35 protein-coding genes, 1 pseudogene and 1 riboswitch (1 of these 37 running past the window's edge) are annotated in these 57,671 nt (G+C 74.4%); of the genes and pseudogenes, 17 read left to right on the top strand and 19 right to left on the bottom strand.

Translation table 11 applies throughout. From position 1 onward, the window contains the following. Positions 1-511, bottom strand: the 5' portion of a protein-coding gene (locus IE251_RS16590) for a flavin reductase family protein (RefSeq protein WP_189753739.1). It extends 20 nt beyond the left edge of the window; the window shows 511 of its 531 coding nt (coding positions 1-511); it begins with the start codon at positions 509-511; its stop codon lies beyond the left edge, outside the window. Between the two features lie 183 nt (positions 512-694). On the opposite strand from IE251_RS16590, the gene IE251_RS16585 reads away from it, so the two are divergent. Then, on the top strand, positions 695-3,145 hold the full coding sequence (locus IE251_RS16585; RefSeq protein WP_189753738.1) for a polysaccharide lyase 8 family protein: 2,451 nt from the start codon (positions 695-697) through the stop codon (positions 3,143-3,145). Here IE251_RS16585 and IE251_RS16580 read toward each other — a convergent pair. Beyond that, positions 3,090-3,938, bottom strand: a complete 849-nt coding sequence (locus IE251_RS16580) for an ATP-grasp domain-containing protein (RefSeq protein WP_189753737.1) — start codon at positions 3,936-3,938, stop codon at positions 3,090-3,092. The two genes, IE251_RS16585 and IE251_RS16580, sit on opposite strands and share 56 nt — an antisense overlap. A 176-nt stretch (positions 3,939-4,114) precedes the next feature. On the opposite strand from IE251_RS16580, the gene IE251_RS16575 reads away from it, so the two are divergent. The 3 genes from IE251_RS16575 to IE251_RS16565 all read left to right on the top strand — a co-directional run bounded on the left by IE251_RS16575 (position 4,115) and on the right by IE251_RS16565 (position 8,521). After that, positions 4,115-4,849: a TetR family transcriptional regulator gene (locus IE251_RS16575; protein ID WP_189753736.1), complete on the top strand. Its 735-nt coding sequence runs from the start codon at positions 4,115-4,117 to the stop codon at positions 4,847-4,849. Between the two features lie 172 nt (positions 4,850-5,021). Further along, positions 5,022-5,435 (top strand): Zn-ribbon domain-containing OB-fold protein, encoded by a 414-nt coding sequence (locus IE251_RS16570; RefSeq protein ID WP_030779863.1) that lies wholly within the window; start codon positions 5,022-5,024, stop codon positions 5,433-5,435. A gap of 317 nt (positions 5,436-5,752) precedes the next feature. Beyond that, positions 5,753-8,521, top strand: a complete 2,769-nt coding sequence (locus IE251_RS16565; RefSeq protein ID WP_373302017.1) for a dienelactone hydrolase family protein — start codon at positions 5,753-5,755, stop codon at positions 8,519-8,521. A gap of 150 nt (positions 8,522-8,671) precedes the next feature. Here the strand turns inward: IE251_RS16565 and IE251_RS16560 are convergent, their stop codons facing one another. Further along, the gene (locus IE251_RS16560; protein WP_030607640.1) at positions 8,672-9,058 is read right to left on the bottom strand and encodes a PPOX class F420-dependent oxidoreductase; all 387 of its coding nucleotides are present in this window, start codon (positions 9,056-9,058) and stop codon (positions 8,672-8,674) included. Between the two features lie 123 nt (positions 9,059-9,181). On the opposite strand from IE251_RS16560, the gene IE251_RS16555 reads away from it, so the two are divergent. Both IE251_RS16555 and IE251_RS16550 read left to right on the top strand, forming a co-directional pair. Continuing rightward, the gene (locus IE251_RS16555) at positions 9,182-10,012 is read left to right on the top strand and encodes an SAM-dependent methyltransferase (RefSeq protein WP_189753734.1); all 831 of its coding nucleotides are present in this window, start codon (positions 9,182-9,184) and stop codon (positions 10,010-10,012) included. Positions 10,013-10,130: 118 nt separating this feature from the next. Further along, positions 10,131-11,447 (top strand): S1 family peptidase, encoded by a 1,317-nt coding sequence (locus tag IE251_RS16550; protein WP_189753733.1) that lies wholly within the window; start codon positions 10,131-10,133, stop codon positions 11,445-11,447. A gap of 55 nt (positions 11,448-11,502) precedes the next feature. Here IE251_RS16550 and IE251_RS16545 read toward each other — a convergent pair whose 3' ends face one another. Then, entirely contained in the window at positions 11,503-11,688 is a 186-nt protein-coding gene (locus IE251_RS16545) for a hypothetical protein (protein WP_030607632.1), read from the bottom strand. A gap of 119 nt (positions 11,689-11,807) precedes the next feature. Here IE251_RS16545 and IE251_RS16540 point away from each other — a divergent pair, with 119 nt between their 5' ends. Further along, the gene (locus IE251_RS16540; RefSeq protein ID WP_189753732.1) at positions 11,808-13,010 is read left to right on the top strand and encodes a Gfo/Idh/MocA family protein; all 1,203 of its coding nucleotides are present in this window, start codon (positions 11,808-11,810) and stop codon (positions 13,008-13,010) included. A 16-nt stretch (positions 13,011-13,026) separates the two neighbouring features. On the opposite strand, the gene IE251_RS16535 is transcribed toward IE251_RS16540, so the two are convergent. Next, entirely contained in the window at positions 13,027-13,722 is a 696-nt protein-coding gene (locus IE251_RS16535) for a L,D-transpeptidase family protein (protein ID WP_189753731.1), read from the bottom strand. A gap of 310 nt (positions 13,723-14,032) precedes the next feature. On the opposite strand from IE251_RS16535, the gene IE251_RS16530 reads away from it, so the two are divergent. Next, positions 14,033-15,418, top strand: a complete 1,386-nt coding sequence (locus IE251_RS16530; RefSeq protein WP_189753730.1) for a pyridoxal phosphate-dependent decarboxylase family protein — start codon at positions 14,033-14,035, stop codon at positions 15,416-15,418. 72 nt (positions 15,419-15,490) lie between these two features. On the opposite strand, the gene IE251_RS16525 is transcribed toward IE251_RS16530, so the two are convergent. The 4 genes from IE251_RS16525 to IE251_RS16510 all read right to left on the bottom strand — a co-directional run bounded on the left by IE251_RS16525 (position 15,491) and on the right by IE251_RS16510 (position 18,653). Beyond that, a complete protein-coding gene (locus IE251_RS16525; RefSeq protein ID WP_189753729.1) occupies positions 15,491-16,405 on the bottom strand; it encodes an SDR family oxidoreductase in 915 nt (304 codons plus the stop codon). A gap of 91 nt (positions 16,406-16,496) precedes the next feature. Beyond that, complete coding sequence (locus IE251_RS16520) at positions 16,497-17,126, bottom strand: MBL fold metallo-hydrolase (RefSeq protein WP_189753728.1); 630 nt, start codon at positions 17,124-17,126, stop codon at positions 16,497-16,499. Beyond that, positions 17,126-18,214, bottom strand: coding sequence for an S-(hydroxymethyl)mycothiol dehydrogenase (locus tag IE251_RS16515; RefSeq protein WP_189753727.1), 1,089 nt, complete (start codon positions 18,212-18,214; stop codon positions 17,126-17,128). Before IE251_RS16515 ends, IE251_RS16520 begins: the two co-directional genes overlap by 1 nt. Before the next feature lie 124 nt (positions 18,215-18,338). Further along, positions 18,339-18,653, bottom strand: a complete 315-nt coding sequence (locus tag IE251_RS16510; protein WP_189753726.1) for a hypothetical protein — start codon at positions 18,651-18,653, stop codon at positions 18,339-18,341. 172 nt (positions 18,654-18,825) lie between these two features. On the opposite strand from IE251_RS16510, the gene IE251_RS16505 reads away from it, so the two are divergent. The 8 genes from IE251_RS16505 (at position 18,826) to IE251_RS16470 (ending at position 27,568) form a co-directional block, all read left to right on the top strand. Beyond that, positions 18,826-19,191: a nuclear transport factor 2 family protein gene (locus IE251_RS16505; RefSeq protein ID WP_189753725.1), complete on the top strand. Its 366-nt coding sequence runs from the start codon at positions 18,826-18,828 to the stop codon at positions 19,189-19,191. Positions 19,192-19,251: 60 nt separating this feature from the next. Then, positions 19,252-19,332: riboswitch (ZMP/ZTP riboswitch) on the top strand. Between the two features lie 26 nt (positions 19,333-19,358). Then, positions 19,359-20,216, top strand: coding sequence for a bifunctional 5,10-methylenetetrahydrofolate dehydrogenase/5,10-methenyltetrahydrofolate cyclohydrolase (locus IE251_RS16500; protein ID WP_189753724.1), 858 nt, complete (start codon positions 19,359-19,361; stop codon positions 20,214-20,216). Between the two features lie 417 nt (positions 20,217-20,633). After that, positions 20,634-22,646: a squalene--hopene cyclase gene (gene shc, locus IE251_RS16495; RefSeq protein WP_189753723.1), complete on the top strand. Its 2,013-nt coding sequence runs from the start codon at positions 20,634-20,636 to the stop codon at positions 22,644-22,646. A gap of 29 nt (positions 22,647-22,675) precedes the next feature. Continuing rightward, complete coding sequence (locus IE251_RS16490; protein WP_189753722.1) at positions 22,676-23,743, top strand: polyprenyl synthetase family protein; 1,068 nt, start codon at positions 22,676-22,678, stop codon at positions 23,741-23,743. A gap of 84 nt (positions 23,744-23,827) precedes the next feature. Then, a complete protein-coding gene (gene stsC, locus IE251_RS16485) occupies positions 23,828-24,718 on the top strand; it encodes a somaliensene A/B synthase (protein ID WP_189753721.1) in 891 nt (296 codons plus the stop codon). 56 nt (positions 24,719-24,774) lie between these two features. Further along, positions 24,775-25,377: an ABC transporter ATP-binding protein gene (locus IE251_RS16480; protein ID WP_189754009.1), complete on the top strand. Its 603-nt coding sequence runs from the start codon at positions 24,775-24,777 to the stop codon at positions 25,375-25,377. Continuing rightward, positions 25,374-26,168: an ABC transporter permease gene (locus IE251_RS16475; RefSeq protein ID WP_189753720.1), complete on the top strand. Its 795-nt coding sequence runs from the start codon at positions 25,374-25,376 to the stop codon at positions 26,166-26,168. Before IE251_RS16480 ends, IE251_RS16475 begins: the two co-directional genes overlap by 4 nt. 170 nt (positions 26,169-26,338) lie before the next feature. Further along, positions 26,339-27,568 carry a glycosyltransferase gene (locus IE251_RS16470; protein ID WP_189754008.1) on the top strand — a complete coding sequence of 410 codons (1,230 nt, stop codon included), beginning with the start codon at positions 26,339-26,341 and terminating at the stop codon, positions 27,566-27,568. Between the two features lie 158 nt (positions 27,569-27,726). Here IE251_RS16470 and IE251_RS16465 read toward each other — a convergent pair whose 3' ends face one another. Then, positions 27,727-28,752, bottom strand: a complete 1,026-nt coding sequence (locus IE251_RS16465; RefSeq protein WP_189753719.1) for an alcohol dehydrogenase catalytic domain-containing protein — start codon at positions 28,750-28,752, stop codon at positions 27,727-27,729. Positions 28,753-28,898: 146 nt separating this feature from the next. Beyond that, positions 28,899-29,330: pseudogene (locus IE251_RS16460) on the bottom strand (TetR/AcrR family transcriptional regulator); the annotation flags it as partial. A 176-nt stretch (positions 29,331-29,506) separates the two neighbouring features. Here IE251_RS16460 and IE251_RS16455 point away from each other — a divergent pair. Continuing rightward, a complete protein-coding gene (locus IE251_RS16455) occupies positions 29,507-30,760 on the top strand; it encodes a YncE family protein (RefSeq protein WP_189753718.1) in 1,254 nt (417 codons plus the stop codon). A 121-nt stretch (positions 30,761-30,881) separates the two neighbouring features. Here IE251_RS16455 and IE251_RS16450 read toward each other — a convergent pair whose 3' ends face one another. From IE251_RS16450 to IE251_RS16415, 8 genes are all read right to left on the bottom strand, one after another. Then, positions 30,882-31,994 (bottom strand): NAD(P)-dependent alcohol dehydrogenase, encoded by a 1,113-nt coding sequence (locus IE251_RS16450; protein WP_189753717.1) that lies wholly within the window; start codon positions 31,992-31,994, stop codon positions 30,882-30,884. Positions 31,995-32,077: 83 nt separating this feature from the next. Beyond that, positions 32,078-32,899 carry an SDR family NAD(P)-dependent oxidoreductase gene (locus tag IE251_RS16445; RefSeq protein WP_189753716.1) on the bottom strand — a complete coding sequence of 274 codons (822 nt, stop codon included), beginning with the start codon at positions 32,897-32,899 and terminating at the stop codon, positions 32,078-32,080. A gap of 8 nt (positions 32,900-32,907) precedes the next feature. After that, positions 32,908-33,309, bottom strand: coding sequence for an allene oxide cyclase barrel-like domain-containing protein (locus IE251_RS16440; protein ID WP_189753715.1), 402 nt, complete (start codon positions 33,307-33,309; stop codon positions 32,908-32,910). A 52-nt stretch (positions 33,310-33,361) separates the two neighbouring features. Next, a complete protein-coding gene (locus tag IE251_RS16435) occupies positions 33,362-33,748 on the bottom strand; it encodes a nuclear transport factor 2 family protein (protein WP_189753714.1) in 387 nt (128 codons plus the stop codon). Positions 33,749-33,805: 57 nt separating this feature from the next. Beyond that, positions 33,806-35,050 (bottom strand): cytochrome P450 family protein, encoded by a 1,245-nt coding sequence (locus tag IE251_RS16430; RefSeq protein WP_189753713.1) that lies wholly within the window; start codon positions 35,048-35,050, stop codon positions 33,806-33,808. Then, positions 35,047-43,836, bottom strand: a complete 8,790-nt coding sequence (locus tag IE251_RS16425) for a type I polyketide synthase (protein WP_189753712.1) — start codon at positions 43,834-43,836, stop codon at positions 35,047-35,049. The genes IE251_RS16430 and IE251_RS16425 overlap by 4 nt, the downstream gene beginning before the upstream one ends. A 53-nt stretch (positions 43,837-43,889) precedes the next feature. Beyond that, positions 43,890-54,590, bottom strand: a complete 10,701-nt coding sequence (locus IE251_RS16420) for a type I polyketide synthase (RefSeq protein ID WP_189753711.1) — start codon at positions 54,588-54,590, stop codon at positions 43,890-43,892. A gap of 48 nt (positions 54,591-54,638) precedes the next feature. After that, the coding region (locus IE251_RS16415; RefSeq protein WP_229896800.1) for a type I polyketide synthase at positions 54,639-57,671 on the bottom strand (3,033 nt) is incomplete at its 5' end.

Here is a 57,671-nt window from a genome sequence, read left to right as displayed (position 1 = left end):
CGATGGTGGCGGCGTCGGAGAGCCGCAGGAGGGGGCCCGGCCGGCCCTCGCCCCACTGGACGGGGTCGAGCACATGGCCGACGTGGTCGCCGCCGTCGACGCGGTGTACGACGGTGCCGACGAACCAGGCCGCCACCCCGTCCAGCACGGCGGCGCCGGCGGGCCCCTCCCGCCAGGCGAGCCCCTCGAACTTGTCCACCTCGTCGCCGGTCCGGCCGCCGAAGCGTTCGGCGAGGTCCCGCTGGTCGCGGGTGAGCAGATGGACGGCGAGGTGCCGCGCGGCACGGGCGACACGGTAGGTGTGGTTGGCCTTGGACAGCCACACGACGAACCGGGGCGGCCGGATGGAGCACTGCGAGGCGAAGCCCACCAGGCATCCGGCGCGCTCACCGCCCGCCACGGCGGTGACCACGCACATGTCGGGGTCAAGCCGGTCGAAGAAGCCGTCGAGATCCCCCGCGCGCGCCACCGGCGCGCCGTCCGCGTACTCCGTGCCGCTGTCGTCGCCCATGTGTTCCGCTCCGTCCGTCGCCGCCCGGTCCGGCCCGTTCGGCCGGCCGGGGTGTGGTTCCTGCTGGCGGTGTGCCCCGCGTTCCGCTCCCGAATCGTCGCCGGAGCCGGAGCCGGTGCGCGGCCGCGGCGGGCGACGCGTGTCGTCCCCGGAGACGACCGCCCTCGTGCTAAAAGCGCCATCATGACGTCTCGCTGGTCACGCCGTTCCTTCCTGGCCGCCGGTTCCGGCACCGCCGCCGCGCTGGGCCTCGGCACCGCCTGGGCGTTCACCGCGCCGGACGAGTTCCCGGCGCTCCGGGCGAGGTGGCGCGCGCTGATCCTCGGCGAGGGCTTCGACCCCGCCGCCGAACCCTTCCGGTCCCGGCTCGCCGACCTGGGCGGCACGGCCGGCCGGTACCTCGCCACCATGGCCCCGGCCGCCGGCTCCCTCTGGCCCGACCTGGTGTACGCGGACGGGGAGCCGGACAGCGACCAGGCGTCGTACGACTTCTCGTCCCGCCTGGACAGCAGTTACGCGCGGCTGAGCACGCTCGCGCAGGCCTACTGCCAGCCGGGCACCGGTCTGACCGGCGCCCCGCGGGTGCGCGACGCGCTCCTCACCGGGCTCGGCCACCTCCACGACGACGTCTACCACGCCGGCCGGGTGCCGTACGGCAACTGGTACAACTGGCAGATCGGCATCCCGCAGGCCCTGCTGGACCTGTGCGTGCTGCTGTACGACGCGCTGCCGGCCGCGCGGCGGGCGGGTTTCCTCACCGCGGTGGACCACTTCGTGCCCGACTCGGTCGTGGCGGACTACACCGGGAGCAGCACCGGCGCCAACCGGGTGGACCTGTGCCGGGTGCTGGCGCTGCGCGGGGTGGTCGGGGCGGACCCCGGCAAGGTGGCCCTCGCCCGGGACGCCCTCTCCCCCGTCTTCCGGTACGTCACCTCCGGCGACGGTCTGTACGCCGACGGCTCCTTCGTCCAGCACCGGTCGGTGCCGTACACGGGCTCCTACGGCTCGGTGCTGCTCGGCGGGCTGGGCCTGCTGTTCGCGCTGCTGGCGGGCTCGAGCTGGGAGGTGACGGATCCCGGCCGGCGGCATGTGTTCGACGCGGTGGAGCGGACCTGGGCGCCGTTCGTGTACAACGGGCTGGTCATGGACGGCGTCTCGGGCCGGGCGATCAGCCGGGGGCGCGCGGCCGGTGCCCGTCTCCAGCAGGACGACCACACGCGCGGACACGCGGTCCTCGCCGCGATCGTGCTGCTCGGGCAGGGCGCGAGCGCGGCCGAGAACGCCCGCTGGCGGGGTCTGGTGAAGGGCTGGACGGAGCGCGACCGCACCAGCCCGCCGCTCGCCGACCCGACGCTGAGCGTGCCGCACCTGGCCCGGCTGAAGGGCGTCCAGGACGACGCGTCGGTGCCGGCGGTGCCCGAGCCGACGGGGCACCGGCTGTTCCCGTGCATGGCCCGGGCCACCCACCGCCGGCCCGGCTGGGCGGCGTCGCTGAGCATGGCCGACCGCAGGATCACCCACTACGAGACGGGCGACGGCGAGAACCTGCGCGGCTGGCACACCGGTTCCGGGATGCTGTACTGGTGGGGCGCCACGTTCGGCGGCGACCAGTACGGCGACGCCTTCTGGCCGACCGTCGACCCCTACCGGCTGCCGGGTACGACGGTCTCCCGGAAGGCGCTGGCGGACGGGGCGGGCGGCGACTGGGGCGCGGTCAAGCCCGACGTGCACTGGGTGGGCGGCGCGACCGACGGGCAGCGGGCGGCGGTCGGCCAGTACCTGAAGGGTTTCCAGTCGTCGCTGCGGGCCAAGAAGTCGTGGTTCTTCCTGGACGACGCGGTGGTGTGTCTCGGCGCGGGCATCACGTGCGGCGACGGCACCGCCGTGGAGACGACGGTGGACAACCGCAACCTCGGTGCCGCGGGCGACGCCCCGTTCACGGCGGACGGCACGGTGGAGTCCGCCGGCGCCCCGTGGTCCCGGACGCTCACCGGGGCGGAGTGGGCGCACCTCGGCGGGCACGGCGGATATGTGTTCCCGGGCGGGGCGACGGTACGGGCGCTGCGCGAGGCCCGCGACGGCAGCTGGAGCCAGATCAACAAGGGCGGCTCGACGGCCGTCCTGACCCGTACCTATCAGACCCTGTACCTCGACCACGGCACCGACCCGGCGGACGCCGGGTACGCCTATGTGCTGCTGCCGGGCGCGACGGCGGAGGCCACCCGGGCGCGGGCGGCCGACGCCGGGTGGCTGGGCGTGCTCGCCAACTCCAACCGCGTCCAGGGTGTCTCGGTGCCGTCGGCCGGGTTCACCGGGGTCAACTTCTGGTTCGGCGGCACGGCCGGCGCGCTCACCGCGAGCGATCCGTGCTGCGTGGTGGTCTGCGAGAAGGCCGACGGCACGGCGGTGATCGTGGTGAGCGACCCGATGCGCATGCGCACCGGCCTGACGGTGACCTGGCGGCGGGCGGTCGGCGCGGTGATGTCCGCGCCGGCCACCCTCGTCGCCGCGGCCACCGGGGCCGAACTGACCCTGACGTTCGGGGATCTGTCCGGCACGGCGGGGGCCGGGCAGCAAGTCACGGTCGGGCTGGGCCGACTTCCGCGCGCACGAACCGGCTCAGGGACGCCGTGAACGCGGCGACGAAGCCGTCCCGGTCCCGCTCCGGCAGCGCGTCCAGGGACAAGTAGGGGTTGAGGTCCTCGAGTTCGACCAGCAGCAGACCACCGTCGGGCGCGCGGCAGGCGTCGACGCGCTGGATGCCGCAGCCGAGGGCGTTCCAGTCGATGAAGCGGCGCGCGAACTCCAGGTCGGCGGCGGTGGCCGGGTACGGCTCCAGCTCCCAGCGGCGCGCGGGATCGGGGGCGTACAGGGCGTACTGGAAGTCGTCGTCCACGAAGTAGAAGGACACCTCGTAGGCGAAGTCGACGCAGGGCTGGATGAGGACGTCGCCGGTGGCGAGCGCGCCCAGTTCCGCGGCGGGCACGATCCGCAGGCCGAGGGAGTCGGCGCCCAGCTTCGGCTTGACCACGTACCGTTCGGCGGCCGGCAGCACGGACAGGTCCGCGGCGCGGTCGACGGTCGGTATCACGGGGAACCCGGCGGCGGTCAGGTCGAGCAGGTACTGCTTGCCGGCCATGTCCGCCTTCCCGGTGAGCGGGTTGTAGACACGGGTGCCGGCGGCGAGCGCCCGGGCGCGGAAGGCGTCGTACTCCCGCTGGTGGCCGAGGACGGGCCCGCTGTTGCGCACCACGACGGCGTCGAAGCCGTCCATCAGGGCCGCCGCGTCCAGCGGATGACACAGCGCCAGGTCGAAGTGGGAACGCAGCCGTGAGGTCAGGTGGATGTCCTCGTCGCAGTAGCGGCGCCCGCGGGCCTGGTACGCCAGGTCGGTGACGTACAGCAGGCGGGGTCGTGCGGCGGGCATGGGGGTCTCCTGAGGGGCGGGGGCGGGGCCGGCGAGCGTTGGGGAAAGGCTACGTCGCAGGGTGCGGACCCCTTCGTCCGCCCCTCGGTGCCGAGGATGCGACACTCAGTACCCTCAGCCGACACTCGCACTGCACTCAGTGCCAGGAGAAGCGGATGGGTGCTACGTTCCCGTCCATGAGCTCCAGCAGCGCGGTGCCGGCCGCGAAGCCGCCGATCCGGGACGCCCTGGTGGCGGCGGCCTTCCGGCTCTTCCTCGAGCGCGGGTTCGAACAGACCACGGTGGACGACATCGTGGCCCTGGCCGGGGTCGGCCGGCGTTCGTTCTTCCGTTACTTCCCCTCCAAGGAGGACGTGGTCTTCCCCGACCACGAGGGCTGCCTGGCCGACATGACCGCCTTCCTCGCGGCGAGCGGCCCCGAGCACGAGCCGGTGCGGCGGGTGTGCGACGCGGCCCGGCTGGTGCTGCGGATGTACGCCGAGAACCCGGCCTTCTCCGTGCAGCGCTACCGCCTCACCCGCCAGGTGCCGGGGCTGCGCGCCTACGAGCTGTCGGTGGTGTGGCGCTACGAGCGGGCGCTCGCCGAGTACCTGCGCGGGCGGTTCGCGGGGCGGCCCGACGGGACGCTGCGCGCCGATGTGATCGCGGCGGCGGTGGTCGCCGCGCACAACAACGCCCTGCGTTCCTGGCTGCGGTCGGACGGCGTGGGCGACGCGGGCGCGGCCGTGGACCACGCGCTGGCGTATGTGCAGATGACATACGCGCGGCCGGCGGACGCCCCGGCCCTCTGGAGCGGCCCGGCCGGTGCCGAGCCGGGACCGGGCGGGGACGTGGTGGTGCTGGTCTCCCGCCGGGACGCCCCGCTGTGGCGGGTGGTGCAGGAGCTGGAGACGGTCCTCGACCGCCCCTGACCGGCCCCCTGGCGCGCGCGGGTGGCTGATTTTAGGGGTACGCAGTGCCTTTACGAGTGACACTCAGTGCCATACGCTGACGGCGTGCACGGTGGCACGCCGACCGTGCACACGTGTGCCCGGTCCGCCCCCGGGCACGCGGGTTTCCGGCCGAGCGCAGGGAGTGACCAGCGTGTACCACCACTCAGCAAGCACCTCGGGGCCGGCGGCCGGTTCCGCGACGGGTGTTCTCGACCCCGCCGCCGACTCCCGGGACGCCCTCCTCTTCCAGCGCTGCACCTGGTGCGGCACCGCGATGTACCACCGGCTGCTGTGTCCGGTGTGCCAGGGCAGCGAGCTGCGCACCGAGCGCAGCGAGGGGGTCGGCACGGTCCGCCACTCCACCGTGGTGCACCGCAACACCCCCGCGGCACGCAATGTGTCGCTGGTGGAGATGGCCGAGGGCTTCGTCGTCCGCGGCCGGGTCATGGGCCCGCCGGTCGGCATCCACAGCGGCGACCGGGTCCGGCTGTCCACCGCCAAGGACCCGGTGCGCGGTGAACCGGTCTTCCAGCTGGTGGACGAGCCGTACCGGGCCTGGACCTGACCGCCGTACGGATGTCTCGGCGGCTCCACGGCGCCGGGATCACGCCCCGTACCGCCACGGGACGTCCGGCCGCGAACACCTGACCGACGGCAAGCCCGACGGCGAACGCCAGCGCCCCGTCACGCGCGCCGGCCGCCCGGTCGCGTGGTGCGGGGCCCTGTGGCCCGGAGCCGTGATGTGATCCATCACCCGCCGCGCACAGGCAACCCACAGCCTCCGTCTTCCATCCTCCCCGGGCGAAGGGGCATCCGGGTCCCGCCCGGACGTCCGAGGTCGGGGTTCAAGGAGGAACAGTGGTCCGTGCCCGGCACATTGGGGTGGTGGCCGCCGCGTTGCTCGCGGTGGCCGGGGCATCCCCGGGGGTGGCGCTCGCCGACTCCCCACCAGGAGGCGTCGACGGGGTGTCGGCGGTCCGGGACGGCACGCCGCTGCCGCCGGGATGGCGGCTGGCCGGCGGCGGCTCGGCGCCGCAGCTGGTGTGGCGGTCCGACCGGCCGGTGCCGATGGGTGACGCGCGGGTCGAATTCCGGGCCGGAGGACGCCTGTTGGGCGTGCCACGGCCGGCGGCGGACGGCCACACCTTCCGACTGCCGCTCGGTGAACGGCGGTTGACGGAGCTGCGCGGAATCCTGCCGGGCGCGCGGCCGGGCGGGCTGGAGGTCTGGTCCGGCGGGCGGCGGCTGGACGCGCGGGAAGCGCGGGGCGCCGCGCCGGCGGTCCAGCCGCCCGCCCCGCTGCCGGCGAACGCCGTGGACCCGGGCAAGCCCGGCGGCTACCGCACCAGAACCGGCGAGTACGCGCTGAATCCGGTCCGGCTGCCCGGCTTCCCGGAGCCGGTGGAGATGCGCGCGGTGGTCGTCGCGCCGGTCGGCGCGTCCGGCAAGCGGCCCGTCGCGCTGTTCCTGCACGGCCGTCACGCCACGTGCTACAAGGGCCGCAGTGAGGTCACCGGCGACTGGCCCTGCAAGGCGGGCACCGAGCCGATACCGAGCCACCGCGGCTATCTGCGCGACCAGCGACTGCTCGCCTCCCAGGGCTATGTGACCGTGTCCATCGCCGCCAACGGCATCAACGGGCAGGACTACGCGGCCGAGGACGGCGGCGCGCAGGCCCGGTCGTCGCTGGTGCGGCTGCACCTGGCCCGGTGGGCCGACTGGGCCGAGAACCCCCGGACGGCGCCGCAGGCGGTCCGTGAGGCACCCCGCGCCGATCTGTCGAAGGTGCTGCTGGTCGGGCACTCCCGGGGCGGCGAGGGCGTCAACCGGGCCGCGCTGGACAGCCTGGCCCCGCCGCCCGCCGACCAGGACGGTTACCACGGGCGGGTGCGCTGGACCGTCCGGGGCACCGTTCTCATCGGCCCGACCGTCTTCGGGCAGAACCCGGTGCCGGACGTGCCGTCGGTGACCATCCTGCCGGGCTGCGACGGTGACGTCTCCGACCTCCAGGGCGAGGTGTACGTCGACGGCACACGCGCGGTCGGCAACGGCAGCGCGCTGCACAGCGCCGTGTATGTGATCGGCGCCAACCACAACTTCTTCAACTCGGAGTGGACGCCGGGCCAGGCGGCGGCGCCGGCCGAGGACGACTTCTACGACGAGCCGCGCCACCCCGACCCGGTGTGCGGCAAGCGGGCCGCGACCCGGCTGTCCGCCGACCGGCAGCACCGGGCCGGCAGCACGTACATCGCCGCCGCCGCACGGCTGTTCCTCGCCGGGGACGACCGGGTGCGGCCGCTGCTGGACGGCTCCGGCAAGCGGGCGCCGTCGGCGGACCCGGCGCGGGTGCTGAGTCACGCGGTGGGCGCCCGCCGGAGCGGCGGATTCCTGCCGGACGGCGGGGTGTCGGTGACCGGCGGCAAGCTGTGCGCCGCGGTGGACCCGAGCCCGGCCCGCGGCTGCCTGGCCGCGAACACCAAGGGGGCCTCGCCGCACTTCGCCCGGTGGGAGACCGACCGGGAGACCGGCCGGCAGGCGGTGGCGCTGCGCTGGACGCGCGCCGGCAGCCCCGCCCGGGTGACGCTCGGCAAGCCGGTGTCGCTGTCGGGTTCGACGGCGCTGACCCTGCGGGTGTTCGTACCGCCGAACACCCGGGGGACGCGCATGGACGTGTCGCTGACCGACACCTCCGGCAAGAAGGCCAAGCTCGGCGGCGTCACGCTGGACGGGCTGCCCGGCAGCGAGCGGACCGCCTCCTACTGGGCGCGGGAGGTCCGGGTGCCCCTGGCCGCGGCCGGCCGCGCCGGGCTGAAGCTGGGCTCGGTCAAGTCCCTCGAGCTGACGTCGCGTTCGGCTTCCGGGCGGGCCTGGCTGATGGACGCGTGGGGCTGGCGGGCCGGCACCCCCGCGGTGCGCGTGGAGGCGCTGCCGCGCGTGGACGTCGGCCGGACGACCGTGGCCGAGGGGGACTCGGGCACACGCACCTACCGGGTTCCGGTGCGGGTGTCGGGCCGGGGCGGCAGCGGCCAGGTCCGGGTGTACGTCGTCGACCCGGTCACCGGGCGGGCGACGGACCGGCTGGTGACGGTGCGTCCGGGCGGTCATGACGCGGATGTCCCGGTCGAGGTGCGGGGCAACACCCGCTACGGCACCGATGTGTCGCACGATGTGCTGGTCAAGGCGGTCCGCGGCGCGGTCGTCGGCTCCTACCGGGGCGGGCTCACCGTGCGCGACGACGACCCGGCGCCCACGATGACCCTCACGCCGGTCGCCGCGAAGGTGACCGAGGGGCAGTCGCTGAAGTGGCGGTTGACGCTGTCGGAGCCGGTGGACGTGGACATGGACGCCTGGTTCGGGCTCGCGCCGGCCACCGCTCCGGAGCTGTCCACCAAGGACGTCCCGGCGACCTGGCTGCGGGACCAGTCCGGGGAGAAGCCCGATCCCGAGCGACCGCTGTCCAAGGTGGCGGGGCTCTGGCTGTGGGCGGACATCCCGGCGGGCCGCACGAGCGTGGAGCTGACCGTGCCCACGGTCAAGGACGGGGTGCGGGAGTCCACCGAGTCGGTGCGGTTCCGGCAGCTCGACCCCGAGACCGGCAAGCCGCGCACCGGCGGCCTGGAGGCGACGGGATCGGTGCTCGACGCGTCGTAGCGCCTACGAGACCGGTGCCCGACGCGTCATGGGCCCTGCGCGACCGGTACCCGACGCGCCGTGGGACCGACGGACTCGGTCCACGGCGCACCGTAGGTCCGAAGGACCCGACGCACGGCGCCGCGCAGGTGGCCGCCTCCCGGGTGGCCCTCACTCGCCGAGGGTCACCCGGATGCCGACCGTGCCGTCCAGGCCGCGCCGCAGCCGGCTGCCCAGCAGGGTGAGGCGGCCGACGACGCCGTACTTGCGGGCGATGAGGCTCCGGTAGCGGGCGGTGGTGTCGGCGCCGGTGATCTCGGCGGTGGCGGGCAGCTGGTCGCCGGTGGGGTTGCCGCGCCGGTCGCAGGGGCCGACGAGGACATCGCGGCGGCGGCGGATCCGTTTGACCTTCCCGCTGTCGCCGGCGGTCCATACGCCGAGGGTGTCCCCGTCCCGGACCACCCAGACCGGGGTGGCCACGGGGGTGCCGTTCCGGCGGTAGCTGGTCAGCAGCAGGTAGGGGCCGGCGCCGAGCCGGGCGAGCCGTGTGGGATCCATGTGCGCAGTCTCCCGCCCGCCGGGCCCGGGGTCCAGACGGCGAAGATCGGCCGGGGCGCTAGATTGCGTCCCGCACGCTGTATCCCCCGTCAGAGGTCCCCCGTCCTCCAGGAGCTGACCCACGTGACCGACATCCCGGCAGCCGCCAACGGCGTGGCCGCCTCGCTGCGCGCCCGCATCAACACCGACCAGCCGCACACCGCCCGGATCTGGAACTACTGGCTCGGCGGCAAGGACAACTACGAGGTCGACCGGGAGGCCGGCGACCGGATCCGCCAACTGCACCCGGGCATCGGGGAGTACGCGCGCGCCGACCGGCTCTTCCTGGGCCGCGCGGTGCGCCATCTGGCCGGCGAGGTGGGCATCCGGCAGTTCCTGGACATCGGTACCGGGCTGCCCACGGCCGACAACACGCACGAGGTGGCGCAGCGCGTCGCGCCGGAGTCGCGGATCGTGTACGTGGACAACGACCCGCTGGTCCTCGCGCACGCGCGGGCCCTGCTGACCAGCACGCCCGAGGGCCGTACCGACTATCTGGACGAGGACCTGCGCAACGTCGACGCGATCGTGGAACACGCGTCGCGGACACTGGACTTCAGCCGGCCGGTGGCGCTGATCCTGCTCGGCGTGGTCATCTTCATCGGCGACGACGAGGACCCGTACGGCCTGGTACGGCAGTTGACGGACCGGCTGCCGGCGGGCAGCCATCTGGTGCTGTCGCACACCATCACCAGCCCGTCGATGCCGGACGTGGACGAGGCGGTGCGGTTCTGGAACGAGCACGGCACCCCGAAGCTCACCCAGCGCACGCCCGCCGATGTCGCCCGGTTCTTCGACGGCCTCGAGCTGCTGGAGCCGGGGCTGGTGTCCTGCTCGCGGTGGCGGCCGGAGCCCGCGGACGGGCCGGAGCCGGCGGAGGTCGCCATGTTCGGCGGGGTGGCCCGCAAGGACTGAGCCCGGCGGCCGCTGAACACCCGCGCGCCGGGCGCCGTATGGAGGAGCGGGCCCCCGCCCGGGCGGGGGCCTCGCGGTGTCCGCCCGGGCGTCGCGGGTCCGGCTTCGGGAGCCTTGCATGCGGCACGCACGACGACGGGTCGTCCGGCGGGTGACACGCCTGGCGGCGGCCTGCGGACTCCTCCTGGGAGGCACGATGGTCGCCCGGGCCGCCGGAGCGGACCAGCCCCCGGCCGCCGGGCCGGGGCGGCCCGGCGACACCGGTGCGGCGCTGGTGGCCCGGCTCGGCACCGCCCGTACGGCGGGCAGCTGGATCGGTGCCGACGGGCGCCCGGTGGTGGCGGTGACCGACGGCGCGGCGGCGCGGGCGGTACGCCGGGCCGGGGCCGGGGCGAAGACCGTCGCGCACAGCATGGACGAGCTGAAGTCGGCGACGGCGGCGCTGCGTTCGGCGCCGCGGGTGCCGGGCACGGCGTGGGCGGTGGACTACCGGACCAACCGGGTGGTGGTACGGGCCGACCGCACGGTGTCCGCCGGTGACTGGTCCCGGCTGGGCCGCGTCGCCCACCGGCTCGGGGGTTTCGTGCACATGGAGCGGACGAAGGGCGTCTTCACCACGCGGCTGAACGGCGCCCGGCCGATCCTGTCGGCCGGCGGGCGCTGCTCGGCGGGGTTCAACGTCACCGACGGCCGGTCCGACTTCGTCCTCACGGCCGGTCACTGCGGGCCCGCCGGGGCCGTCTGGTTCGCCGGCGACCTGGGCGGCCGGCCGCTCGGCACCACGGTCGACAGCGCGTTCCCGGGCAGCGACTTCTCGCTCGTGCGGTACTCCGGCGGCAGGGCGGGGGCGGGCGCCGACGTGGTGGCGGTCGGCGGCGGCAAGGGCGTGCGGATCACCGGGGCGGCCGATCCGGCGGTGGGGCAGCGGGTGTTCCGCAGCGGCAGCACCAGCGGGCTGCGCGACGGCCGGGTCACCGCGCTCGACGCGACCGTCAACTACCCGGAGGGGACGGTCACCGGACTCGTCGAGACCACGGTGTGCGCCGAACCGGGCGACAGCGGCGGCCCGCTGTTCGCCGAGGGCATCGCACTCGGTGTCACCTCGGGCGGCGACGGCGACTGCGCGACGGGCGGGACGACGTTCTTCCAGCCGGTGACCAAGGCGCTGTCGGCGCTGGGTGTCCGGCTGGTCCGGGCGGCCGGTGACACGGGCGGCGGTGCCCCGGCGGGCGCCTCCTCCCCCATGGTCTCCCCGGGCGCGGCGGCCCCGGGCACGGTCCGTGCCCTGCCGGCCCGGCTGACGGACGTCCGGAACGTCGGGCCGGGTCTGCTGGTCATCGCGGGCAGCCTGGTGGCGCTGGCCGCGACCCGGTACCTGCGGGCCGAGCGGGACCGCAGGGCGTACCGGCGGCGCTACTCGGCGACCTGGAGCTGACCGCGGGTACGGCGCGGGTGGATCAGGCGGTACGGCGCGGTGGGCGGGGGGGCGGTCAGGCGGCCCGGTGCGACCGCGGGGCCGCGGCGGCCCACTCCATCACGAGGCGCTGGTACTCCGCGCGCTGCTCGGTGGTCAGTGTCCCGCCCGACCGGCGCCACAGGGCCCGGATCTCCTCGTTGACCTCCGCGGCCGATCGCTCGGAGGCGGCTGCAACAGTGGTGGACATGCTGTGAAGCATATGCCGATCGAGGTGAAGGCGCTGTGAGTAAGTGCGAGCGATACGGACATTACGGACCGTGTCGCTCATCACGTCACTGCTCTTGACGCATAAAATCTCCCGTCGCGAAGGTGATCCATATGACTTTCTCCCTCGGCATCGTCGGCGCGGGGCAGTTCTCCGGCCGGTTCGCCGCGCTCTTCCACGCCCATCCCGGCGTACGGGACGTCCATGTCACCGATCTCCTGCCCGAGCGCGCCGAGCGCCTCGTCGCCGCGCACGGCCTCGCGGGCACGTTCCCGTCGTACGCGGCGATGCTGGAGTCACCGGCCGTCGACGCGGTCGCGGTCTTCACCCAGCGCTGGACCCACGGCCCGCTGGTCCTGCGGGGCCTGAACGCGGGCAAGCACGTGTTCTCGGCCGTCCCGATGGCGGTCACCGCCGAGGAGGTCGCCGCGATCGTCGCCGCCGTCCGGTCCACCGGGCTGACGTACATGATGGGCGAGACCAGCCACTACCACCCGGCGACCGTGTTCGCCCGCGCCCGGATCGCCGAGGGCGCCCTCGGCCGGGTGTTCTACGCCGAGGGCGACTACGTCCACGACATGGACCTGGGCTTCTACGACGCCTACCGGTACAGCGGCGGCGAGAACTGGCGGGCGACGGCCAGCTATCCCCCGCTGCTGTATCCGACGCACTCGGTGGGCGGGGTGCTCGGGGCCTGGCGGACGCACGCGGTGAGCGTGTCGGCGATCGGCGTCCGCGACGAGGGCGACGACGGCGTCTTCGACCGCTCGGTCAGCATGTTCGACAACGACGTGTCCAACGCCACCGCGCTGTTCGAGGTCGCGGGCGGCGGATCGTTCCGCACCAACGAGTTCCGGCGGGTCGGCTACCCCGCGTACCTGCGCGAGTCCCGGTTCCGGTTCTTCGGGACCGCGGCCAGCATGGAGCAGCTCGCCACGGTGGCCCTGTGGCAGGACCGCGGCGGCGTCGAGGACATCACCGAGCTTCTGGAGCCGAAGCGGGCCGTCGCGCCCGACGACCCGTCCCTGGCCGCTGTCGCGCCCGAGCTGCGCGCGGCCTTCACCTCGGGCTCGGCGCCGGTGCACGACCGGTCCCGGCTGCCCCGCGAGTTCGACCACCTGCCCAACGGGCACGAGGGCAGCCACCACTTCCTGGCGGACGACTTCGTCACCGCCGTGGCACAGCACACACTGCCGCCGGTGAACGCGTGGGTGGCCGCCCGCTACACCCTGCCGGGCATCGTCGCGCACGAGTCGGCACGGCAGGGCGGTGTACGGCTTCGGATCCCGGACTTCGGGGACGCCCCCGCGGCCTGACGGGACCGGCCCGGGCTCAGGTGCCCGGCTTGCGTCCGTAGACGAAGACGTCGTCGCCGTTCCGCAGCAGCGACCAGTACTTCTTGGCGTCCTTCTTCGTCATGTTGACGCAGCCGTGCGAGCCCGGCGGGTTCCACATGCTCAGGCCCACCGAGTGGAAGGCCTGGCCGCCGTCGAAGAACTGGCTGTAGGGCATCGGCACGTCGTAGAGGTTCGAGACGTGGTCGATGTCCCGCCAGTAGATCTTCTTCAGGCCGGTGCGGGTCTCGTAGCGGTCACGGCCGGTGCGCACCGGCACGGGGCCGTAGACCAGCTTCTTGCCGTCCTGGATCCAGCTGAGCTGGAGCGTGAGGTTCACACAGGCGACCCGGCCCTTGTTGACCGGGCACTTGCCGTCCTTGTTCGGCTTGTTGCCGACGGCCTTCTGCTTGTTCATCAGGTCCATCACGCCCCAGGTGACCGAACCGGCGTAGCCGATGGCCGGGGTGATGCCGTGCTTGGTCTGGAACGCCCGGATCGCCGTGCAGTCGGCGGCGGACTGCCTGCCGTCGACCGGCCGGCCCAGGAACTTCTCCACCTGCTTCTGGTACGGCCCGGTGCTCGTGCTACAGCTCGCGGCCTGGGCCGGTGCCGCGGTGACGGCGAGCGCGAGCGGTGCCACCAGCCCCGTCACGCCCAGCCCTACGACGCCTCGTCTGCGTATGCCCCCCATGGCGGCCTCTCTCCTTCCGGTTCCTGGTCTGCTCGCCCGGTCCTCCCGGGTGCTCCCCAGCTCGATTCCCGCGGTCTCGGACTACTAGACCCGGCCGGGGAGGGCATGGTTGTGGTTCCGGTCAGGCTGTGACGAAACGGTGAAGTTCAGACCGTATCGCACGCCCTGTGCGGTTCGTCCGCCCGGGTCGGGTCCCCGGGGGCCGCCGTGCGCGGCGGCCGGAGCCGGCGAGGCGGTGCCCGCTTGCACCGGTCCGGTTGCCGCGAAGCGGACCGGGCGGGAGTGGCCCGCGCGGCCTAGGGTGCGGCGCATGGACCGCACGCTCGCCGGTGACCTCGCCCGGCTTCCCGAACTGTTGCAGGCCGCCCGTGATGTCGCCGCCCGGGAGGTGGCGGGGCTGGCCGGGCGGCCGGTCGCCGCGTCCGGCCCGGCGCCGGGGCGGGCGCCGCTGCCGGCCGAGGGGGTGGGCGGCGAGGGCGCCCTCGCGTGTTTCGCCGAGCGGTGGGCGCCCGGCTTCTCCGGCTCCGCCGGCCCCCGCTACCTCGGTTTCGTCACCGGCGGGGCGACACCCGCGTCCCTCGCCGGGGACTGGCTGACGTCCGCGTTCGACCAGAACCTGTCGGGGGCGGGCGGTTCCCGGGCCGAGGAGCTGGAGCGGGAGACGGTGGCATGGCTGCGCGAGCTGTTCGGGCTGGGCCCGGAGCACAGCGGGGCGTTCGTGACGGGCGCGACCATGTCGAACACGGTCGGCCTGGCCATCGGCCGCGAGTGGGCGGGCGAACGGCTCGGCGTGGACGTCTCCCGGCAGGGGGCGGCGGCGCTGGGTCCGCTGGACGTGCTCTCGGGCAGCCCGCACTCCAGCGTCGCGAAGGCGATGTCGGTGCTGGGCCTCGGCCGGGACCGGCTGCGGCGGGTTTCGCTGCTGCCGGGCGGGCGGGAGGCGGTCGACGTGGCCGCGCTGGAGGCGGCGCTGGCCGAGCGGGCGGGCCGGCCGGTGATCGTGGTCGCGAACGCCGGCACCGTGAACACCGTCGACTTCGACGATCTGCGGGCGATCGCCGCGCTGAGGGAACGGTACGACTTCTGGCTGCACGTGGACGGGGCGTTCGGCGCGTTCGCCGCGCTCAGCCCCCGGTACGCGGCGCTGGTCGACGGGCTGGACGCGGCCGACTCGGTCTGCGTGGACCTGCACAAGTGGCTGAACGTGCCCTATGACGCGGCCGTTCAGTTCACCCGGCGCCGCGATCTGCAGGTGGCGGTGTTCCACAACGCCTCGCCGTATCTGGGACTGCCCGCGGGTGAACCGGAGTTCCTGCATCTGACCCCGGAGAACTCGCGCCGGCTGCGCGCCCTGCCGGCCTGGTTCTCGCTGGTGGCCTACGGCCGGACCGGGCACCGGGAGATCGTGGAGCGCAATGTGGCGCTGGCCCGCCGGCTCGGCGCGGGCATCGAGGCGCTGCCGGGCCTCAGCCTACTGGCCCCGGTACGGCTCAACGTCGTCTGCTTCACGCTCGCCGAGGACCCCTCCGAGGAACGGGTGGCGCGGCTGGCCCGGGCGGTCGCCGCGTCCGGGGAGGCGTTCGTGACGCCGACGGTGTACGACGGGGTGCCCGGGCTGCGCGCGGCGTTCAGCAACTGGCGGACCAGCGAGGCGGACACCGACCGGGTGCTGCGGGTCCTGGCCGCCTCGCTCTGACGTCTCGTCAGCTCCTGTGCGTGGCCGTGCGGAAGCGAGGCGGGCCCGGATTCACCGGCCCCGCCCGGGAGTTCACCGGTACCCGGTGACGTCTGCCGGTTTGCCCGCGTCCTGTACCTCGGTCAGGTACCGCCAGGCGTCCGGGCGGCTGCCGTCGAGGTCGGTGAAGCCGTACACCCGCGCCAGGCCGCCGCTGGAGAGGGACTGTCCGTTGAACCGGGCCACGTCCGGGTCGGCGGCCAGGGCCGCGACGGCCCGGCCGGTGAAGCGCGGGGTCTCGGAGATGGCGAAGTGCGGCTCGCGTGCCAGGGCGTCCCGCCAGTTCTCCTCGCGCACGCCGAACGCGTCGAGCATGATCTCCGAGCGCATCCAGCCCGGTGTCAGGGCCACCGCCGTCGCGCCGCGCGGCCCGAGTTCGTGCCCCAGGGCGAAGGCCATGCGCAGGACGGACGCCTTGGCGAGGTCGTAGAAGAAGTTCACGCGGTAGGTGTCGCGGTTGTACTCGGCGGTGCCGTCGGTGACCTCCACGACCAGGCCGCCGGGCCGGCGCAGCAGCAGCGGCAGCGCGTAGTGGCTGGTGACGGCGTGGGTCTCGACGGCGAGGCGGAGCAGCCGCAGCCCGTTGTCGAGGTCGTGCTCCCACACCGGGGCGTTCCACTCGAAGAGGTTCTCCCCGCCCCAGATGTCGTTGACGAGGACGTCGAGGCGGCCCTGTTCCCCCGCGATCCGGTCCACCAGGTGCCGTACTGCCGAGTGGTCGAGGTGGTCGGCCACCACGGCGATGCCCCGGCCGCCGGCCTCGGTGACGAGGTCGGCGGTGTCCTCGATGGTCTCGGGGCGGTGGTACTCCGAGCGGCGGGCGCGGGTGCTGCGGCCGGTGACGTACACGGTGGCGCCGGCCGCGCCGAGTTCCACGGCGATGCCCCGGCCCGCGCCCCTTGTCGCTCCGGCGACCAGCGCCACCTTGCCGTCCAGCGGTCCTGTCATGTCCTGCCTCCCGTGTGCCGTGCCTGCTGTGCCCTGCCACTCTCACGGGAATACCGGACATCTTCTGTCGGTGTTTCGGGGGCAACCGCGATCAGTGCCCGCGGTCGATCCACTCCTGGAGGTGCGGGGCCTCCGCGCCGATGGTGGTGGCGTCGCCGTGCCCGGTGAGGACCTTGGTCCCGGCCGGCAGGGTGAGGAGGCGGTCGCGGACGGAGTCGATGATGGTCGGGAAGTGGGAGAAGGAGCGTCCGGTCGCGCCGGGGCCGCCCTGGAAGAGGGTGTCGCCGGTGAACACGGTGCCGAGACCGGGGTCGTACAGGCAGACGGCGCCCGGGGCGTGTCCGGGGGTGTGCAGGACGGTGAGGTCGGCGCCGGCGGCCTCGATGACCTGGCCGTCGAGGAGGTGCCGGTCGGGTTCGCGGTCCGGGTGGGTCTGCCGCCACAGCGGCAGGTCGTCGGGGTGCAGCCAGATCGTGGCGCCGGTCAGGTCGGCGAGGCGCGGGGCCGCGTTGACGTGGTCGTTGTGGGCGTGCGTGCACACGATGGCGGTCAGCCGGCGGTCGCCGACGGCGCGGGCGATGGCCTCGGCGTCGTGGGCTGCGTCGATGACGATCACCTCCCGGTCGTCACCGACGAGCCACACGTTGTTCTCCACGTCCCAGGTGCCGCCGTCCAGGGTGAACTGGCCGCTGGTGACGAGGCGTTCGATCCGCGCGGTCATCACAGCACCACCACCGAACGCAGTACGTCGCCGTGGTGCATCCGCTCGAACGCCTGCTCCACCTGGTCGAGTTCCACGGTCTCGGTGACGAACGCGTCGAGCGGCAGGCGGCCTTGCAGGTGCAGGTCGATCAGCATCGGGAAGTCACGGCTGGGCAGGCAGTCGCCGTACCAGCTCGACTTCAGGGCGCCGCCGCGGCCGAAGACGTCCAGCAGGGGCAGTTCGAGCTTCATGTCGGGGGTGGGGACACCGACGAGGACGACGGTGCCGGCCAGGTCGCGGGCGTAGAAGGCCTGCCGGTAGGTCTCGGGGCGGCCGACGGCCTCGATGACGACGTCGGCGCCGAAGCCGCCGGTCAGCTCGCGGATCGCCTCGACCGGGTCGGTCTCCTTGGAGTTGACGGTGTGGGTGGCGCCCAGGGTGCGGGCCGTGGCCAGCTTGCGGTCGTCGATGTCCACGGCGATGACGCGGGCCGCGCCGGCCAGGTTCGCCCCGGCGATGGCCGCGCCGCCTACGCCGCCGCAGCCGATGACGGCGACCGAGTCGCCGCGGCCGACGTCGCCGGTGTTGATCGCGGCGCCGATGCCGGCCATCACCCCGCAGCCGAGGAGGCCCGCGACCGCCGGGGAGACGGCCGGGTCGACCTTGGTGCACTGGCCGGCCGCGACGAGCGTCTTCTCGGCGAAGGCGCCGATGCCGAGCGCCGGGGACAGTTCCTGGCCGGTGGCGGCGAGGGTCATCTTCTGCCGGGCGTTGTGGGTGTTGAAGCAGTACCAGGGCCGGCCGCGCAGACAGGCCCGGCACTGCCCGCACACCGCGCGCCAGTTGAGGATGACGAAGTCCCCGGGCGCGACATCGGTGACGCCCTCGCCGACCGACTCCACGACGCCGGCGGCCTCGTGGCCGAGCAGGAAGGGGAAGTCGTCGGAGATGCCGCCCTGCTTGTAGTGCAGATCGGTGTGGCAGACCCCGCAGGCCTGGACGCGTACGACGGCTTCGCCGGGTCCCGGGTCCGGCACCACGATCGTCTCGACCCGTACGGGCTCGTTCTTGCCCGGTGCGACAACGCCGCGTACTTCCTGCGCCATGGCCTGTCCCTTCATCGAATGCCTTCGCCGACGACCCTACGACGCGACCGGTCGGCAGCGGGAAGGATCACGTACATGATCGCGGATCTTTCCGGCCGCCGTCGGCCGCGGCGCGGGGCGGGGGTCAGCGCAGGCGGACGGGGACGGCGTTCACCAGGCCGAGCAGGGGTGCCGCCGGGGCGATGACCTGCTCCAGCTGGCGCAGCTGGTTCAGTTCGCGCAGGTGCTTCAGCTCCCCCACCTGCTGGCTGACCTTCGGCACCCGGTCGCGGTGCGGGGCCGGGAGGTCACCGGCGGTGAGCGAGTCCAGCGTGGAGAGCGCGGCGAGCTTTCCGACGACGGGGGCGCCGGTGCCCGCCGCGTCCGCCTGGGGTGCGGCGATGCCGGCGATCCCGGCGGCCAGACCGACGGCGGCGGCGATGCGACGTGTTGAGATCATGCCCTCAGCAACGGCCCGGTGCGCCGACCGGACACGGGTGGCGGGGCGGGCTCACCCGTGAGGCGGACCGCGGCGGCCGCGCTTGCCGGGGCCGCCGGGGCGGAGGAGTCTCGTCAGGGGGACCCGTGGCGGTCCGCTCACGGCGGGCCGCGGGCGCCTGAAGGAGGTCACCATGGGCAGCGCGACGGGCTCCGCTTTCGACGCCGGGACACTGCGCCGGGGCATAGAGGGCAACACCGGCAACACCCTTCTGTCGCTGTACGCGGACGACGCTCGGATCCGCATCGTCGACCGTGTCCACCAGCCCAGTCGTCCCACGGAGCTGCACGGCCGGGTCGAGATCGCCGAGTTGCTGGACGACGTCTACCGCCGCGACATGACGCACAAGCTGGAGCAGTGCGTGATCCAGGGCGACCACGCCGCCTACAGCGAGTCCTGCGAGTACGCGGACGGCACCCGGGTCCTGGCCGAGTCGATGCTCACCCTGCGGGACGGCAAGATCGCCGATCAGCTGATCGTCCAGGTGTGGGACGAGTAGGCCCGGCCCGGCGGCGGAGGAAAGGTGGTCCGAAGGTCGTACGCACGCTCGGTTACGCTGTACGCGGGCCGTGACTGGCGCTGAGGTGGAGAACCACCGGGGAGCGGCCCGTGAGGTCAGCCGCGCGCCTGGGCGAGAAGAGTCGATCCGCTCCAGGAGTGTGCAGCATGACCCAGACCCAGGCCGCCCGTCTGATGGACGGCACCGCGCTCGCCCGCCGCATCGTGGAGGACACCGCGCGGCGGGCCGCCGAGCTCACCGACCGCACCGGCACCGCGCCGTGTCTGGCGACCGTGCTGGTCGGCGAGGACCCGGCGTCGGTGACCTACGTCCGCATGAAGCAGAACCGCTGCCGCAAGGCCGGCATCACCTCCCGGCACGTCGCCCTCGCGGCCACCACCACGACGGACGAACTCGTCCGCACGCTGCGGGAGTTGTCGGCCGACCCGGGGGTGCACGGAATTCTGCTCCAGCACCCGGTGGGCGACCACATCGACGAGCGGGCCGCGTTCGAGGCGATCGCGCCGGAGAAGGACGTGGACGGTGTCACCTTCGCCTCGTTCGCCACGATGAGCTTCGGGCTGCCGGGCTTCGTCTCCTGCACGCCGGGCGGCATCGTGCGGCTGCTGGACGAGTACGGCGTCGACCCGGCCGGGAAGCGGGCCGTGGTGGTGGGCCGCAGCGCGATCCTCGGCAAGCCGGTGGGCATGCTGCTGCTGGCGCGGGACGCGACCGTGACGTACTGCCACTCGCGCACCCGGGACCTGTCGGCGGCGGTCCGCGAGGCCGACATCGTGGTGGCCGCGGTGGGCCGGCCGCGGCTGATCCGCGGGCAGGACATCAAGCCGGGCGCGGTCGTGATCGACGCGGGCTACAACCCGGGGAACGTGGGCGACGTCGACTTCGACTCGGCCGTGGAACGCGCCTCGCTGATCACGCCGGTACCGGGCGGGGTGGGCCCGATGACGATCGCCACACTGCTGGAACAGACGGTGACCGCGGCGGGCCGGCAGCTCGGCGTCTGAGTCCGCCGTCCCGGGACGCCGGCCACAGGCGCGCCGGGGACTTGAACGGGTGAGGGCCTCCTGGGTCCGGTGTGGATCGCGGCATCCACGACCGGTGCTCAGGAGGCCCTCGTGTCCCCACCACCGCGTTGCCGGTCCGGCCCCCGGCAGGCGCGGGCGGGGCATGTCGGGGCCGGCGGAGTCGAAGGAGGCGTGGTCGGGGCGCAACGTGCGACGGCGCATCCGGTGGCGGACGGCGTGACCCTTCACGCCCGTGCCGTGCACTCGAATGCAGGATGTGGTGGCCGAAAAGATCCGGAAGGATCGATGCCGCCCCGGCGAGACGACGACTCGGTGGTTCAGCGACCGTAACCGTCGTGGAATTCAGATCATCTGCGAAACGCGGGGCATTCACGGATTCGGTGGTCTAGGAGTGCCATGACGATGTCGGCTGGCGGTGTGCCGCACGCGAAAGGCCCTGTCGTCGCGGGTGACGCCGGGGTGACGTTCGACTTCCCCGCGTCCGGCCCGGCGGAGGAGGCGGCCCGCGGTGCGGTGGTGCGGGCCGCGAACCACCTGCTGGCCCGGCAGGACGCCGGGGGATGGTGGAAAGGCCGGTTCACGACGGACGTCGGTTATGACGCCCACGACCTCTTCCTGCGCCACTTGCTCGGAGTGCTGGACGAACGTCTGGCCAAGGCGAGCGCGCGATGGATCCGCTCGCAGCAGAGCGCGGACGGTTCCTGGCCCCTCGTCTTCGAGGGCGAGGGGCATCTGGGAACCACGGTCCAGGCGTACGTCGCTCTCCGGCTCGCCGGGGACGGCCCGGACGAGGAGCACATGCTCCGGTGCGCGGCGTGGGTACGCGAGCGGGGCGGTGCGGCGGCCGCCCAGCTGACGGCGCGGGTATGGCTCGCCCTGCTCGGCTGGTGGAGCTGGGACGATCTGCCCGAGGTCCCACCGGAGATCATCGCCCTGCCCAAGTGGGCGCCGCTGAACATCTACTCGTTCAGCTCCGTCATGCGCGTGGCGCTGGTGGCCATCAGCGTCATCAGCACACATCGCCCTGTGCGGCCGGCTCCCTTCGCCATCGACGAGCTCTTCGCTCCGCCCGGCAGCTCCGCGGGCGCGCCGGCACCGGACAACGGCCGGGAGAAGCTCTTCCGGCGTCTGAACGCCACGGTGCGCGTGTGCTCCAAGGGCATCCCCCGCCCGGTGCGCGAGGCCGCCGCGAACGCCTGCGTCCGCTGGCTCCTGGAGCGTCAGGAAGAGGACGGCAGCTGGGGGGCGTGCACCCCCATGACCACATGGGTCGTCCTCGCCCTGCACCTGCACGGCTACCCCTCGGACCATCCGGTGCTCAAGGCCGCCTGGGGCTTCCTGGAGGACTGCGGCGCGTGGCCGGAGGACGGCGTGCGGGCACTGCACACCGTCCACAGCCCGGTATGGGACACCTGCCTGTCCGCCACCGCGCTCCTCGACGCCGGCCTGGCGCCCGGTCATCCCGCGCTGGTCGAAGCCGCCGACTGGCTGCTCACCCGGCAGGCCGACCGGCCCGGCGACTGGGCCGCGCGGCGGCCCCGGCTGTCTCCCGGCGGCTGGGCCTTCCAGTTCCACAATCGAACCTACCCGGACAACGACGACACCAGCGAGGTGGCGCTCGCCCTGCACCGCGTGAACCACCCCGATCCGACCCGCGTCGACGACGCGCTGGCCAGGGCGGTGCGGTGGTGTCTCGGGATGCAGAGCCGCGACGGCGGATGGGCGGCCTTCGACGTGGACAACACCAGTACCCTCCCCGCCAAACTCCCGTTCTTCGACTTCGGTGAGTTCTGCACCGACCCGCCCACCGCGGACATCACCGCCCACGTGGTGGAGATGCTGGCCGCGCTGGGAAGGGCACACGACCCCCGTACCCGCCGTGCCGTCCGCTGGCTGCTCGGGCAGCAGGAGGCCAACGGCGCGTGGTACGGACGCTGGGGGGTGAACTACGTCTACGGCACGGGAAGTGTCCTTCCCGCTCTCGTCGCCGCCGGCGTTCCCCGCGGCCACGCCGCCGTCCGGCGCGCCGTCGCCTGGCTGACGTCGGTTCAGAACGCGGACGGCGGCTGGGGCGAGAGCTGGGAGTCGTACGCGGATCCGGCCCGCGCCGGCCGTGGCCCGTCCACCCCTTCACAGACCGCCTGGGCGCTGCTCGGACTGCTCGCGGCCGGAGAGCGCGACAGCACCGTGGTGCGGGACGGGGTGCGCTGGCTGACCGAGCGGCAGACGGAGGACGGCACCTGGGAGGAGCCGCAGTACACCGGGACACTCGTGCCCCGGGCCGTGGCCGCGCACTACGGGTACTACGGGCACGTCTTCCCCCTGATGGCGCTGGGCCGTTACGTCCGGCGCACGGGCGACGTATCGGTGGGCCGGCAACGGAACGAAGCGACGGAGCCGGACCGATGACCGGCCTCCCTCTGAAAGGCGCCCTTGCGATGACTGCTGAGACACTGGCGGTGGAGTCCGACTTCTTCGCGCCACGCACCGCGATCGACGATCTTCTGTTCGAGTTCCTGACGGAGAAGGCACGGACGGCTCCCGTGCCCGGCCAGTCGGCGCTCATCCTGGTGCTGCGCGACTTCATGTCCGGGGGGAAGCGGGTGCGTCCGCTGCTGTGCGTGACCGGATGGATCGCGGCAGGCGGACAGGGCGACATCACGCAGGCCGTCAGGCTGGCCGCGTCCATCGAGCTGGCCCACACCTGCGCGCTCATCCACGACGACATCATGGACGCGTCCGACAGCCGCCGCGGGCGCCCCACGGTCCACCGGGCGCTGGCCGACCGGCACCATGTGCCGCGGCTCGCGCAGCAGTACGGGACCGGCGGAGCGATCCTCCTCGGTGACCTCGCCCTGGTCTGGTCGGACGAGTTGCTGCACACCACGCCCATGCCCGACGCCCACCGGGCCAGGGTGCTGCGCTGCGTCGACCTGGCGCGCAGCGAACTGATCGCCGGCCAGCACCTGGACCTGCTGACCACCGGCAGACTCCACGCGAGTGTCGAGACGCTGCTGAGCGTCATCCGCTACAAGACCGCCAAGTACACCATCGAGCGCCCCCTCCAGGTGGGGGCGGCCCTCGCCGGTGCCGGTCCGGAGGTCATGAACGCCTGCAGCGCCTACGGGATCCCCCTCGGGGAGGCATTCCAGCTCAGGGACGACATCCTCGGGGTGTTCGGGGACCCGGACCGGACGGGCAAATCCCGCCTGGACGATCTGCGCGAGGGCAAGTGCACCAGCCTGGTCGTCCACGCGCTGCGGGCCTGCGGACCGGCGCAGGCCGACCGGCTGCACACGCTGATCGGCGACCCCGACCTCGGGGAGCAGGAAGCCGCGGAGATCTGCTCCATCCTCACCAGCACGGGAGCCCGGCGGGCGGTCGAGCGGATGATCGAGGAGAGGTACCGGCAGGCCCTGGACTCCCTGGCCCTGGCCCCCTTCCCGGCCCGCGCCGTCCGCACGCTGAGGGACGTCGCGGAGGCCGTCGTGCACCGCACGGCGTGACGCCGGACCGGCCGCCGGCCGGCACCAGGAGACGCCCCGGCCGCCCACCGGCCCGGCCCACCAGGGAGGTAGGGACCCACAGTGATGACCACGACCGCGCCCGCGGCGGTCCTCCAGACCGCCTGGCACGAAATCCGCTTGAGCTGGCTGTTCATCAGCGCCGACCGCTGGACCACCGTCTTCCCCGCCACCTGCTTCGTGACGGCGGCCGTCGTCCACGCCCGGCTGCCCCCGTCCGAAGCCGCGATCGCCCTGGTCTCCGGTGCGCTGTACTTCTGGCTGTTCGTCTACGAACACACCCTGGCCAACCAGCTCGTCGGCGTCGAGGAGGACCGCGTCAACAAGCCGTTCCGCCCGCTGGTCACCGGCCGGAGCAGCATCCGGGGTGCCCGGCTGCGCCTGAACGCCGTCCGGGTCCTGTTCCCCGTGTACGGGTACTGCCTGGGCGTCCTGGAGTGGGCCCTGATGTGGCAGATCCTCTCCCTGCTCCAGCACGAGTACCGCTGGGGCCGGCACTGGCTGGGCAGGAACCTCTACGCCGGCGTCGGAGTCGTCGCCCAGCTGGCCGCCGCCTGGGAGATGGTCACCGCCATGTCGCCGGACGCCTGGCGCTGGATCGTGACGCTCGCGATCACCGTGACGCTTCTGATGTCCGTCCAGGACCTCCGCGACATCACCGGCGACCGCGCGGTCCACCGCTCCACCATGCCGCTGGTCTTCGGCGAGCGGCCCACCCGGGTCTTCCTGTGCGCCGGCTTCGCCGTCGGTCCCCTGGCCATCCACCACTTCCTCATGGAGCCCGCAGGCCCCCACTGGTGGATCATCGCCACGGACGTCGTCCTGTGCGCTTGGAGCCTGCTGCTCTCCGTCCGGGTGCTGCTGGCGCGGGGCCGGGAACAGGACCAGCGCAGCTACCGCTTGGTGGAACAGTGGTACACCCTCGCCCTGGCCGCCTCCGTCTACACACTTCGCTGACGAAAGGCCCCGACGTGACCGCAGAGGCCGCGCAGCACGTGTGCCGGCAGCCGCGCCTGCGCATCAGTGGCGTCTGGAAGGCCTACGGCCGCAGACAGCTCCTGCGCGGTGCCGACCTCGACGTGCCCGCCGGGACACTGGTCGGTGTCGTCGGCGAGAACGGCGCCGGCAAGAGCACACTGCTCCGGATCGCCATGGGACACCTGGCGCCCGACCGGGGCACGGTGGAGCGCACCGGCAAGGCGGGGTACTGCCCGCAGCACGCCGTGCTGAACGACTCGTTCACCGTCATGCAGCACCTCCGCCTCTTCCAGGCGGCCTACCGGCTGCCGACCCTCGCACGAGCCCACGAGCTGATGGACCTCCTGGCGTTCACCGACTCCGGCCGGCAGCGCGCCGGGGAACTCAGCGGAGGCACACGGCAGAAGCTGAACCTCCTGCTCGCCCTCATGCACGATCCACAGCTCCTGGTGCTCGACGAGCCCTACCAGGGGTTCGACTGGGACACCCACCAGCGTTTCTGGTCGCTCGCCGCCCGGCTGCGCGACCAGGGCAGGTCGATCGTCGTGGTCTCGCACCTGCTGCACGATCTGCATCACTTCGACGCGGTCGGGCACCTGCGCGACGGCCGTCTGGACATGGAGAGAACCACCCGATGACGTACCGGCCCTCGGCCTACACCGAGATGCTGCGCTGCACTCTCCTCGGTCACCTGCGCAGCCGCATGGCAGTGCTCCTGGCGGTCGTCTTCATCCCCGCCTGGATCATGGTGGCGCGTCTGTGCGCGCCGGACCGGACGCTGCGGTTCTCCCTGGAGTCCGCGGGCACCGACGTCCTCGCGCCGGCGAACCATGTCAGTCAAGTGGTGAACGCCCTCGCCGCCGTCACCCTGGTCACGGGTTTCTCGATGTTCATGGAGACCTTCAAGGCCGGGGAGACGGACCGCCGACTGGTGCTGGCGGGCTACCCGAAGCTCCGGATGCTGCTCGCCAAGGTCACCGCGGTCGCCCTGGTCACCGCTCTCATCGCCGTGTACACCATGGCCGTGCTCGCCGTCTCGCTGCCGGTCGGCCGGCTGGGCCCGCTGGCCCTCGCGGTGTTCAGCGCCGGTCTCGCCTACGGCGGAATCGGTCTCCTGCTCGGCTCATTGGTACGCGGCGAGCTGGAGGGCTTCTTTCTCGTCATCATGCTCAGCCTGGTCGACACCGGTCTGCAGAACCCGGTCCTGAACGTCGCCGACCTCACCGGCCTGAGCGCGCTCCCCCTATACGGCGCGTGCCAGTTTGCGCTGGCCGCGGCCTTCACGTCCTCCACCCCCTGGTCCCACGGGCTGCTGTCGCTCGCCTGGTCCGCCGCGACCAGCGCCCTGGCCCTGCTCGCCTTCCATGTGCGCACCCGCCCGCACTGCCGGATCGCCCCCGAGATGCTTGCCGGAACACCGCACACATGACCACGGGCGGTGGAAGCCGGACGCCAACAGCCGGGACGTCGGCACGAGTTCGCCGACGCGCGCCGGGTGCCTCCACGCGCGCCCGGCACACGCGTACCGGACAATCGCGCCGACGCGCGGGCGCCTCGGGCACGGGAGCGGCCATACTGGCCGACGTGCGCGTTGCGATCATGACGGCGGGTTCCCGGGGCGACGCCGCCCCCTACACCGGGCTCGGGCACCGGCTGGCGCTGGCCGGGCACGAGGTCACGCTGGTCACCCACGGCCGCTTCGCACCGCTGGTGGCGGGGTCGGGGGTGCGGTTCCACACGCTGCCGGTGGATCCGCTGGCGGAACTCCGGTCACCGCGCGGCCGGGGCCTGCACCGCAGCGCCAGCGGGGCCGGAAAGCTGGTGCGGGTGGTGGATCTGGCGCGGCGCCTGGTGGGGCGGATGACCGAGGACCTGCTGGACGCGGCCCGGGACAGCGAGGTGCTGCTGCTGTCCGCCTCGGTGGCCCCGCTCGGCCACACGATCGCCGAGGGGCTGCGGCTGCCGAGCCTGGGCGTGTATCTCCAACCCCTTGCCGCCACCCGGGAGTTCGCCCCGCCGGTGCTCGGCGGCGGCTCCTGGGGCGGGCCGGTGAACCGGTTCGCCGGGCAGGGCGTGAGTCTGGCCGTGGAGCATGTCTTCTCCGGTGCCGTGCCGGCGCTGCGCGAGCGGCTCGGCCTGCCCCCGCTGGGCGCCACGGCGGCCCTACGGGCCCGGGAGCGGCGGCGCTGGCCGGTGCACCACGGTTTCAGCCCCCTGGTGGTGCCCCGGCCCGCCGACTGGCGGGCGGGACTGGAGGTGGGCGGCTACTGGTGGCCGTACGACACCGAGAACCGGCTTCCCGATGAGGTGGAGGAGTTCGTGGACGCGGGACCGCCGCCGGTCTTCGTCGGGCTGGGCAGCGCCACCGTGCCGGACGCCGGGCGGCTGAGTGCGCGGGTGGTGGCGGCGCTGCGGCGGGCCGGGCTGCGCGGGGTGATCCAGCGCGGCTGGGGCGGGCTCGCGGCCGACGGGGACGACATGCTGACCATCGGCGAGGTGCCGCACTCGCTGCTCTTTCCGAGGATGGCCGCCGTGGTCCATCACGCGGGCGCGGGCACCACGGCGGCGGGGCTGCGCGCCGGGGTGCCGGCGGTGCCGGTGCCGGTGCAGTTCGACGCGGGTTTCTGGTCCACCCGGCTGGTCGCGCTGGGGGTCGCCCCGGCCGTCGTACCGCTGCGCCGGCTGACCGTGGACGCGCTGGCCACGGCACTGGTACGGGCCACCCGGGACCCGGCGTACCGACGGCGCGCCGGGGCCCTGGGCGCCCGGGTCCGCGGCGAGGACGGCACCGCGCCGGTACTGACCGCCCTGGACCGGCTCGCCGGCTGACCCGGACCCACCGCCCTCGGCGCCGTACCCGGCCGTGCCCGACGGCACACCGGCACCTGGGCTTTCCGGCTCCCGGACGAGCACGATGCCGCCCGTTCCCGCCGACCGGGCCCGGAGCATGGGAGGAGCCGCCCCCTGGGCCCGGGCCACCCCGGGCGTCAGCCGGTGGTCAGCACCATGCGGAAGCGTGCCGCGCCGGCCAGCATCTTGTCGTACGCCTCCCCCGCCCGTTCCAGCGGCACCGTCTCGGTCATCGGGCGGATGCCGTGCAGGGCGCTGAAGGCCATGGTGTCCTCGATGTCCCGCGCGGTGCCGGAGGGGTGCCCGCGGACCACCCGGCCGCTCATGATCAGTTGCACCGGGCTGATGCCCAGCGGCTCGGGCGTGGCGCCGATGACGGTCAGTTCGCCGCGCGGGGCCAGGCCGTCCACGGTCGCGGTGATGGCCTCGGAGCTGCCGGCGGTGGCCAGGACGGCCTTCGCCCCGCCGAGGGCGGCCAGTGCCTCGGCCACCGGGGTCGATGCCCTGCTGTCGACGTAGTGGTGGGCGCCGAGCCGCTTGGCGAAATCGGCCTTCTCGGCGCCCCGCGCGATCGCCACGGTCTCGAAGCCCATCGCCACCGCGTACTGCACGCCGAGGTGGCCGAGGCCCCCGAGGCCGAGCACCGCGACCAGGTCGCCCGGCTCGGCCGGACCGCGCCGCAGCCCGTTGTACGTGGTCACGCCCGCGCAGGCCAGGGGCCCGGCGTCGGCCGCCGAGAGCGCGTCAGGGATCCTGGCCAGGGCGTCTACGGGTACGGTCGTCCGCTCGCCGAAGCCGCCGTCGTAGGCCCAGCCGGGGACCTTCAGGGCGGCGCACACGATGAAGTCGCCCCGGCGGCAGGACGGGCAGTGCCCGCAGGCGCCGCCGAACCAGCCGACGGCCACCCGGTCGCCGACGCTCCAGCCGCGCTCTTCGGTGCCCTCTCCCAGTTCCTCGATCCGCCCGGCGATCTCGTGCCCGGGGACCTCCGGGAAGGTCACGCCCGGCAGTCCGCCGCCGACGAACAGCGCGTCGCTGTGGCAGACCCCGCACGCCTCCACGGCGATCCGCACCTGACCGGGTCCCGGCGGCCGGATCTCCCGCTCGGCGAGTTCGAAGGTGCCGTTGGGTTCGGTCACCTGGGCGACGCGATAGGTACTCATGGCGCTCTCCGGGAATCGGGGCGACAGCCTTCATCCCCAGCAGACCAGCTCCGGGCGGATCACGCGCGCCGAGCCGGGCCGCGCCCCGCCGGCCTGCGCGGGTCACCGTCTCAGGGGGTTCCGGGGCGCCGGCCCTCCGGCCGGAGCGTGCCCGGCAGGCGGTAGTCGCGCGGCGCCGCCTCCCCGCGGGCCACGGCCGTGTCGGCCTCGGCGCGGATCAGGTCGACCCGGCGGGCGCGGCGGGCCGGCCGCTGCTCCTTCAGCCGGGGGCTGACCCGGATGATCTCCATGAAGGCGATGCGGCCGCGGCGCGGGTCGGAGGTGACGGCGCGGGCGCAGGCCCGGCAGAGGGCGGTGGCGCGCTCGGCCGGGGGCAGTCCGTCCGCGTCGGCGAGCGCGTCCGGGACGGCCCGGCGGGCGGCCTGGCCGAGTGCGGCGACCGTGGTGCCGCGGTAGCCGGGGGTGTCGCCGATCAGCCGCAGCGCCGCGTCGAGGAAGCGGCGGCGCCCCCCGGCCTGCCGTTCCTCGGCGGACCGGCCGCCGTAGCGTCCCGTCGGCGCCCTGAGCCTGCCGCCAACGTGTCCCCGTCCGTCGTCCCGCCGGTCGTCCGTGGTCGCTCACGGCCCTCAATCTTGTCGTGCACGCATCTTGTCGTAAGGGCCGCCCGCTCCTTACTTTTCAGTAAGTTCCCTGTGGATGCGGCCGTGTTCAGATCCCCGGACTCCCCCTGACTTCCCGAGGAAAGAGAGCCGTCATGGCTGCCTCCAGAACCAGGCACCTGTGCTCCGTGGCCGTCGCCCTCGCCCTGGCCGTCACCGGGCCGGCGGCCTCCGCCTCCGCGCGTTCCGCCGCCCCCGACGGCCTGCGCGAGGTGCTGTTCGTCGGCAACAACTGGGACGGCACCGCCGATGTCATCCGGTCCTCCGGCGACTACGCGAAGATCGGCCGGATCGACGTCGTCCCGGACAAGGACGCGCGGATGGCGGAGATCAACGCGGACCCGGTCAAGTGGATCTACTTCCAGGCGATCCGCAACAGCGTCGGCGAGGGGCACGACCAGTTCGCCGACGACATGTACTCCACCCCGGACGGCCGGTCGGTGGTGGTGTCCCGGCCGAGCTTCGCGGACGTGGTCTCCATCGACCTGACCGACGGGACGGTCAACTGGCGCTTCCCGGTGGCCGGTTACCGCGCCGACCACATGGCGGTCTCGCCGGACGGCACCCGCGTGGCGGTGTCCGCGTCCACCGCCGACACCGTGCATGTGCTGGACATCGCCACCGGCCGGCAGCTGGGGTCGTTCAAGACCGGCGACAAGCCGCACGAGAACGTCTTCAGCAAGGACGGCAAGTACATCTGGAACATGTCCATCGGCGACGTCAACACCGACCTGGACGGCCCGGGCTGGGACTGGACCAAGGGCGACCGGCACATCACGGTCGTGGACGCCACGACGTTCCGGCAGGTCAAGGTCATCGACATGCGGCAGCGGCTGGACGCGTTCGGGCTGAAGGACTTCTCCGACGCGGTCCGCCCGGCCGTGTTCTCCCCCGACGAGTCCAAGCTCTACTTCCAGGTGTCGTTCTTCAACGGCTTCCTCGAGTACGACGTCACCACCGACAAGATCACCCGGATGAAGACGCTGCCGAAGAACCCGGCGACCGGCGAGGACCGCACCACCTGGGTCAACGACTCACGCCACCACGGCATTTCGATGAATCCGGCGGGGACCGGGCTGTGCGTGGCGGGCACCATGGACGACTACGCGACCGTGGTGGACCGGGCCTCGCTCCAGGAGGGACCGCTGGTCCCTGCGGCCAAGCCGTACTGGGCGACGGTCAGCGGGGACGGCAAGGACTGTGTCGTCTCCGAGAGCGGCGCCGACCAGGTGACGGCGATCGACTTCGCCACCGGGCGGAAGGTGGCGTCGATCGCCGTCGGCGACCACCCGCAGCGTGTCCGGCTGGGCCATGTGCGGGCCGACTGGACCGGCCCCGGCGGCAGCTGACGCCCTCTCAGGCCGTGGTCTCCGGGGTGCCCCACTCACCCCGGAGGCCACCGGGGTGGCGAAGGCCCCACCTCGCACAAGGCCGTCGGCCGGGATCTCTCCCGGCCGACGGCCTTCCCGGTCAGCCTCCCGAGTGGTGGTGCAGCAAGAGCGGTTTGACGGCGGTTCCGCCGGTCGCGTCGGCGACCGCCTGGTTGATGTCGGCGAGGGGGTACGGGCGGATCAGCTTGTCCAGCGGGAACCGGCCCGCCATGAAGAAGTCCAGCAGCCGGGGGATGAGCAGGGCGGGAACGCTGTCTCCCTGGAGGATGCCCTTCACCGTGCGGCCCAGCATCTGGACCAGCCCGACGGACAGGTCCTGGCCGGTGCCGGCCGAGCCGACGATGCCGGCCGTGCCGCCGGTCGTGAGGGACTCGACGGCCGCCCGGGCGGTCTGCGGGAGGCCGACGGCGTCGAGAGCGAAGTCGACGCCGCCGCCGCTGAGTTCGACCACGGCGGCGGCCACCGCGTCCTGACCGCCGTCGAGGACGTCGGTGGCGCCGAGTTCGAGCGCCAGGTCGAGTCGGCCGCGGTGCAGGTCGACCGCGATGATCCGGGTGCAGCCGGCGATCCGGGCGGCCATCACGGCGGCCAGTCCGACCGGCCCGGCGCCGAACACCACGAGGCTGCTGCCGGGCGGTGCGGCGAACACCCCGAGCACGGCGCCCGCGCCGGTCTGCAGGCCGCACCCCAGCGGGCCGAGCAGCTCGAGCGGGGCGTCGGCGCGCACCTTCACCACGCTGCGCTGGTGGGCGACGACATGGTCGGCGAAGGAGGACTGGCCGAAGAAGTGCCCACTGATCTCGGCGCCCGCCGCGTCCCGGTAGGCGGTCGACCCGTCCGCCCGCCGGCCGCGCAGGTTGAGCGGCAGGAACGAGGCGCAGTGCATGGGGTGGCCGGTGAGGCACGGTCGGCACGAGCCGCAGCTCATCGGGGCCAGCACCACCGGGTCGCCCGGGGCGAGCGTGGTCACCGCCTCGCCCACGGCCTGGACCACGCCGCTGCCCTCATGGCCGAGCACGGCGGGCAGCCCGGGCGGGAGGATCTGGTCCAGGGCCAGCAGGTCGGTGTGGCACAGGCCGGTGGCAACCAGCCGGACCAGTACCTCATCGGCCCTGGGCGGCGCCAGCAGCACGTCCTCGACGGAGAACGGGCCGCCCTTGCTGCGGGCGACGGCGGCCTTGACGGAGAGCATGCGGTACTCCTCGGAGGTCGGACGGGACGGTGACAGGGGGTCCCGCGTCACCGGTCCCGTTCCGGTGACGCGGGCGGGTCCGGTCAGTCGCCGTCGGGGACGCTGCTGACCTTCCCGTCGGCGAAGCGCAGCCGGTGCTCGCCGGCGACGACCAGGTCGGCGAACGCGAACGGGGTGACGCCGGTGTCGGGTCCGACCACCCAGGCCTGGCCGGTCCTTCCGTCCCGGACGACCTCCTCCATCGCGTCGACCACCTGGTCCGGGGTGGCCACCGCGACGCCGGCGGCCCGCCAGGCGGCGAGGCGTTCGGCGACCAGCGGGGTGTCGACCGCACCCGGGCACAGGACATTGACGGTGATCCCGTCCCCGGCCAGCACGGGCCCCAGCGAGCGGACCAGGCCGACCACCGCGTGTTTGGAGGCCGAGTAGAACACCTCGGGCGACGGGCGGAGCCCGGTGGTGCTGGCGGTGACCACGATCGAGCCACCGCCGCGCTCGCGCAGTGCCGGCAGGGCCGCCTGCACCCCGTACACCACCGAGTCGACGTTGCTGGCGAACAGCCGCCGGTAGGCCTCGCCGTCGAACCCGTCGCCGATCGAACTCCCGGCCAGCACACCGGCGTTGAGCCAGACCACGTCCACGCCGCCGAACCGCTCGACGGCGGCGCGCACCAACTTCTCGTTGTCGGCCAGGTCGGACGTGTCCGTCGGCACGAACAGCGCACCGGTCTCCCGGGCGACGGCATCGCCGCGGGCCCGGTCGATGTCGGCCAGCACGACCCGGGCGCCCCGGGCGGTGAACCGCCGGGCGGCGGCGGAACCGATTCCGCCGCCCCCGCCGGTGATCAGCACGACCCGGCCCGCGAACCGCGCGGCGCCGGTCGTCTCCGGAAGTATCCCGCTCATGGGCCCGGTCAGGAGAGCTGGGTGGTGAAGAAGACCAGCTTGGCCTCGGCGGTCTTGCCCAGCTCCACCGGGCGCCACTGCCGGAACCCGGTGCGGCCGGCGTAGCGTCCGCTCACCCCGACGGCCGGGCAGTAGAGCCACTCCCCCGAGATCAGGTTCTCGAAGCGCGCCCAGGCTTCGACGTGCACGACGCCGTCGGTGAGCGCGATCTTCTCGTTGATGCAGGCGAGCAGGACGCCGTCGCTCTCCCGCCGGGTGACGATCCGGTAGGAGCCCTCGACGGTGCCGATCGCGGTGCCGGACGGGTCGCGCAGCTCCGACTCGTAGGTGCCGCTCTGGCCGGGCTTCGGCTCCTCGAAGTCGATGTCGTTGGCGAAGGTGGTCAGGTGCTCACTGAGGTTCTCGAACACGGACGAACTCCTTGTCTGTACACGGATGTCGGGGACGCGGATGTCGGGGGGGTCATGCCTTGCGGAAGACGTCCTTGACGAGGATCAGGCCGTCCTTCAGCGTGAAGAGGTCCACGCCACGGTCGATCACCTCGCCGTCGCCGTTGCGCAGCGTGAACTCGATGATCTGGCGGTCGCCGACCACCACCGCGGGCTCGAAGACCAGGCCGATCCCCTGGTCGGCGAGTTCCTCGCGCTTCTTGACCAGGTCGACCAGGAAGTCCCGGATCTGGTCCCGCCGGTAGGTGGTGCCGGGCTCGGGCCCCTCGGCCATGATCCAGACACCGTCCTCGGCGAAGCAGGCGACCGCCTCGTCGAAGGCGTCCCGGGCGCAGGCGTCGAAGAAGGCGGCGACCACGCCCTCGCCCACCGCTGCGGCGGTTCCCGTGTTGTCGGTCATGAGTGGTTCATCTCCCTTGGAGTCGTACGGAGTTGCCGCACCGGGCCGGTGCGGGGTTCAGGACATCCGGACCGGCAGGCTCGCCAGTCCGCGGAACTGGAGGCTGTGCCGCCACACCAGGTGCTCGGCCGGGACGGCCAGCTCCCAGCGCCGGAAGCGGCCGAGCAGCCGGCCGAACAGGACCTCCCCTTCGAGGCGGGCCAGCGGCGCGCCGATGCAGTGGTGGATGCCGTGGCCGAAGGAGAGGTGCTGGTTCTTCTTCCGGCCGACGTCCAGCGCGTGCGGCCGGTCGAAGACGGCCGGGTCCCGGTTGGCGGCGCAGAGCGAGACGAAGACGATCTCGTCCGCCGGGATGAGCGCCTCGCCGACCTGGACCGGCCGGGTGGTGTACCGGATGGTGGCGAGGTTCAACGGGCTTTCGTAGCGCAGGAGTTCCTCGACCGCGCCGGGGAGCAGGGCCGGGTCCTCGCGCAGTCGGCGGTGCTGGTCGGGGTGCTGGATCAGGGCGAGCACCCCGCTGCCGATCAGGTTGGCGGTCGTCTCGTAGCCGGCGTTCATCAGCAGGAAGAGGCTGGAGATCAGTTCGCCGCCGTCCAGCCGGTCACCGTCCTCCTCGGCCTCGATGAGCGCGCTCACCAGGTCGTCGGCGGGAGCGCGGCGCTTGGCGGCCACCACCGACTCCAGGTGGGCGTAGGACAGCTCGATCGCCTCCCGCTTCTCGGCGGCGCCGGCCTCGACGCTGGAGAGCACGCCGTTCCAGCGGCGCAGGTCCGCGAAGTCGGCCGCCGGGACGCCGAGCAGGGCGCCGATCACGTAGATCGGGAACGCCAGCGCGATCTGCTCCATCAGGTCGAACTCGGCGCCGGGCACGATCTCGTCGACGAGGTCGTCGGCGAGCTGTTCGATCCACGGCCGCATCCGCTCGACCCGGCGCATGGTGAACGCCTTGGAGACGATGCGGCGCAGCCGGGTGTGGTCCGGCGGATCGCTGAACAGCATGCTGCGCGGGTGGCCGCCGGTCGAGCCGTCGGGTTGCGGGGCGTGGCGCTCGATGATCCGCGGCAGGCCGAGCGCGTCCTTGGAGAGCGACGGGTCGGCCAGCAGCGCCCGGACGTCCTCGTGCCGGGTCACCACCCAGGCGTTGACCTCGGAGGCGAGGGTCTTCACCACGTGGCGGCCGACCGGCGCCTCGGTGCGCAGGACGTCGTAGGCGGGGTAGGGGTTCTGCAGGAAGGCCGGTCCGAAGACCGTCTCCGGCGCGGTGACGGCCGGGGAGTCGGCAGGGGTGGGTCCGCTGGTCATCGTGTCGCTTGCTCCCGTTCCGCTCCGGACAGCCAGGTCTCGACGGCATGGCCGGTCGAGGCTGCGGAGTCGCCGATGATGGTCAAGTGGTCGCCCGGCACGTCGATGGTTCGGTGCCGGTGGGGCCAGGACGCCAGGGGGGCCGGTCGGTCCTCCGGGGTTCCGGCGAGGGGGCTGGTCGCCCGGATGAGCAGGGTCGGGCTCGCCACCGGGGCCGGCCGCCAGCCGCGGAACAGCTCGAAGTGACGGCCCATGGCGCTCAACCCGGTGTCGGTGGTCAGTTCGACCACGTCGGCACGGTCGGCCAGGGCGCCGAAGATCGCCGACTCCAGGGCGGTGAGCCCCGCGCTGCCGGGCAGGTGGGTGTCGAGCAGGACCACGGCGGACGGCGCGCCGCCGTCCTCCGCGAGCGCCTCGGCCACGGCCTGCGCCAGCCAGCCTCCCGAGGAGTAGCCGAGCAGCGCGACCGGCCGGTCGCCGTGTTCGGCGCGTACGGCCGCCACCTGCTGCGCGACGAGTTCCGCGAGGGTGTCGGGCAGGGTCTCGCCGGGGGCGTAGCCGGACGGTGAGACCACGGTCAGCTCGCGCCGGCCCCGGAAGGGGGCGGCGAACCGGGCGTACTGGTAGGCGTGCGCGGGTGCGACCAGCGAGGGGAAGCAGACCAGCGGCACGTCGGCGGGGCCGGTGGCGAAACGGTCGCGGCGCGGGACGGCGGGCGGCCCGTCCGGCTGGTCCCGCAGGCCGGCGGCGGCGGCGAGCAGCCGCAGCCCCTCACCGGCCCGGCCGGCCAGGATCGCCTGCCGGAAGAGCGTGACCAGCGGGGAGCCGGCGGGCCCGGCCCCGGGTGGGGTGGCGGCAGGCCGGTCGGCCGGCGGGACCTGTACGACGGGCAGTTCGTCGACGGGCAGCGACTCGACGATCCGGGCGGCGAGGTAGGCGGCCAGCGCGACGGGAGTCGGGTGGTCGGTGATCGCGGACGGGGCGAGCCGGACCCCGGTCGCCTCGTGCAGCCGGTTGCGCAGCTCGGCCATGCCGAGGGAGGTCAGTCCGCGTTCGCTGAAAGCCTCGCCGGATCGGGTCATTTCCTCCGCCTCTCCCAGTACAGCGGCGAGCTGGCCGGTGACCAGCTCGGCCAGCAGATCGGTCCGGGCGGCCACCGGGGTCTCGCGCAGCCGTCGGCGCAGCGCTTCGGCCCCGGTCTCGGCCTCGTCCGGCTTCTCCTCGACGAGCGGGTCCGCCGTCGGCGCGGCGTCGGTCGTGGCGGGCGCCGACGGGGAGCGGGTCAGCGAGCGGGTCGCGGTCAGCCGGTGGACGCGGCCCTGGAACGGGTAGACGGGCAGGTCGACCCGGCGGCCGCCCTCGCACAGGCCGTCCAGTTCCACCGGCAGCCCGTGCACGTACAGCCGGCCGAGCGCGGCGGTCAGCGCGGCGCGGTCCGGACGGTCGGCGCGCAGCAGCGGGACGGCCCGCGCCGCGCCGGGGGCGACGAGGCAGTCCCGGGCCAGCGCGCTCAGCACGCCGTCCGGGCCGAGCTCGACGAAGGTGCGCGCGCCCTGCCGTTCCAGGGCGCGGACGCCATCGGCGAAGCGGACCGTGTGGCGGACGTGCCGCACCCAGTAGTCCGGGGTGGCCAGTTCGGCCGGGTCGGCCAGGTCTCCGGTCACATTGGAGACGAGGGGGAGGTCGGGCGCGCGGTAGGAGATCCGCTCGGCCTCGGCCCGGAACTCCGCCAGCATGTCGTCCATGCGCGGGGAGTGGAACGCGTGGCTGACCCGCAGCCGCTTGGTGCGCCGGCCCCGTTGCGCCAGTCGGGCGGCGAGTTCCAGGACGGCGTCCTCGTCGCCCGAGAGCACGGTGGCGGTGGGTCCGTTGACCGCGGCGACGGACACCTGCCCGGCCCGGTCCGCGATCAGCTCCGCGAGCTCCTGTTCGCCCGCCTCGACGGCCACCATCGCGCCGCCGGGCGGCAGTTGCTGCATCAGCCGGGCGCGGGCGGCGACCAGCGCCGCGGCGTCGTCCAGGTCGAAGACGCCCGCGGCGTGCGCGGCCGCCAGTTCGCCGACCGAGTGGCCGGCCACCAGGTCCGGCAGCACGCCCAGGGACCCGACCAGCCGGTGGAGGGAGACCTCCACGGCGAACAGCGCCGCCTGGGCGTAGCCGGTCCGGTCGAGCAGGCCGGCCTCGGTGGAGCCGGCCGGGGCGAGGACCACCTCCCGCAGCGGGTGGCCGAGCCGTGCTTCGAGTGCCGCGCAGGTCTCGTCGAAGGACGTGCGGAAGACCTCGAACGACTCGTACAACTCCCGTCCCATGCCCGGGCGTTGGCTTCCCTGACCGGTGAAGAGGAAGGCCACCGGAGCGGTCGGGGCCACCCGGCCGTCCAGCAGGCCGGCGGCCGGCCGGCCGGCTTCGAGGGCGGCGAGGCCGGCGGCCAGACCCGCCCGGTCCTCCGCGAGGAGCACCGCCCGGTGGGTCAGCGCGGCACGGCCGGTGGCCAGCGAGTGGCCGAGGTCGGCGAGGCTCTGCCCGGGGTGGGCGTCGAGGTGGCCGCGCAGCAGCCGGGCCTGGGCGCGCAGCGCCGCCGCGCTCCGGGCGGAGAGCGGGATCGGCACCGGCGACGACGGTGACGGCGACGGTCCGGCCGGGGCCTCGGCGGGCGCCGGATCGGGCGTGTGTTCGAGGATGACGTGGGCGTTGGTGCCGCTGATCCCGAACGCGGAGACCGCCGCCCGGCGCGGCCGGCCGGTGTCCGGCCAGGCGACCGGCTCGGTCAGCAGGGACACCGCGCCGGTGGACCAGTCCACGTGCGGGGAGGGCGCGTCCACGTGCAGTGTCCTCGGCAGCAGGCCGTGGCGCAGCGCCAGCACCATCTTGATCAGCCCGGCGAGTCCGGCGGCGGCCTGGGTGTGGCCGATGTTCGACTTCACCGAGCCGAGGTGGAGCGGGCGGTCGGCGGGACGGCCCTGCCCGTAGGTGGCGAGCAGCGCCTGGGCCTCGATCGGGTCGCCGAGCGTGGTGCCGGTGCCGTGCGCCTCGACCGCGTCGACCTCGTCGGGCGCCAGGCCCGCCGCCTCCAGCGCCGCTCCGATCACCCGCTGCTGGGCCGGCCCGTTGGGTGCGGTCAGGCCGTTCGAGGCGCCGTCCTGGTTGACCGCGGTGCCGCGCAGCACGGCGAGCACCGGGTGGCCGTTGCGGCGGGCGTCGGAGAGCCGTTCGAGCAGCAGCACGCCGGCCCCCTCGCCCCATCCGGTGCCGTCCGCGGCGGCCGCGAACGCCTTGCAGCGACCGTCCTCGGCGAGGCCGCGCTGGCGGCTGAAGTCCACGAAGACGCCCGGGCTGGACATCACCGTCGCCGCGCCGACCAGCGCCAGTGAGCACTCACCCGTGCGCAGCGAGTTGGCGGCGAGGTGCAGGGCCACCAGCCCGGAGGAGCAGGCGGTGTCCACGCTGAGCGCCGGGCCGTGCAGGCCGAGGGTGTAGGCGATCCGGCCGGAGAGCACGCTGGCCGCGTTGCCGGTGCCGAGGTAGCCGGCCAGCCCGTCCGGGATCCCGTCGACGAAGGACAGATAGTCCTGCCCGTTGGTGCCGATGAAGACCCCGGTGCGGCTCCCCCGCAGCGACAGCGGGTCGACGCCCGCGCGTTCCACGGCCCGCCAGGAGATCTCCAGCAGCAGCCGCTGCTGCGGGTCCATGGCCGCCGCCTCGCGCGCGCCGATGCCGAAGAAGGCCGCGTCGAAGCGGTCGGGGGCGTCGAGGAAGGCCCCGTGACGGGTGTAGCTGGTGCCGGGGTGGTCCGGGTCGGGGTGGTAGAGGGCCGTCAGGTCCCAGCCGCGGTCGGTGGGGAATCCGGTGACGGTGTCGCGCCCGGCCGCCAGCAGCTCCCAGAACTCGTCCGGGCCGGTGACGCCACCGGGGAAGCGGCAGTCCATCGAGACGATGGCGATCGGGTCCTCGGCGGTCCGGCCCTCCCCGTCCGGGAGGTCACGGCCGGGGGCCGGCACCGGGGCCGGCCGCAGCAGGGTGCGCAGGTGCGCGGCGAGGGCCTGCGGGGTGGGGTGGTCGAAGGCGAGGGTGGGCGGCAGGGCCACACCGAGGGCGCCGGCCAGCGCGTTGCGCAGTTCGACGGCGGTCAGCGAGTCGAGCCCGAGTGCGCGGAACGACGTGTCGGCCGCGAACGCCGACGTGTCCTGGTGGCCCAGCGCCTGTGCCGCCTTCTCCGTCACCAACTCACGCAGTGCGCGGTCGAGTTGGCCGGGCGGTAGATCGGCGAGCCGGGCCTGCGCGGGCGCCGGGGCGCCGGTGGCCGGGGCACCGGGGGCCGGTCGGGCCTCCGGCAGCTCGGCGAGCAGCGGCGGCGGGGGGCCTCCGGCGACCAGCCGCGCCCACCGGACGTCGGCGACGACGACGCCGGCCGCGCCACTGCCCACGGCCGTCCGCAGCGCGGCGAGGGCGGGCCGGGCCGCCATCGGCTCGACGGCGAGCCGGGCCAGCTTCTCCCGGACCCCCTCCCCCGCCGCCATCCCGGCCCCGGCCCACGGGCCCCAGGCGATCGAGGTGGCCGGCAGGCCGTTCCGCACCCGGTGCTCGGCCAGGGCGTCGAGGAAGGCGTTGGCCGCCGCGTAGTTGCCCTGCCCCGCGCTGCCCAGCGTGCCGGCGATCGAGGAGAACAGCACGAAGGCCGACAGCTCGGCGCCGAGGGTGAGCCGGTGCAGGTTGAGCGCGGCGACGGCCTTGGCCCGGGCCACCTCGGCGAGCCGGGCGGGGGTGAGCGCGGAGAGCACCCCGTCGTCCAGGACGCCGGCGGCGTGCACGACGGCGGTGAGCGGGGCGGGCAGCGTGTCCAGCAGCGCGGCGAGCGCCTCGCCGTCCGCCGCGTCGCAGGCCGCGACGGTCACCTCGGCGCCCAGCGCGGTCAGTTCGGCGGCGAGGTCCGCGGCTCCCGGCGCGTCCGGTCCCCTGCGGCTGGTGAGCACCAGGTGCCCGGCGCCCTCCCGGGCGAGCCAGCGGGCGACCTCGGCGCCGAGCGCGCCCGTGCCGCCGGCCACCAGGACGGTGCCGGACGGGCGCCACCCCGACGACGGGGCGGCGGGCCGGTAGCGGACCAGCCGGCGGACGTGGACGGCCGCGCGGCGGATCGCCGCCTGGTCCTCGCCACCCGGCCGGGCCGTGCCGGAGAGCACGGCGGCCAGCAGGGCGCCGGTGGTCCCGTCCGGCTCGGCCGGCAGGTCCACCAGCCCGCCCCAGCACTGTGGTTGCTCCAGCCGGGCCGCCTGGCCCAGGCCCCACACCGGGGCCTGGGCGAAGCCGGCCGGACCGTCGTGCGGGGTCGCCGCCACCGCCTCCCTGGTCGCCGTCCACACCGGGAGTCCGAGGCCCGGTGCGGCCTGGAGGACGGCGAGGGTGTCGGCGAGGCCGCGGGTGACCTCCGGGTGGCCGGGTTCCGGCCGCTCGTCGACACCCGCCAGGCAGAGCAGTCCGGCCGGTCGCGGCCCTTCGGCGAGGACGGCGCCCAGCCGGTCGGCCAGCGTCGCCCGCGCGCCCACCGGGACCACGACCGGCTCGACGTGCCCGCGCAGCGCCTCGACCACCGCTGTCGACCAGGCCTGCTCCCCGGGGGCGTCCGGGACGACGACCAGCCAGCGCCCGGGGACGACGGCCGGGACGGCGGGCAGACGCTGCCAGCGCGTACGGTAGAGCCACTGCGCGGCCTGCTCGTCCGCCCGGCGGGAGCGGTGCCAGGTGGAGAGCGCCGGCAGTGCGCGGCTCAGCGGAACGTCCTCGGTCACCCGCAGGGCGTCGGTGAGCCCGTCGAGGTCCCCCCGCTCGACCAGGCGCCAGAACTCGGCGTCGGCCGCGCCGGCACCGTCCGTCCCGTCGGCCCGCTCGGCCCCGGAGGCACCCTCGGCCTCCTCCGCCTCCGCGGGGAGCCAGTACCGGTCGGTGCGGAAGGTGTAGGTCGGCAGCTCCACCGGCGCGGGCCGGTCGTCGGGTCCGGCCTGGAGGAGCCCGGCCCAGTCGACCGGCGCTCCGGCGGTGAACAGTGCGGCGGCCGCGGCCAGCGCGGCGGCGCGCTCCGGGCGGCCGCGGCGCAGCAACGGGACGGCCAGCGGGGCACGCGGGCGCCCGGCGTCCGCGGAGCCCTTCGGGGAGCCGTCGGCAGCCTCCGGGGAGCCGGTGCGCCGCGCGGCCCCGAGGTGCTCGGCGGTCTCGGTGACCAGCGCCGAGAGCACACCGTCGGGACCTGCCTCCAGGCAGGTGTCGAAGCCGTCGGCGAGCAGGGTGGCGGCCACGTCCGCGAACCGCACCGGCGCGCAGACCTGCTCGGCCCAGTATGCGGACGAGCCCCAGGAGTCGCCGTCGCTCCACTGCCCGGTCACCGCGGCGACCCCGGGCAGCACCGGCGGCCGGGTCGCGACGGTGGCCAGCACCTCGGCGAAGGCGTCGAGCATCGGCCGCATCAGCGGCGAGTGGAAGGCGTGGCTGACGGTGAGCGCCTTGGTCCGGCAGCCGGCCTCGCGCGCCGCCCGGCCGACCGCCTCGACCGCCCGCGCGCGTCCCGAAACCACCACGGAGGACGGGCCGTTGACGGCGGCGATCGCCAACTCGCCGTCGACGCCGGGCGCCTGCTCGGCCACCCAGGCCGCCACTCGCTCCCGGTCGGCCTGGACGGCGAGCATCGCGCCGCCGGGCGGCAGCGCCTGCATCAGCCGGCCACGGGCGGCCACCACGGCGCAGGCGTCCGGCAGCGACCACACGCCCGCGACGTACGCGGCCGTCAGCTCACCGATCGAGTGGCCGGCCACGGCCGCCGGCCGGATGCCCCAGGACTCCGCCAGCCTGACCAGCGCGACCTGGACGGCGAACAGCGCCGGCTGGGTCAGGTCGGTCCGGTCCAGCGAGCGGCCGTCGGCGGCGGTCCCGGTGGTGATCGCCTCGCGCAGCGAGACCCCGAGCAGCGGGTCGAGTTCGGCGCAGACCTCGTCGAGCGCGGCCGCGAAGACCGGGTACGCCTCGGCCAGCTCGGCTCCCATGCCCGCCCGTTGCGAACCCTGCCCGGTGAAGAGGAAGGCCACCCCGCGCCCCGCCCCGGCCGGGCCGGTGGCGCGGACCACCGCCGGGTGCTCGGCGCCCGCCGCGACCGCCCGCAGCCCGGCCAGCAACTGCTCCGGGTCGCCGCCCAGCACCACGGCGCGGTCCTCCAGCGCCGCGCGGGTGGTCACCAGCGACCACGCGACGTCGACCGGGTCGGGCCCGGGCCCGGCGGCGAGGAACTCGGCCAGCCGACCGGCCTGGGTACGCAGTGCCTCCGCGCCCCGGGCGGAGACCACCCACGGCACCACGCCGCCGGCGGTCGCGCCTCGGGCCCGCCCGGACGGCTCCGGGGCCTCGCCGGGCGCCGGCTCCGGGGCCTGCTCCAGCACCACGTGGGCGTTGGTGCCGCTGATCCCGAACGCGGAGACGGCCGCCCGGCGCGGCCGGCCGGTCTCCGGCCAGGCCATCGGCTCGGTCAGCAGCTCGACACCGCCGGAGTCCCAGTCCACGTCCGGGGAGGGCGCGTCCACGTGCAGCGTCTTCGGCAGCAGACCGTGCCGCAGCGCCAGCACCATCTTGATCACACCGGCGACGCCGGCGGCGGCCTGGGTGTGGCCCAGGTTGGACTTCACCGAGCCCAGGCGCAGCGGCCGGCCGGACGGACGGTCCCGACCGTAGGTGGCGAGCAGGGCCTCGGCCTCGATCGGGTCGCCGAGCCTGGTGCCGGTGCCGTGCGCCTCCACCGCGTCCACGTCCAGCGGGGTCAGCCGCGCGTTGGCCAGCGCACGGCGGATCACCCGGCGCTGGGACGGCCCGTTGGGAGCCGTCAGGCCGTTCGACGCGCCGTCCTGGTTGACGGCGCTGCCGCGCACCACCGCCAGCACCCGGTGGCCGTTGCGCCGCGCGTCGGAGAGCCGTTCCAGCAGCACCAGGCCGACCCCCTCGGACCAGCCGGTGCCGTCCGCGGCGGCCGCGAAGGACTTGCACCGCCCGTCCGCGGACAGCCCCCGCTGCCGGGAGAACTCCAGGAACAGGGTCGGTGTGGACATCACGGTGACACCGCCGGCCATCGCGAGCGAGCACTCGCCGTTGCGCAGCGCCTGGGCGGCCAGGTGCAGGGCCACCAGCGAGGAGGAGCAGGCGGTGTCCACCGTGACCGCGGGGCCGACCAGGCCGAGGGCGTAGGAGACCCGGCCGGAGACCACGCTGTCCGCGCTGCCGCTGATCAGGTAGCCCTCCACCTCCTCGGGCACCTCGCCGTTGCGCAGCGCGTAGTTCTGGTACATCGCGCCGACGAAGACGCCGGTGTCGCTGCCGGACAGCGTGAGCGGGTCGATGCCCGCGCTCTCCGCGACCGTCCACGCCGTCTCCAGGAGCTGGCGCTGCTGCGGGTCCATGGCCAGCGCCTCGCGCGGCGAGATGCCGAAGAAGCCCGCGTCGAACTCCCCGGCCCGGTGGAGGAACCCGCCGGCCCGCGCGTAGGTGGTGCCGGGGTGGTCCGGGTCCGGGTGGTGGAGGTCGGCCGGCCAGCCCCGGTCCACCGGGAACTCCGACATCGCGTCGCCGCCCTCGGCGACCAGCCGCCAGAGGTCCTCCGGCGACCGGACCCCGCCCGGGTAGCGGCAGGCCATGCCGATGATCGCTATCGGCTCGTGCTCCCGGTCCTCCAGTTCGCGCACCCGCTGCCGGGACCTCTTGAGGTCCGCGGTGACCCGCCGCAGATACTCGACGACCTTGTCCTGCTCCGGCTCTGACACCTGTCGTTCCTCCCTGTGCTGCGTCGTGCGGTTCCGCGCCGTGTCCGGGCCTGTCACGGGGTGTCGAGCTCGGCGTCGATGATGTCGAACAGCTCGTCGACCGAGACGCTGGCGATCCGTTCGCGTTCCCCCGCCCGCTCGGGACCCGCCGCGGCCTCCCGCCACCGGTCGAGCAGTGCCTCCAGCCGGGCCGCGACCAGCCGGCCGTCCACCTCGGCCGCCGGTGCGGCGGCCAGCGCCGCCTCCAGCCGGTCCAGTTCCGCCGTCACGCTGCCGACCGGCTGCCGCTCCGTGTCGGGCAGCACCAGGCGCTCGGCGAGGTGGGCGGCGATCGCCGCGGCGGTCGGGTGGTCGAAGACCAGGCCCGGGGAGAGCCGGACGCCGCTCGACAGGGCCAGCCGGTTGCGCAGTTCGACCGCGGCCAGCGAGTCGAAGCCGAGGTCCGACAGCGCCCGGTCGGGCTGGATCCGCTGGATGCCGTCGTGTCCCAGCACGGCGGCGATCGTCTCCCGGACGGCGTCCAGCAGGAGCCGTTCGCGCTCGTCCCCGCCGACCCGGGCGAGCCGCTCCGGCAGCGAGTCGGCCCGCGACCCCGCGGCCTCCCGGCGACCGGCGGGCACCCGGACCAGGCCGCGCAGCACGGACGGCAGCGCGGCACCCTGGGAACGCAGCGCGCCCAGGTCCCAGCGGACCGCCGCCAGCAGCGGCTCGCCCTCGGCGAGGGCCCGGGCGAACAGCTCCATGCCGTCCTGGGCGGTCAGCGGCACCAGGCCGCCGCGTGCCAGCCGGCGCAGGTCCGACTCGGACAGGTGGCCCGTCATCGAGCTGGCGTCCGCCCACAGGCCCCACGCCAGGGAGGTCGCGGGCAGGCCCTCGGCGACCCGCCGGGCGGCGAGCGCGTCGAGGAAGGCGTTGGCCGCCGCGTAGTTGGCCTGGCCGACACCGCCGAGCACACCGCTCGCAGAGGAGTAGAGCACGAAGGCGGACAGCCCCAGGTCGCGGGTCAGCTCGTGCAGGTGCCAGGCCGCGTCCACCTTGGGCCGCAGCACCCCGGCCAGCTGCCCGGCGGTCATCTCGGTGATCAGGCTGTCGTCCAGCACACCCGCCGTGTGGACGACCGCGGTGAGCGGGTGCCCGGCCGGGACCGTGGCCAGGAGGGCCGCCAGCGCGGACCGGTCGGCCGCGTCACAGGCCGCGACGGTCACCTCGGCGCCGAGCCCGGTCAGTTCGGCGCGCAGTTCCTCGGCGCCCGCGGCCTTCGGGCCGCTGCGGCTCACCAGCAGCAGGTGCCGGACGCCGTGGACGGTCACCAGGTGCCGGGCCAGCAGGCTGCCCAGCACACCGGTGGCGCCGGTGACCAGGACGGTGCCGTCGGGGTCGAACGCACCGGGGCCGGCCTCGGCGGCGGCCGCGCGGACCAGCCTGGGCACCAGCACCTTGCCGTCGCGGACCACCACCTCGCTCTCCTCGCCGAACGGGACGGTGGTCAGCAGGGCGGCGTCCGCACCCCGCTCCAGGTCCACCAGGGCGAACCGGCCCGGGTGCTCCGACCGCGCCGACCGGACCAGGCCCCACGCGACGGCGGCCACCGGATCCCCGCCGTCCACGGCTCCCGCGCAGACCAGGACCAGCCGGGAGTCGGCGAACCGCTCGTCCGCCAGCCACCCCTGGACCAGGTCCAGGGTGTCCCGCGCGAGGGTGTGCGCGGAGTCCACCGGGTCCCCGGCCGGCGGCACCACCCGGGCCAGGACCACCGACGGCACGGCGGCACCCCCGTCGACGGCACTGCTCAGCGCGCCGAGGTCGGTGAAGACGCGGGCGGGCGACGGCTGTCGGCGCCAGGGCAGCGCCTCGCCGAGCACGGCCCAGTCGGCGGGGTCCGTCGGGGCGGCCGGGACGTCGACGGGCTGCCAGTCGAGCCGGAAGAGGCTGTCCGGTCCGCGACGCCCGGCCCACGAAGGCGCCGGGGAGAGCGACGGCGCCGACGACGGCGCGAGCCGGACCGCCTCGGCCGTGGCGACCACCGCGCCGTCCGGGTCGGTGAGGACCACCGAGACGGTGTCCGCAGCCTCCTCTGCCCGGTCGATCACGGCACGGACGGCGGTGGCGGCCCCGGCGTGAACCTGCACACCCGACCAGGCGACCGGCACCAGCGGCTCGCCCGCGCCCTGGGCAACCGCCCAGGACCGCAGCGCCGCGTCCAACAGGGCGGGGTGCAGAACGAACCCGCCCGCCTCGGCCACCTCGGCCTCGGCCCGGACCCGGTCCCCCTCCCGCCGCACCCGTCGCGGCGCGGGGAAGGCCGGGCCGTACTCGACGGCCTGGTCGGTGATCCGCTCCGCCACCGTCTCCTCGGCCAGTTCCTCGGCCGGCTCCTCGCCGGGGCTCCAGGGCGCCGGCTCGGCAATCCGCTGCTCGGCACTCCGCTGCTCGGCGTTCTCCTGCTCGGCGCCGACGGTCGCCGTCAGGTGCGTCGTCCACTCCTCGGCCTGGTCCTCGGCCTCGCCCCGGTCGGGGCGCGAACGGACGGTGACCGGCCGTCGGCCGTCCTCGGCCGCCGCACCGACGGCCACCTGCACCCGGAGCGCACCGTGTTCGGGCACGACGAGCGGCACCGCCTCGACGGCCTCCTCCACCCGGGCCACCCCTGCCTGGTCGCCGGCGGCGATCACCAGGTCGAGCAGGAGCGCCCCGGGCAGCACGACCGTCCCGCCGATGGCGTGGTCGGCGAGCCAGGGGTGGGTGGACAGGGTGATCCGACCGGTCAACACCAAACCGCCGTCCGGAAGTTCGACAGCAGCAGCGAGGAGAGGGTGCCCCGCCTCGGACAGACCCGCCGACGAGACATCACCGGCGGAGACCGGCTCCAGCCAGTAACGCTCGCGCTGGAACGGGTAGGTCGGCAGGGCAACGCGCCGGGGCTCGTGGGGAGCGAAGAGAGCGGGCCAGTCCACGTCCGCGCCGTGGACGAAACCGTGCGCCAGCGCGGTCACGGCCTGCCGGTACTCGCCACGGTCCTTACGCAACACCGGCACCGCGTTCTCCGTCAGAGCCGACAGGACACCGTCCGGGCCGAGTTCGATCCAGGCACCGGTGTCGGCGGCGCTGACCGCGTCGGCAAAGCGCACTGTGCGGATGACATGCTCGACCCAGTACTGAGGCTGGGACCACTCGTCCTCGACCGGGCGGCCGGTGACCGAGGAGACCGCCGCGAGCTGCGGGGCGTGGAAGGTCAGGCTCTCCACGACGGTGCGGAAGTCCTCCAGCATCGGCTCCATCAACGGGGAGTGGAAAGCATGACTCACCTCCAGCCGCTTCGTGCGCCGGCCCGGCAACCCCTCGATCACCTTCAGTACTTCGGCTTCGACGCCGGAAACGACCAGCGATGTAGGTGAGTTGACCGCCGCGATGCCCACACCGGCCGTCAGCAGCGGCACGACCTCGTCCTCCGCCGCCTCGACCGCGACCATCACCCCGCCCGCGGGCAGGGCGTCCATCAGCCCCGCGCGGGCACGCACCAGCCGGCACGCATCCACCAGATCCAGCACACCCGCCACATGAGCCGCCGCGATCTCACCCACCGAATGCCCCACCAGCACACCCGGACTCACACCCCACGACGACAGAAGTCGGAACTGCGCCACCTGCAACGCGAACAACGCCGGCTGCGCCAACCCCGTACGACCCAAACCCTCACCCGAGACCACGGCCTGCTCCACCGGCACACCCAGCCCGGCACACACCTCGTCGAAGGCAGCGCGGAACACCGGGAACGCCTCGTACAACTCCCGGCCCATCCCCACCCGCTGACCACCCTGGCCCGCGAACAACACACCCACACCACGAGCAGATCCACTCGCCACCACTGGAGCGGAAGAGACGAGCTCCTCCCAGTTCCCGCCGAGTAGTACCGCCCGGTGCGCGAACACCGACCGCGATGTCACCAGCGACCAGCCCACATCCACCGGATCACCGGTCACCGACGCCGCCTGGTCCAGCCGCGCCCGCAACGCCTCCTCCGACCGCGCCGACACCACCCACGGCACCACCGGCATCCCCACCCGGCCACCAGCAAGCTCAGTTACTGGAGCGGGATCGCCTTCCTCCACGATCACATGCGCGTTCGTCCCGCTGATCCCGAACGACGACACACCCGCCCGCCGAGGCCGCTCCCCCACAGACCACTCCCGGGCCTGCGAAAGCAGCTCCACCGCCCCCGCGTCCCAGTCCACATGCGAGGTCGGCTCATCCAGGTGCAATGACCGCGGCAGCACACCATGCCGCATCGCCATCACCATCTTGATGACACCCGCCATCCCCGCCGCGTGCTGGGTGTGCCCGATGTTCGACTTGATCGATCCCAGCCACAACGGCCGCTCGGCCGGCCGCCCTTGCCCGTACGTCGCCAGCAGTGCCTGCGCCTCGATCGGGTCCCCGAGCCTGGTCCCCGTGCCGTGTGCCTCCACCGCGTCGACCTCGTGCGCCGCGAGACCCGCCGACGCCAACGCCGCTCTAATCACCCGTTCCTGCGACGGACCGTTCGGCGCCGTCAACCCATTGCTGGCACCGTCCTGATTGACCGCACTGCCCCGCACCACCGCCAGCACCTGATGCCCATGACGCCGGGCATCCGAAAGACGCTCCAGCACCAGAACACCCGCACCCTCCGACCACCCCGCACCATCGGCCGCCGCCGAGAACGACTTGCACCGCCCGTCCGGCGACCCCACCCGCTGCCGCGAGAACTCCACGAACAGCGTCGGCGTGGACATCACGATCACGCCGCTGGCCAACGCCAGTGAGCACTCCCCGTTGCGCAGTGCCTGCGCCGCGAGGTGCAGGGCGACCAGCGAGGACGAGCAGGCCGTGTCGAGCGTCAGCGTCGGGCCGGTGAACCCGAAGGTGTAGGCGATGCGGCCGGAGGCGATGGCGCCCGCGCTGCCGGTCAGCAGGTAGCCCTCGAACTCGGGGGACCTGGCCAGCAGGGTCCCGTGGTCCTGGCCACTGATGCCGGCGAACACACCGGTCTCGCTGCCGCGCAGCGACTGCGGGTCGATGCCCGCGTGCTCGAAGGCCTCCCAGGCGGTCTCGAGCAGCAGCCGCTGCTGCGGGTCCATCGACAGCGCCTCGCGCGGCGAGACGCCGAAGAAGTCCGCGTCGAAGCGGTCCACGTCGTCCAGGAAGCCTCCTTCGACGGTGTACGTCTTCCCGGGGGCATCAGGGTCCGCGTCGTACAGTTCCTCGGCGCTCCAGCCGCGGTCGGCGGGGAAGGGCCCGATCGCGTCGACGCCGTCGCTGACCAGCCGCCACAGGTCGTCCGGCGAAGTGACGCCGCCGGGGAAGCGGCAGGCCATGCCGACGATGACCACCGGGTCGTCGTCGGTGGCGGCGGCCCGGGGCGTGCTCGGCACCGCCGTCAGGGCGGTCGCCGGGGCGTCGCCGAGCTCGCTGTCGAGGTGGGCGGCGAGTTCGGCCACGCTCGGGTAGTCGAAGACGAGGGTGGCCGACAGCCGCAGGCCGGTCGCGGTCTTGAGGCGGTTGCGCAGTTCGACCGCGGTCAGGGAGTCGAAGCCGAGTTCGGTGAAGGCCCGGTCCGGCTCGATCGCCGCGGTGTCGGGGTGTCCCAGCGCCTCGGCGACCTGGCCGCGGACCAGGTCGACCAGGGCCCGGGTCCGGTCGGCGGGGGACAGTCCGGCGAGTCGGCCGGCCAGCGAGGACGCGCTCTCGCCGCTGCCCGCCGTGCCGCGGCGCGCGACGGTCCGCACCAGGCCGCGCAGCAGGGCGGGCAGGCCGGTGCCGAGGCCGCGCAGGGCGGCCCGGTCGAGCCGGGTGGGCAGGGCCCAGGTGTGGTTCTCCCGCAGCACGGTGTCGAACAGCGCGAGGCCCTCTTCGTCGGTGAGCGGTCGCATGCCGGCCCGGGCGATCCGGCTGCGGTCGGTGTCGGTGAGCGCACCGGTGAGCTTCCCGGCGGACTCCCACAGGCCCCAGGCGATGGTGGTCACCGGCAGGCCGAGGCCGGCGCGGTGGGCGGCGAGCGCATCGAGGAAGGCGTTGGCCGCCGCGTAGTTGGCCTGGCCCGCGCCGCCGAAGGTGGCGGCGGCCGAGGAGTAGAGGACGAACGCGGTGAGGTCGAGGTCGCGGGTGAGTTCGTGCAGGTGCCAGGCCGCGTCGGCCTTCGGGCGCAGCACGGCCTGGTACCGCTCGGGGGTGAGCGTGGTGACCAGCCCGTCGTCCAGGATCCCGGCGGTGTGCACGACGGCGCGCAGCGGCCGGTCGGCGGGGACGGCGGCCAGCAGTGCGGCGAGCTCGGACCGGTCGGCGACGTCGCAGGCGGCGAGGGTGACCTCGGCGCCGAGTCCGGTCAGTTCGGCGCGCAGTTCCTCGGCGCCCGGGGCCTTCGGGCCGCTGCGACTGACCAGCAGCAGGTGGCGCACGCCATGCTCGCGTACCAGGTGACGGGCGAGCAGGGTGCCGAGCGCGCCGGTGGCGCCGGTGACCAGCACCGTGCCGGCGGGGTCGAACGGGCCGGGGCCGGCCTCGGCGGCGTCCGCGCGGGCCAGCCGGGGTACCAGGACGGCGCCGTCGCGGACCAGGACCTCCGGTTCGGCGACGGCCAGTGCGGCGGGCAGCGCGGCGACGTCGTCGGTGTCGATCAGCAGGAAGCGGTCGGGGTGCTCGGTACGGGCGGCCCGGACGAGGCCCCAGACGCTCGCGGCGGCCAGGTCGGTGCCGTCCACGGCGCCGCCGGTCACCACGGCGAGCCGGGAGCCGGACAGCCGTTCGTCGGCCAGCCAGGCGGACAGCAGCGCGGCGACGCGGGTGACCGCGAGGTGGGTGTCAGCGAGCCGGTCGCCGCGGCCTCCGTCGGCGGATCCGGCCGGCCCGGCGGGTTCGGCGTCTTCGGCGAGGTCGGTGAGGTCGGTGAGGTCGGTCAGGCTGGTGAGCACCAGCTCGGGCACGGGTGCGCCGCCGTCCAGGGCCTGCCGCAGCGCCCGCGGGTCCGGGTGGACGGGGCTGCCGGGGAAGGCCGGCGCCAGGCTCGCCGCCGCCAGCAGCAGGGGCCGCTCGGGCGACGGCCCGGTGGCCGGGGCCTCGCGCCAGTCGATCCGGAACAGGTCCTCGTGGACCCGCCCGGCGCCGCGCAGCGCCTCAGGGCTGACCTCACGCCAGGTGAGTGATTCGACGGTGGCGACGGGCGAGCCGTCGGTGTCGGCGAGCGCCAGGGCCACCGAGTCGGGCCCGGTCGGGGTGAGGCGGACCCGCAGCCGGGTGGCGCCGGAGGCGTGCACCTCGACGCCGTTCCAGGAGAACGGCAGCCCGCCGTGCCGCCCGTCGTCGACGACACCGCGCAGCAACGGGTGCAGGGCGGCGTCGAACAGGGCGGGGTGGAGGACGAACCGGGATGCCTCGGCGGCCTGTTCGGGGGCGAGCGCGACCTCGGCGAAGAGCTCGTCGGCCCGCCGCCAGACCGCGCGCAGCCCCTGGAACTGTGGCCCGTAGCCGTGGCCGAGAGCGGCCAGCCGGGCGTACACGCCGTCCAGGCCGACCTCGGTGGCCCCGGCCGGCGGCCACTCGCCCAACCGGGCGGGCGCCGCCGCGCCGGACGCCGTCCCACCGGGCCCGACCGCGCCGGTGGCGTGGCCGACCCACTCGGGGTCGAGCCCCTCGGCGGGCTCGGGCCGCGAGTAGACGGCGGCCTCTCGCCGGCCGTCCTCGTCGGCCGGTCCGATGACGACCTGGAGCTGCACCGCGCCCTGGGCCGGCAGCAGCAGCGGAGTGGTGAGGGTGAGCTCCTCGACGCGGCCGCAGCCCACCCGGTCGCCGGCGGTGGTGACGAGCTCCACCAGGCCGGTGCCCGGCAGCAGCACGGTGTCCATGACGGCGTGGTCGGCGAGCCACGGGTGGCTGCCGAGCGCCAGCCGTCCGGTCAGCACGACGCCCCCACCGGCCAGTTCGACCGCGGCGCCGAGCAGCGGATGACCGGCGACGCCGAGCCCGGCGGCCGTGACGTCGCCCACAGCCGCGTCGGAGCGCAGCCAGTAATCGGTGCGCTGGAAGGCGTACGTGGGCAGTTCCGCCGGCGGACGCGGACCGTCGAAGAGGGCCCGCCAGTCCACCGGCACGCCCCGCACATGGAGGGCGGCCGCGTTGTCGAGCAGCCGGCGCAGGCCGCCCTGGCCGCGGCGCAGCGTGCCGACCACCACGGCGTGATCGGCGCCCCGCGCCTCGGCCGTCTCGCTGATCGCCATGGTCAGCACCGGGTGCGGGCTGACCTCGACGAAGACGCCGTGCCCGGATTCCAGCAGCGCGGCGGTGCCCTCGGCGAAACGCACGGTGCCGCGCAGGTTGCGGTACCAGTACTCGGCGTCCATGCGGGCGGTGTCGATCCAGTCGCCGGTGACCGTCGACCAGAGCGGCGTATCGGCGGAGCGCGGGGCGAGGTCGTCCAGTTCGGCCAGCAGCCGGTCGCGGAGCGTTTCGACCTGGGCGGAGTGCGAGGCGTAGTCGATCGGCACCCGGCGGGCGCCGATCCCGTCGGCCGCCAGGTCGGCGAGCAGGCGCTCCAGCGCGGCGGCGGAACCGGCGACGACCACGGCCCGCGGGCCGTTGACGGCGGCCACCGAGAGCTCCTCGCCGTACCGGGCGATTCGCTGCTCGACCTCGGCGAGCGGCAGCGGCACCGAGACCAGGCCGCCTAGGCCGGCCAGCTCGGTCAGCAGGCGGCTGCGCAGGACCACCACGCGGGCCGCCTCCTCCAGCGACAGCGCGCCGACCGCGCAGGCGGCCGCGAGCTCGCCCTGGGAGTGCCCGATCACGGCGTCCGGGGTGACGCCGATCGCCCGCCAGGCCGCCGCCAGCGACACCATGACCGCGAAGAGGGCGGGCTGCACCACGTCGTCGCCCTCCAGCGCCGGCGCGTCCTCCGCTCCGGCCAGCAGGCCGAGGACGGACCAGCCGGTCAGCTCACCCAGCACCCGGTCGCACTCCGCCATCGAGGCGGCGAACGCCGGTGAGGTGGCGAGCAGTTCGTGCGCCATGCCGGCCCACTGGGAGCCCTGCCCGGGGAACACGAAGACGGTGGGGCCGGGCGCGGGGCCCGCGCCGACGACCGCCCCGGCCGAGCCCTCGGACACCTCGCGGGCCCCGGCGACGAGTTCCGCGCGGTCCGTGCCGAGCACCACCGCGCGGTGCTCGAAGGCGGCGCGGGCGGTCAGCAGTGACCAGCCCGCGTCGGCGACGTCTCCCACCGGGAACTCGGCGAGCCGGGCGGCCTGTTCGCGCAGGGCGGCGGCGCTGCGGGCGGAGAGCACCCAGGGCACCACGGCCGGCGGCGTACGGTCGGCCGCCTCGGCCGCCCCGGCCGGTTCCTCGTCCGGGGCCTGCTCGATGATCACGTGGGCGTTGGTGCCGCTGATGCCGAAGGAGGACACGGCCGCGCGCCGGGGGCGCTCGCCCGGCGTCCAGTCCTGCTCGCGGTCGAGCAGGCGGACGGTGCCACCCGTCCAGTCGACGTGCGGGGACGGCTCGTCGGCGTGCAGGGTCCGGGGCAGCACGCCGTTGCGCAGCGCCATGACCATCTTGATCACACCGGCGACGCCGGCGGCGGCCTGGGTGTGGCCGAGGTTGGACTTCACCGAGCCGAGGTACAGCGGCCGGTCTGCCGGGCGGTCCTGCCCGTAGGTGGCGAGCAGGGCCTCGGCCTCGATCGGGTCGCCGAGCCTGGTGCCGGTGCCGTGCGCCTCGACCACGTCCACGTCCCGGGTGGTCAGCCCGGCGTTGGCCAGCGCCTGGCGGATCACCCGCTGCTGGGCGGGCCCGTTGGGGGCGGTCAGGCCGTTCGAGGCACCGTCCTGGTTGACGGCGCTGCCGCGCACCACCGCGAGCACCCGGTGGCCGTTGCGCCGGGCGTCGGAGAGGCGCTCGACCAGCAGCAGGCCGGCCCCTTCGGACCAGCCGACGCCGTCGGCCGAGGCCGAGAAGGACTTGCACCGCCCGTCCGAGGAGAGGCCGCGCTGCCGGGAGAACTCGACGAAGACCGCCGGCGAGGACATCACCGTGACCCCGCCGGCCAGCGCCATCGAGCACTCGCCCGCCCGTAGCGCCCGGATCGCCAGGTGCAGCGCGACCAGGGAGGAGGAGCACGCGGTGTCCACGGTGACCGCCGGACCGGTCGTGCCCAGGTTGTAGGCGATCCGCCCGGAGGCGATGCTCGCCGCGCTGCCGTGGCCGAGGTAGCCCTCGAAACCCTCCGGGGCGGTGAGGAACCGGGAGCCGTAGTCGGCGTACATCACGCCGGTGAAGACGCCCAGCGGCTGCTCCCGCACGGAGAGCGGATCGATCCCGGCGTGTTCCAGGGTCTCCCAGGCGGTCTCCAGCAGCAGCCGCTGCTGGGCGTCCACACCGGTCGCCTCGCGCGGGCTCATGCCGAAGAACTCGGCGTCGAACTCGCCCGCGTCGTGCAGGAATCCGCCGTCCGTGCTGTACGTCTTCCCGGCCCGGTCCGGGTCCGGGTCGTACAGGTCCGACGGCCAGCCGCGGTTGACCGGGAACGGGGTGATCGCGTCGCCGCCGGCCGCCACCAGCTGCCAGAGGTCCTCCGGCGAGCGGACCCCGCCGGGGTACCGGCAGGCCATCCCGACGATCGCGATCGGCTCCTGGTCACGCTCCTCGAACTCCCGGATCCGGTGCTGGGCCTGGTACAGGTCCGCGGACACCTGCTTGAGGTAGTTCAGCAACTTCTCGTCGTTCGCCATCTCTTCCACCCCGATCGGTCCGGCAGTACAGCGGGCTTGCAGCGGTGCTCAGTTGAGGGAGATCCCGAGTTCTTTGCTCACGAAGTCGTAGACCTCGTCGGCGGAGGCGTCGGCCAGCCGCCCGGCGGCCCGGGCCGCCTCGGCGTCGCCCGTCCACGCGGAGAGCAGGGCGCCCAGCCGTTCCGCGGCCTCCGCGCGGGTCTCCGCGTCGAGCTCGGCGGTGGCGAGCTCGGCCTCCAGCTCGCCCAGGCGATCCAGTACGGGGTGTCCCTGGGACACCTCCGCGCACAGTTCGGCCCGCAGGTAGCCGGCCAGGGCGGTCGGCGTCGGGTAGTCGAAGGCCAGCGTCGCCGGCAGGCGCCGTCCGGCCAGGGCGGTGAGCCGGTTGCGCAGGTCCACCGCGGTCAGGGAGTCGAAGCCCAGCTCCGCGAAGGTCCGGTCCCGGTCGAGGCCGTCGGCTCCGGCATGACCGAGCACGACGGCGATCTCCCTCAGGACCGCCTCCTCGACCAGCCGTTCCCGGTCCTCCGGGGCGGTGCGCGCCAGCACCTCGACCAGGTTCTCGGCGGGCGCACCGGCCGTCCCGCCGGGCCGCCGGGCCGTGGCGACCAAGCCGCGCAGCACCGCGGGCAGCGCCTCGCCCTGGAGGCGCAGCGCCTTGGTGTCCAGCCGCATCGGCAGCAGCCACGGCCGGCCGGCGGCCAGGGCCGCGTCGAACAGGTCCAGGCCGGTGGCGTCGTCCAGCGCGACGACCCCGGCCCGGGCGAGCCGACGCAGGTCGGCGGTCGTCAGGCGGCCGGTGATGCCGCTCTCGCGCGCCCACAGGCCCCAGGAGAGGGCCTGCGCCGGGAGGCCGAGGGAGCGCCGGTGCAGCGCGAGCGCGTCGAGGTAGGCGTTGGCGGCCGCGTAGTTGCCCTGGCCGGGGGCGCCGAAGGTGGCCGCGACCGAGGAGAACAGCACGAACGCGGACAGCTCCAGGTCGCGGGTCAGCTCGTGCAGGTGCCAGGCGGACAGCGCCTTGGGCTCGAACACGCCGGCCGTCCTCCGCCGGTCCAGGGAGGCGATGACGCCGTCGTCGGCGACCCCGGCCAGGTGCAGCACGGCGGTCAGCGGGTGTGCGGCGGGCACCTCGGCCAAAAGCTCCGCCAGCTCCGTACGGTCCGTCACGTCGCAGGCCGCTATGTCGACCGCCTCGGCCCCCAACTCCTTGAGTTCGGTGACGAGTTCGGCAGCACCGGGAGCGTCCGGGCCACGCCGCCCGGCCAGCAGCAGCCGGCGCACCCCGTGCGTGCCCACCAAGTGCCGGGCGAGCAGGCGGCCCAGCGTGCCGGTACCGCCGGTGATCAGCGTCGTGCCCTCGGTCGGGAACGGGACGCGCGCGTCGCCGTCCTCGGCCGCCGCCCGCACCACCCGGGGCACCAGCGCGGTACCGGAGCGCAGGACGAGCTGCGGCTCGCCCGAGGCCACCGCGCCCGGCAGCAGCGGCCACGCGTCGTCCAGGTCGTCCACGTCCACCAGGACCAGCCGGTCGGGGTGCTCGGTCTGCGCCGACCTCAACAGGCCCAGCGCGGCGGCTCCGGAGAGGTCCGCCGGGTCCGGGCCGGCGGCGCCGGTGGTGACGACCACCAGCCGCGCCCGGGTGAACCGCTGGTCCGCCAGCCACTCCTGCACCAGTTCCAGGGCGCCGCCGACCACGGCGGACCCGTCGGCCGGGCCACCGGCCGCCAGGGGTGCCAGCACGACCGGTGGCAGCGGCTCACCGCTGTCGAGCCCGGCGCGCAGGACCGCCAGATCGGCGGCGTGTCCGGGGATCCCGGACCGGGGGGCGCCGAGCACCGTCCACGAGCCGGTGTCCTCGCCCTCGGGCAACTCGACCGGGTTCCAGGCGACTTCGTACAGCGACCGGTGGCCGGCGGACCGGACGGAACCGGCCTCCACCGCCCGCCAGGTCAGCGCGTCGATCCTCGCCACGGTCCGGCCGCCCTCGTCCACCATGTGCAGCGACACCGTGTCCGGGCCGACCGGCGCGATCCGCACCCGCACCCGCGTCGCACCCGTCGCGTAGACGCTCACCCCGCTCCAGGCGAACGGCAGTCCGGCCGGGCGCTCGTCGTCGACGACGCCGGGCAACAGCGGGTGCACGACGGCGTCCAGCAGGGCCGGATGAGCGACGAAGTCACCCGTCGCGCCGGGCTGCTGGGCCGGAAGCTCGACCGTCGCGACGATCGCCTCGCCCTCCTGCCAGAGCCGGCTCAGGCCCTGGAAGACCGGGCCGTAGGCGTAGCCGCGCTCGGCCAGTCCGTCGTAAAGGCCGGTCAGATCGCGCTCCACCGCGGCGTCGGCGGGCGGCCAGGCGAACCCGGGGCCGGGTGCCGCCTCGACGGCACTCAGTGAGCCCGCCACGTGCTGGGTCCACTCGGCGTCGTCCCCGTCGGAGGCCGGCCGCGAGTACACCGCCACGGCCCGACCGCCGTCCTCGCCCGGCGCCTCCACCACCACTTGGAGCTGGACGGCACCCGTGCGGGGCACCACCAGCGGCGCGGAGAGCACCAGGTCCTCGACCCTCGGGCACCCGGCACGCCGCCCGGCCGTCAGCGCCAGCTCCACGAACGCGGCGCCCGGCAGCAGGACCGAGCCCAGCACCGTGTGACCGGCGAGCCAGGGGTGGGTGGACAGGGCGATTCGGCCGGTCAACACCAGCCCCCCGTCCGGAAGTTCGACAGCAGCAGCGAGCAGAGGGTGACCCGCCTCGGACAGACCCGCCGAAGAGACATCACCGGCGGAGACCGGCTCCAGCCAGTAACGCTCACGCTGGAACGGGTAAGTCGGCAGAGCCACGCGCCGGGGCTCATAGGGGGCGAACAGAGCGGGCCAGTCCACGTCCGCGCCGTGGACGAAACCGTGCGCCAGCGCGGTCACGGCCTGCCGGTACTCGCCACGGTCCTTACGCAACACCGGCACCGCGTTCTCCGTCAGGGCCGACAGGACACCGTCCGGGCCGAGTTCGATCCAGGCACCGGTGTCGGCGGCGCTGACCGCGTCGGCAAAGCGCACTGTGCGGATGACATGCTCGACCCAGTA

The sequence above is a fragment of the Streptomyces eurythermus genome (genome assembly GCF_014649115.1).
Classification (GTDB): domain Bacteria; phylum Actinomycetota; class Actinomycetes; order Streptomycetales; family Streptomycetaceae; genus Streptomyces; species Streptomyces eurythermus.
Note: the sequence above shows the minus strand (reverse complement) of the source record. Positions and strands in the feature narration are given on the sequence as shown.

Excerpts from the sequence above, each read along its gene's own strand:
- IE251_RS16510 (WP_189753726.1), bottom strand. The coding sequence starts at position 18,653 with ATGATCTCAACACGTCGCATCGCCGCCGCCGTCGGTCTGGCCGCCGGG.
- IE251_RS16450 (WP_189753717.1), bottom strand. The coding sequence starts at position 31,994 with ATGCTCTCCGTCAAGGCCGCCGTCGCCCGCAGCAAGGGCGGCCCGTTC.
- IE251_RS16580 (WP_189753737.1), bottom strand. The coding sequence starts at position 3,938 with ATGCCCGCCGCACGACCCCGCCTGCTGTACGTCACCGACCTGGCGTAC.
- IE251_RS16420 (WP_189753711.1), bottom strand. The coding sequence starts at position 54,590 with ATGGCGAACGACGAGAAGTTGCTGAACTACCTCAAGCAGGTGTCCGCG.
- IE251_RS16515 (WP_189753727.1), bottom strand. The coding sequence starts at position 18,214 with ATGGCGCAGGAAGTACGCGGCGTTGTCGCACCGGGCAAGAACGAGCCC.
- IE251_RS16575 (WP_189753736.1), top strand. The coding sequence starts at position 4,115 with ATGAGCTCCAGCAGCGCGGTGCCGGCCGCGAAGCCGCCGATCCGGGAC.
- IE251_RS16475 (WP_189753720.1), top strand. The coding sequence starts at position 25,374 with ATGACGTACCGGCCCTCGGCCTACACCGAGATGCTGCGCTGCACTCTC.
- IE251_RS16455 (WP_189753718.1), top strand. The coding sequence starts at position 29,507 with ATGGCTGCCTCCAGAACCAGGCACCTGTGCTCCGTGGCCGTCGCCCTC.
- IE251_RS16465 (WP_189753719.1), bottom strand. The coding sequence starts at position 28,752 with ATGAGTACCTATCGCGTCGCCCAGGTGACCGAACCCAACGGCACCTTC.
- IE251_RS16505 (WP_189753725.1), top strand. The coding sequence starts at position 18,826 with ATGGGCAGCGCGACGGGCTCCGCTTTCGACGCCGGGACACTGCGCCGG.
- IE251_RS16470 (WP_189754008.1), top strand. The coding sequence starts at position 26,339 with ATGACGGCGGGTTCCCGGGGCGACGCCGCCCCCTACACCGGGCTCGGG.
- IE251_RS16560 (WP_030607640.1), bottom strand. The coding sequence starts at position 9,058 with ATGGATCCCACACGGCTCGCCCGGCTCGGCGCCGGCCCCTACCTGCTG.
- IE251_RS16435 (WP_189753714.1), bottom strand. The coding sequence starts at position 33,748 with ATGACCGACAACACGGGAACCGCCGCAGCGGTGGGCGAGGGCGTGGTC.
- IE251_RS16430 (WP_189753713.1), bottom strand. The coding sequence starts at position 35,050 with ATGACCAGCGGACCCACCCCTGCCGACTCCCCGGCCGTCACCGCGCCG.
- IE251_RS16490 (WP_189753722.1), top strand. The coding sequence starts at position 22,676 with ATGACTGCTGAGACACTGGCGGTGGAGTCCGACTTCTTCGCGCCACGC.
- shc (WP_189753723.1), top strand. The coding sequence starts at position 20,634 with ATGACGATGTCGGCTGGCGGTGTGCCGCACGCGAAAGGCCCTGTCGTC.
- IE251_RS16530 (WP_189753730.1), top strand. The coding sequence starts at position 14,033 with ATGGACCGCACGCTCGCCGGTGACCTCGCCCGGCTTCCCGAACTGTTG.
- IE251_RS16525 (WP_189753729.1), bottom strand. The coding sequence starts at position 16,405 with ATGACAGGACCGCTGGACGGCAAGGTGGCGCTGGTCGCCGGAGCGACA.
- IE251_RS16540 (WP_189753732.1), top strand. The coding sequence starts at position 11,808 with ATGACTTTCTCCCTCGGCATCGTCGGCGCGGGGCAGTTCTCCGGCCGG.
- IE251_RS16445 (WP_189753716.1), bottom strand. The coding sequence starts at position 32,899 with ATGAGCGGGATACTTCCGGAGACGACCGGCGCCGCGCGGTTCGCGGGC.
- IE251_RS16520 (WP_189753728.1), bottom strand. The coding sequence starts at position 17,126 with ATGACCGCGCGGATCGAACGCCTCGTCACCAGCGGCCAGTTCACCCTG.
- IE251_RS16500 (WP_189753724.1), top strand. The coding sequence starts at position 19,359 with ATGACCCAGACCCAGGCCGCCCGTCTGATGGACGGCACCGCGCTCGCC.
- stsC (WP_189753721.1), top strand. The coding sequence starts at position 23,828 with ATGACCACGACCGCGCCCGCGGCGGTCCTCCAGACCGCCTGGCACGAA.
- IE251_RS16535 (WP_189753731.1), bottom strand. The coding sequence starts at position 13,722 with ATGGGGGGCATACGCAGACGAGGCGTCGTAGGGCTGGGCGTGACGGGG.
- IE251_RS16545 (WP_030607632.1), bottom strand. The coding sequence starts at position 11,688 with ATGCTTCACAGCATGTCCACCACTGTTGCAGCCGCCTCCGAGCGATCG.
- IE251_RS16550 (WP_189753733.1), top strand. The coding sequence starts at position 10,131 with ATGCGGCACGCACGACGACGGGTCGTCCGGCGGGTGACACGCCTGGCG.
- IE251_RS16585 (WP_189753738.1), top strand. The coding sequence starts at position 695 with ATGACGTCTCGCTGGTCACGCCGTTCCTTCCTGGCCGCCGGTTCCGGC.